Source organism: Paraburkholderia sp. 2C (assembly GCF_054589215.1).
This window is the reverse complement of record NZ_BAAILL010000032.1, coordinates 793,186-850,856: the sequence shown is the minus strand read 5'-3', so window position 1 is coordinate 850,856 and position 57,671 is coordinate 793,186. Positions and strand designations below refer to the sequence as shown.

Below are 57,671 nucleotides of genomic sequence, written 5' to 3'. Positions count from 1 at the left end.
CGCGCAGCAGTCGTATAGCCTCGCGAGGCGCGGCTTCGCGAGCGGCATCACCGAGTATCTCGATGTGCTCGTCGCGCAGAAAGCGATGCTGCAACAGGAACGGGACCTCGTGCTCGTACAGGGACGCCGCGTCGACGAATGGGCGCTGTTGATGAAAGATCTGGGCGGCGGGATTGCGCCGGTTTCGACGCCTGAGAATGCGTCGTCGGGAGGGGATCATGCCCGTTGAAGTGAGCATCCTTGGCTTTTTCGCGCCGACCCTACTGCCGCTGCTCGTTGTCTGCACGGCGTGCTTTATCGTGATCGACCTGGTCCTTGCGCGATTCGGTGTCTATCGCTTTGCGTGGCATCCGGGTCTTTTGAGGGTATCGCTTTTCGCCGTGCTGTTTTGCGGCGCCGCGCTGCTGATTCATCGTTGATGAACAAGCTGTCAATCATTCGAACCGGTGTCACGATCGTCGTGGTGATCGTGGCGGTGTCGCTCGTCCACGCGATCTGGGATTGGTATATGTACGCGCCGTGGACGCGCGACGGCAGGCTGCGCGCGAACGTGATCCGGATTTCGACCGACGTGTCGGGCCTTGTGACGGAAGTGCGTGTCAAGGACAACGATCTCGTGCATAAGGGCGATATTCTGTTTGTTCTGGATCCCTATCGATTTCGCTATGCGATGGACCAGGCCGACGCGGACGTTGCGCGCGCCGACGCGCAGGTAAAGCAGGCCGACGCGCAACTGGCGGCAAGCAAGGCCGACTACAGAATGCAGCGCGATAAAGCGACGAGGCGCGAAAAGCTGGCCGGCGACGTCGTGTCGGAAGAAAACCGCTCGGACTACGCGTTGCAGGCGCAGCAGTCGTTCGCCGTGCTTGAGGCGGCGAACGCCGCTTACACGGCGGCGCGAGCGAATCTGAAGGCGGCACTCGTACGCCAGGAGACTGCGCGTCTCGATATGGAGCGCAGCCAGGTGCGCGCGCCGACCGAAGGCTACATCACGAACCTCGATCTCTATCCCGGCGACTTCGCGCACGCGGGCGAGGCCAGACTGGCGCTCGTCGATTCGAATTCGTTCTGGGTTTACGGCTATTTCGAGGAAACCAAGGTTCAAGGCATTCGCGTCGGCGACCGCGCGACGATCCGCCTGCTCGGCGGCGACGTCGATCTCGAAGGCCATGTCGACAGTATCGCGAGCGGCATCGTCGATCGCGACAATCCGACCGCGACCGGCAATCTGCTCGCGAACGTCGATCCGATCTTCACGTGGGTCCGGTTGGCGCAGCGCGTACCGGTGCGCATCCATCTGGACCACGTGCCGCCCGGCGTCCATCTCGCGATGGGCACGACCTGCACGGTGACGCTGAAGGTCGCGACGGCGGACGTCCAAAAGCGGCGCAAGCCTTCCTGACCGGCGCTTCGACGCGCGAGCCGAATCGGTAGTCGGTCTTCGCTACGGCCGGCCGCGCGTCGCTCCACCCTCCACCCCCCGCATTCGTCACTTCCCGCTCCGCGTAGTCAATCTTTTCGCGCATAAACCGGCGTCGCCCGGGCTTTCATCCATTTCACATCAGAAAGTGTTGTGTAAATGCTGAATGCATCGTCGTGGATCGCGTAAACCAAATAACAATCATTCGCATTTGCGTATAATTCGCATTTACCTGAATTTCAGCCGCCTTTCACCGTAAGAAAGCGCAGGGCCGAAAACGAACACCAAACCCGGTCCAGCCCCACGCCCGACCCGGTGCGGAACGCTTACCACCACGCTCTTTGCCCGATCCATGTCCGTTTCCCGTTTGACCACCGAACTGGGCACGCCCGCGAAAGCGGCTGTGCGCTCCGCCGCCTTCGTTGCCGCCATCGCCGCGGCGTTCAGCTTGCCGAACGCGGTTCACGCGCAAGCCATCGACCATTCATCGCCATCCGCCGCGGGTGCGTTGCCTACCACGGGAGCGCCCACCGCGGGAGCGCCCGCCGCGGGAGCGCCCGCCGCGGGAACGCCCGCCGCGGGAACCTCGCCCGCGGAAAACGCGCCCGCCGCGGGAAGCACGCCGCCCGCCGGCGGCACGCTGCCCGCGGTTCGCGTATCGGCCGAAAAGGAACCGCTGCCCGGCGACCTCGAGCCCACGTTCGGCGGCGGCCAGGTTGCGCGCGGCAGCGACTTCGGCATACTCGGGCAGCAGAAGAACATCGACGTGCCGTTCAGCATGACCACCTACACGTCGAAGCTGATCGAAGACCAGCAGGCGCGCACGCTTGCCGATGTGCTCGATAACGACCCGTCCGTGCGCACCGCCTATGGCTTCGGCAACTTTTCGCAGGTGTTCGTGATCCGCGGCTTCCAGCTGCACGGCGACGATGTGTCGTTGAACGGCCTCTACGGCATCACGCCGCGCCAGCTGGTGTCGACCGACGCGCTCGAACGGGTCGACGTATTCAAGGGCGCGAACTCGTTCCTGAACGGCGCATCGCCAACCGGCACCGCGATCGGCGGCGGCATCAATCTTCAACTGAAGCGCGCCGAGGACAAGCCGCTCACGCGCGTGACATTCGAAGGCACCGGGTCGGGCGGACTCGGCGCGCACGTCGACGTCGGCCGGCGTTTCGGCAGCGAGGACCAGTTCGGCATTCGCGTGAACCAGGCCAATCGCGACGGCGAGACGAGCATCGACGGCGAGCACCGCCGCGAGAATACGACGGCGGTGTCGCTCGACTGGCGCGGCGAAAAGCTGCGTCTGTACGGCGATTTCCTGTATCAGCGTCAACGTGTGGACGACGGCCGTCCGACGGTGCTGGTGAGCGGCGATATCGTGCCGGGCGTGCCGTCCGCGACGCATAACTATGCGCAGACGTGGACCTTCAGTTCGCTCGAGGACACGGTCGGCATCCTGCGCGCGGAATACGATTTCCTGCCGGGCTGGACGGCGTACGTGGCGGGCGGTGCGCGCCATACGAACGAGCAGGGCCAATATTCGCAGCCCACGTTCAGCGACACCGGCACGACGGCGTCGCGCCTTGGCGTCCCGCACAAGGAAGACGCCAATTCCGCCGAGGTCGGCGTGCGCGGCCACTTCAAGACAGGCCCCGTCACGCACTTCGTGACCGCAGGCGCGTCGATTGTGCGCGTCGACGCGAGGTCGGCGTTTACGTTCAGCGATTCGTTCGCAACGGACCTCTACAACACGCCGCAGGTGCCGTTCCCGCCGACAGTCGGCTCCGGCGGCAACCTGTCCGACCCGCAGACCACTTCCCTCACGCTGATGCGCAGCGTCGCGGTGTCCGACACGCTGGGCTTCCTGCACGACCGCGTGCTGTTCACTGTCGGCGTGCGCCATCAATCGCTGCATGCCAATAACTTCGATTACACGGGCGTGCAGACCGAGGCCTATAACGACTCGGTGACGTCGCCGCTATTCGGCCTCGTCGTGAAGCCCTGGCAGAACGTCGCGTTTTTTGCAAACCACAGCGAGGCGCTCGCGGCCGGCGCGCAGGCGCCGTCGACCGCGGCGAACTTCGGCGCGATGCTGCCGCCCGCGCGTTCGAAGCAATATGAAGTGGGCGTGAAGTACGACAACGAAAAGTACGGCGCGTCGCTGGCGGCATTCCAGATCGAACAGCCGTTCACGTTTACGAACAGCTCGAACGTGTTTGTCGCCGACGGCAACGAGCGTCACCGCGGTATCGAGGCCGCGATCTACGGCCAGCCGTACAAGGGCGTGCGTTTGATCGCCGGCGCGACGTATATCCACGCGCAGCAGCTGGACACCGGCAGCGGTGCAACGGACGGCAACCAGCCGATCGGCGTACCGGTGTTTATCTTTAACATCGGTGGCGAATATGATGTGCCGGTGGTGCCGGGCCTGACGTTTTCCGCACGCTGGATTCACACCGGTCCGCAGTATCTGAACGCAACGAATACGGCGGGCATTCCGGCGTGGAATCGCTTCGACGTCGGCGCACGCTACGCAACGGCGATCTTCGGCAAGCCGACGACGTTCCGCGTAAGCGTCGAGAACGTCGCGAACAAGGCGTTCTGGGAATCGACGAGCGGCGGTTACCTGACGCAAGGCGCGCCGCGCACCTTCCTGCTTTCGATGACGACCGACTTCTAATTATCCGCAGACGGGCTCGTGCGCAACGCGCGTCGCTTTTCAACGCGCCGCGCACGACTTCGCGACAGAAGACCGGAACCAGAAATATAAAGGTGAGCCTTTTCAGGAGCCCTCCGTCGCACCTCAGTGACTACGGCAACAGCGATGCCGCGCCGAACCCGGCAACTCATTCTCCCTTTCGCGAACGAGTCCTTCGCGAATCCCTCATGCTGCAATAACCTGATTGCAAGCTTCAGCAATCAATCTTGCAGTTCGTAAGTATTTTCGACACGAACGTCAAAAATATTCCGGCGCACTGGAATAAACCTCGCACAAATCACGTTCACCCCACGACGCGCGCGTTTCGCGCGTCGTCGTCGTTTCCAGCGATCGCCTAAGTAGCGGCCGCATTCAACGTAAGTCCCCACATTCGTGCTTTTTTCGGCCACGCGCATCGCCGTGTGGCTGCTGCATGTCCTTCGCACACCTCGCATGAATCGCCGACACACGGCCGTCATGCGATGCGCGTAGCGAAGCGGCACATCAATGAAGTGCGTTTGAAAGGGGATTGATTCATGAATGTCACAAAGGCTTGCCGACAGGCGCGCCGCGAGGAACGCCGGGCGGCGCGCATGGCGCGTGCGCGTTTGCGCAAGGGAACCGCAGTCCGGATTGCCGCGCTATGCATCGGCATTGCGTTCGCGCAATCCGTCTGGGCGCAATCACAGGAACAACAACAGCCGTCGACGACGCCCTCCGCCACGCTGCCCGATGCCACCTTGCCGGCGATTCACGTGCAAGGCACCGCGCCGACCGGCTACGGTCCGCTTGTCGAAACCGATCGCGTCAACGATCCGCGGCAGCGCGTGGATGCGAGCAAGACCGGCACGAAGCTCGAAGATCTGCCCGCAAGCGTGCAGGTCATTCCGCGCCAACTCGTCAACGAGCAAGGCGGGACGATGCTGCGCGATGCGATCACGAACGCGAGCGGCGTCAACTATGGCGGCCAGGATTCGAAGGGCTACTACGATCACTTCCTGATTCGCGGTCTCAACGCACAGGTGTATGAAGACGGCTTCTCCGACGGCGACGAACTGAGCGGCATCTCGCACTCGCTAAACGGCGTCAAGCAGGTCGAGATTCTCGAAGGTCCCGGCTCGGCGCTGTTCGGCAGCGGGCCGCCGGGCGGCACGATCAATATCGTGCATTACACACCGTCTCCCGATCTTCACTATGGCACAAGCGTGCAAACCGGTTCATACGGAACCCTGACGAATAGCGATTACATCACCGGGCCGACCGGTATTTCCGGCCTGAACTATCGCGTCGACGCCACGTTCTCGCGTACCGACGGTTTTCGCGATCTCGCGAGCCGCGACTATGAAGTCAGGCCCGATCTGCAGTGGCAACTGGGCAGGCACACGCTCGAGTTTTCGCTCGACCTGCGCGATATTCACGAGACGCCCGATTCGTACGGGATTATCTATTTCAATGGTTCGCCGCTCTCGAGCGTCTCGCGCGACGCGAAATTCTCGACGCCGTTCGCGACCGCTCGGCAAATCTATGTGCGCCCAGCGCTGACCGACAAGTGGGACGTGAACGACTTCCTGACGATCAACAACCGCTTCTCGTATCTGCACCGCTCGCTCGATGCGCTGACGAACGGCGACAGCACGAGCACGAAGATCAGCAACGGCGAAGTGGTCGGCCGCCAATTGCGGCAGCAGGACGACAGCGACAACAGCTTCGACTATCAGCTCGAACCGGTGTGGAAGTTCGGCACGGGCAGCGTCGGCCATACGCTGCTGACGGGCTTCGAATACCAGCATCAGCTGATCGATACCGAACGCACGACCGCGGATCTGCCGAACATTCCGGACGCGTTCAACCCGGTGCCGCCCGAAACCAGCGCCGGTCAGCTGACCTTCCTGTGCGACGCAAAGCACTCGTGCGATAACGACCATCTGGTCGCGAACTACTACAGCATCTACGCGACTGACCAGATCGACGTGACCGACAAATTCAAGGTGCGCGCCGGTGTCCGCAAGGACTGGTGGGATACGTCGCTGACACCGAACATCTCGGTGCCGGGGCGCTTCGGCACGAACGGCCAGCCGCTGCTTGCGGGTGTAACGGACTCGCGCAACGATGCGCCGGTCAGCTGGAATATCGGCGCGCTGTACAAACTGTTGCCCTGGATGACGCCGTACTTCGGCATTTCGAAGAGCCACTTCGCGAACTTCAATTCGGAGAATACGCAGAACGGCATCGGCGCCCCGGAATCGGCGCTGCAGTATGAGGTCGGCGTGAAGTTCGCGCTGCTCAACGAGCGTCTCATTCTGAACACCGCGCTGTTCGACGTGAAGCGCGATAACGTCGCGGCGCTGACGACGATCAACGGCGTCGAGTCCGTCGTGTTCGACAGCCAGAAAACGCGCGGTGCGGAAGCGTCGATCGATGCGGCGCTGACGAGCCATTGGCACATCATTGCGAACTTCACGGCGCAAGACCCGGAAATCACCGATAACCCGCAGGGCATTTCGTCGGTCGGCAATCGTCCGCAAGGTGCGCCCGCTTATATCGGCAACCTCTGGTCGACCTACGAATTCTCGATTGCCGGCGTGCCCGGTTTCCATGTCGGCGCAGGCGTGAACTATGTCGCGAAGACGTATAGCGACATCACCAACGTCAATTCGATTCCGTCGTATGTGATTGCGAACGCAGCGGTCGGCTACGAGGCGCCGCGCTGGGGTGTCGATCTGAATGTGCATAACCTGTTCGACCGGCGCTATTTCGTCGCCGCGAATGCGGCCGGCGCCTTTGTCGGCGAATCGTTGAGCGCGTTTGTCAACGTGCACGCGAACTTCTGATACGGTATGGCTGGCAGTTCGCTGCAATGGCGAGCGCCAGCCACGTCGATCGCGTGAGCGTTCCGCCACCTGTTCCGCCCGCTATTCGTCTTCGGAATAGTCGACGTGCAGAGCGTGTTCTGGTGACAAGCCGGCTGCCGCGCCGGGATATTGGCGTCTATGGCGGCCCGTCAGCTAACGCGTCAAAGCGGCGTGCCGCTTCGACGGTCCTGACGATCTGGTGCTGGGTCTCGTGAAGGTCGGCATCTGAACCGTGCACAATCCGACCGCATCCTGCTGAATCACGCGCTCCGCCACGCAACGGCGCACCGCCACACAGCGTGTGCCCGCCCACTGCCGCTCAGTGCTTCTCCCGCTTGCCGCCAATCGCATCGAGCTCCGCCAACGCCTCATCCGTCAATTCGATCCGCTCCGCCGCGAGGTTCTCGCGCAGATGCCCGACCGACGACGTCCCCGGAATCAGCAGAATATTCGGCGACCGGTACAGCAGCCAGGCGAGCGCGATCTGCCGCGGCGTCGCATCGACCCACTCCGCGACTTTTGCCAGCACCGACGACTGAATCGGCGTGAACCCGCCGAGCGGAAAAAACGGCACAAACGCGATGCCCTGGTTCGCGAGTTCGTCGACGAGTGCGTCGTCGTCGCGCTGGACCACGTTGTAGAGGTTCTGCACGCAGACGATATCTGCGATGCCGCGCGCTTCGGCGACCTGCGCCGAGGTCACGTTGCTGAGCCCGATATGCCGCACGAGCCCTTCGCGTTGCAGTTCGGCGAGCGCCGTCACCTGCGGTTCGATCGACCCTTCCGACGGCGTATGGATATCGCCCATGATCCGCATGTTCACGACATCGAGCACGTCGACGCGTAGATTGTGCAGATTGTCGTACACCTGCTGCCGCAGTTCGTGCGGCGCGTGCGCCGGCAGCCATGCGCCGGCGTCGTCGCGGCGCGCGCCGATCTTGGTGACGATGGTCAGGTTCCGCGGGTACGGATGGAGCGCCTCGCGGATCAGCAGATTGGTCACGTGCGGTCCGTAAAAGTCGCTTGTATCGATGTGATCGACGCCGGCCTCGACCGCTGTGCGCAATACCGCGAGCGCTGCGCCACGATCTTTGGGCGGCCCGAACACGCCGGGACCGGCCAGTTGCATCGCACCATAGCCGATGCGGCGCACCGGACGACCGGCGAGTGGAAACGCTTTTACGGGAGTGTGATTCGGCATTCTGGTCATCGCTTCGCTTAATGAGTGAAGAAGTGCGCCAAGTATGCGAGTGATGCGACTGTTAGATAATCCCATCCAGATCGAACGGGCTGTGCAAAAAGGTGAACAATGGCTATGGAGATGAACGACCTCGCCGCGTTTGTATCGGTCGCGCGGGCCGGCGGATTTCGCGACGCCGCGCGTATCGCCGGCGTGTCCGCGTCGAGTCTGAGCACGGCGGTGCGCCGCCTCGAAGCGAAGCTCGGCCTGCGCCTGCTCAATCGCACGACGCGCAGCGTCGCGCCGACCGAAGCGGGCGAGCGGCTCATCGAAAAGCTGACGCCGCTCTTCAGCGAAATGGAAGCGGCGCTCGATGTGCTGAACGTGTTTCGCGACAAACCGACCGGCACGCTGCGCCTGAATGTGCCGTCGGGCGCCGCTCGCATCGTGCTGCCCGGCATCGTCGCGCGGTTTCTGCAGGTGTACCCGGGGATTCGCGTCGAAGTCGTCGTCGAAGACGGCTTCGTCGATGTGCTGTCGATCGGCTGCGACGCCGGTATTCGCTACGACGAGCGGCTCGAGCAGGACATGATCGCGATGCCGATCGGCCCGCGCGTGCAGCGCTTCGCGACCGCCGCGACGCCCGCGTATCTCGATGCGCATGGCCGGCCGACGCATCCGGGCGAGCTGCTGTCGCATGCGTGCCTGCGCGGCCAGTTTTCGAGCGGCGCGATGCCGAGCTGGGATTTCGAACGTGACGGCGAGGTGATTCGCGTCGACCCGTCGGGGCCGCTCGTCGTGCGTCCGGCCGCCGCGGTGGAACTCGCGCTCAGCGCCGCGCTGGCGGGACTCGGCGTCATCCATCTGTACGAGAGCATGCTGCGTCCGTATCTGGAAAGCGGCGCGCTCGAGCCGATTCTCGAACCATGGTGGCAGCGGTTTACCGGGCCGTTTCTGTACTATCCGGGCCGGCGTCATCTGCCCGCGCCGTTGCGTGCGTTCGTCGACTTTCTGAAGACGAACGATGCCTCGTTCGCGGAACTGCCTCACCTCATCGATCCGTCATCTGTGGCAGACTAGGCTTGCGCGCTCCGACCCGCTCGCGGTCGTCCACGCTTGTCCTGCAGCGCGGCAATCCGCGGTCATGCACGCGGGCGCAGTACCTCTCCCGGAAGCGGAAATCCAGCAGTCGAACCTGACTTATGGGGTCGTTGCAGTGGCGGACAGCAGCTTCGAAGTCCTAGCGAACGACGGCGATCGCGCGTTCTATCGAACGACGCGCACCAATGCCGACGGCACGCAGACATCCGTGCTCGCCGTGCGGCCCGCCGGCGAACCGCCGACGGCCGCCAGCCTCGAACGCGTCTCGCACGAATACGGCCTGAAAGACCAGTTGCACAGCACATGGGCGGTGCGGCCGCTCGAGCTCGTGCGGCAAGGCGATCAGACCGTGCTGATTTGCGAGGATCCCGGCGGAGAACCGCTCGAGCGGCTGCTCGGCGCGCCGTTCAGCACCGAACGCTTTCTGCCGCTCGCGATCCGCATGGCGGCGGCGGTCGGCGAGCTGCATCAGAGCGGGCTCGTGCACAAGGACCTGAAGCCCGCGCATGTTCTCGTCGACGAAGCGGCGGGCACGGTACGCCTGACCGGCTTCGGCCTCGCGACCCTGCTGCCGCGCGAGCGCCAGTCGCCCGCGCCGCCCGAGACCATCGCCGGTACGCTCGCGTACATGGCGCCCGAGCAGACGGGCCGCATGAACCGCTCGATCGATGCGCGCAGCGACCTGTATTCGCTCGGCATCACGTTCTACCAGATGCTGACGGGCGTGCTGCCGTTCACCGCGTCCGAGCCGATGGAGTGGGTGCATTGTCATATCGCGCGCAAACCGGTTGCGCCGGACGAGCGCGTCGAACACGTGCCGTCGCAACTGTCGCGCATCGTGATGAAGCTGCTCGCGAAGACGGTCGAAGAGCGCTACCAGACGGCGGCAGGTCTCGAACACGACTTGCGCCGCGCGCTTCACGCCTGGCAGGCGCTGGGCAGAATCGAAGCGTTTGCACCCGGCGAGCAGGACATTCCCGACCGGCTGCTGATCCCCGAAAAGCTCTACGGCCGGGAACGCGAAATCGCGACCTTGCTCGATGCGTTCGAGCGTGTCGTCGCGGAAGGCATGCCGCGCCTCGTGCTCGTTTCCGGCTATTCGGGCGTCGGCAAGTCGTCGGTGGTCAGCGAACTGCATAAGGCGCTGGTGCCGCAGCGAGGTTTGTACGCATGGGGCAAGTACGACCAGTACAAGCGCAATGTGCCGTATGCGACGCTCGCGCAGGCATTCCAGTGCCTCGTTTCGCAGATTCTCGGCAAAAGCGACGCGGAGTTGGCGCAATGGCGCGCCGCGCTGCAGGAGGCGCTCGGCCCGAACGGCCAGCTGATGGTGAAGCTCGTGCCGCAGCTCGCGCTCGTGATCGGCGAGCCGCCGCCGCCGCCCGACGTGCCGCCGCAGGACCAGCAGGCGCGCTTCCAGATGGTGTTCCGGCGATTCCTCAGCGTTTTTGCGAGCGCCGACCATCCGCTCACGCTTTTCGTCGACGACCTGCAATGGCTCGACGCCGCCACGCTCGATCTGATCGAGCATCTGATCGTGCATCCGGATGTGCGGCATCTGTTGCTCGTCGGCGCGTACCGCGACAACGAAGTCGGCGCCGCGCATCCGCTCGTGCGCACGCTGACGCGGCTGCGCGACGCCGGCGGCCGCGTTGACGAGATCGTACTCGCGCCGCTCGCTCTCGACGATGTCGCGCGGCTGCTTGCCGACGCGTTGCATGGCGACACGGCCCGCGTGCGGCCGCTGGCCGAACTCGTATTCGAGAAGACCGGCGGCAATCCGTTCTTCACGATCCAGTTTCTGCTGGCGCTCGCGGACCAGGCGCTGCTCGCATTCGATCCCGACGCGGGTGCGTGGACGTGGGACCTGCCGCGGATCCGCATGATGGGATTTACCGACAATGTGGCGGACCTGATGGCGGTCAAGCTCGGCCGCCTGTCATGCGACACGCAGCAGGCGCTCGGGCAACTCGCCTGCCTCGGCAACGTCGCGCGCGCTCACACGCTTGCCGTCGTCTACGGCGCGGCCGAGGAAACGACGCACGCCGCGCTGTGGGACGCGGTGCGCGCGGGCCTCGTACTGCGCACCAACGGCACCTATACGTTCCTGCACGACCGCATCCACGAGGCCGCTTACGCGCTGATTCCCGAGAACGGGCGCGCCGCCGCGCATCTGCGGATCGGCCGCGCGCTGGCGGCCATGACGCCCGCGGACGAACTCGAAGACAACATCTTCGAGATCGTGAACCAGTTCGATCTCGGCGCCGCGCAGATCGCCACGCAAGAAGAGCGCGAACAGGTGGCGCAGCTCAATCTGCTTGCGACAAGGCGTGCGAAAGCGGCGAGCGCGTACCAAGCCGCGCTCCGCTATTGCCGCGCGGGGCGCGCATTGCTGACGCACAACGAGTGGCAACAGAGCTACCGGCTCGCGTTCGACCTCGACCTGTGCACCGCCGAATGCGAATACCTGATCGGCGAAATGGCGGCGGCGGACACGCGCCTCGCGATGCTGTCGACGTGCGCGCAGACGATGATCGACCTTGCCGCCGTGACGTGCGCGCGCATCAATCTCTACACGACGCTCGACCAGAGCGACAGCGCGGTCGAGGTGGGCCTCGCGTATCTGCGCAGGATGGGCGGTCACTGGTCGCCGCATCCGGCGGCCGAGATCGTGCTCGATACTTATCGACGCCTATGGCAACGGCTGCAGGCGAGCCCGAGCGACGCGCTGCTCGAGCTGCCGCTGATGAAAGACCCGGAGCGTTCCGCGACGATGGACGTGCTGACCGTGCTGACGTCGCCGGCCCTGTTCAGCGATCCGAATCTGTTCCGGCTGGTCGTCAGCGAAATGGCCGTGTTGAGTCTCGAGCACGGCAATAGCGATGGTTCGTCGCTCGCCTATACGTGGCTTGGCGGCGTGCTGGGCTCGTATCTCGGCGAATATGAAGCGGGGTATCGCTACGGCCGCCTCGGGCTCGAACTCGTCGAAAAGCGCGGGCTCGATCGTTTCAGGGCGCGCGTGTACCTCGTGTTCGCCGTGCATATCTCGCACTGGATGGAGCCGCTGCCGGTGTCGCGGGCGCTTCTGCGGCGCGCGTTCGAAGCCGCGCTCGAGGCGGGCGACCTGTCGTACGCGTGCTACGCGTGCGCCGACGTGAGTACGAACCGGATTGCCGCCGGCGATGCACTGCCCGACATCGAGCGCGAAGCGCTGCTCGGGCTCGAATTCGCGCGCAAAGTGCGCTTCGGCCTGATCAACGACATCCTGACCGGACAACTGCTGCTGATGCGGAGGTTGCGCGGGCCGGCATCGTCGGCGGCCGTGGATTTCGACGACACGTCCGCAGCCGGGTTCGATGCGCACACCTTCGAACAGCGCCTGAACGACACGCCGCAACTGGCGGTCGCGGCCTCGTACTACTGGATTCGAAAGTTGCATGCGAGCGTCTATTTTGGCGACGACGCGGGCGCGATTGCGGCGGTGGAAAAAGCGCTGCCGTTCCTGTGGACCACGCCGACGCAGTTCGAATGCGCCGAGTTCCATTTCTACGCGGCACTGGCCCGCGCGGCACAGTGCGATGCGGTGCCGTCAGTCGAACGCAGCCGGCTTCGCGAGGCCGTCGCCGGACACTACGAACGGCTTGCCGTATGGGCGTCGAATTGCCCGGCGACGTTTGCCGATCGTGTCGCATTGGTCCGCGCCGAAATGGCGCGCGTCGACGGTCGCGATATGGACGCGTTGCGGCATTACGAAGACGCGATCCGGCTCGCGCGCGAAGGCGGGTTTATCCATAACGAGGCATTGGCGCACGAATGCGCCGCGCGATTCTGCAGCGCGCGCGGTTTGCCGACCGCGGCCGACGCGCACTTGCGCAACGCGCGGCGCGGTTATCTGAGCTGGGGCGCCGACGGCAAGGTGTGGCAGCTCGACCAGCGCTATCCGCACCTGAGCGCGGACGCATCGACGCCCGGGCCGATCGGCACGATCCGCGCGCCGGTCGAACATCTCGATCTCGCGACCGTGCTGCGCGTGTCGCAAGCCGTGTCGGGAGAGATCGTGCTGGACAAGCTGATCGACACGCTGATGCGGACGGCAATCGAGCATGCGGGCGCCGTGCGAGGGCTGTTGATTCTGTTCGATGGCGGCGAACAGCGTATCGCCGCGGAAGCCGTGACCGGCGGCGACACGATTACCGTGAGGCGGTGCGACGAACCGCTCGATGCCGACGCGTTACCCGAAGCCATCGTGCAGAAAGTGCTGCGTACGCAGCAAGCGCTGATTCTCGATGATGCATCGGTCGATTCCGTCTTCGCTTCTTATCCCTATGTGCGCAAGCACGCCGCGCGCTCGATGCTGTGCGTGCCGCTCGTCAACCAGAGCAAAACGGTCGGCATGCTGTATCTCGAGAACCATCTTGCCGCGCGCGTGTTCACGCCGACCCGCATCGCGGTGTTGCACCTCGTGGCGTCGCAGGCCGCGATCGCGCTCGAAAACACGCGTCTTTATCGCGATCTCGCGGAGCGCGAAGCGAAGATCCGGCGCATCGTCGATGCGAACATCATCGGCGTGTCGTTCTGGGAACTGGGCGGGCTGATACACGCGGCAAACGATGCGTTTTTGCGCATCGTCGGATACGACCGCGAAGATATCGCCGCGGGCCGCCTGCGCTTTAACGAGCTGACGCCGCCCGAATGGCGCGCGCAGCACGACTACAGATGGGCGCCGGAACTGAAGACAACCGGCAACGTGCAGCCTTACGAAAAGGAGTACTTCCGCAAGGACGGCACGCGTGTGCCGGTGCTCGTCGGCTCGACGACGTTCGACGAAGCGCGCGACCAGGGTGTCTCGTTCGTGCTCGATCTGACAGAAAGCAAGAAGGCCGAGGAAGCCTTGCGGGTCATGCAGACGGAACTCGCGCATGTGAACCGTGTGGCGACGATCGGGCAGCTGACCGCATCGATCGCGCATGAGGTGAACCAGCCGATCGCCGCGACCGTCGCGAATGCGGAGGCCGCGCTGCGTTGGCTCGGGCGGGAGCCGCCGAATCTTACCGAGGTGCGCGAGGCGACCGAGCGCATCGTGAAGGAAGGCCATCGCGCGGCCGCCGTGATCGGCCGCATCCGCGCGCTGATCAGGAAGGCACCGCCGCAGAAAGACCGCTTGAACATCAACGATGCGATTCGCGATGTGCTCGAACTCGTGCGCGCCGAGACCTTGAAAAACGATGTGCTCGTGCGGATCGAACTGGCGCCCGGCCTGCCGCCGATATACGGCGACCGCGTGCAATTGCAGCAGGTGTTGCTCAATCTGATCGTCAATGCAATCGAGTCGATGAGCGGCGTAGCCGACGGTGTCCGGCATCTGTCGATCGGCACGCGGCACGTGCACGACGCGAACACCGGCCCGGGTCCGGGCTCGATTCATGTGGAAGTGCGCGACTCGGGACAGGGGCTCGACCCGACGCGCGTCGATCGTCTATTCGAAACGTTCTATTCGACGAAGGCGAGCGGCATGGGAATGGGCCTCGCGATCTGCCGGTCGATTATCGAGGTGCACGGGGGAACGCTATCGGCTAGCGCGAATGAACCGCGGGGTGCGGTGTTCCGGTTCACGTTGCCGGTCGATGCGGCGAGCTGAAGGTTGCGATCGTTGAGCGAAGCGCACGCGACATATGCGAACCTTGCCGATATCCGATTGCTGTCCATACTGAATCCATATTTCACATTGCGCCCTGTCCTCGAGGGATTCGAGGCGGGCGGCAAACTGTCAGCGCAACCATTCCGTATGCGAACAAAAAATGGGTGTGGGTTGGCAATCTTCCAAAGGCATCGTATTACGCCCACTGTGCGGAGCCCTTCTGTTGAGCCCCGCTTTGTCCGCTGTCGCCGCGACGACGCTCCCTTCAAGCACGACGGGCCTCACGCTCTCGACCGACACCTCATATCTGATCAACGCGGGCACATCGGTCACGACCTCGTTCGTGGACGCGATCGACGTGGAGGGCATTGCACCGGTCACGCTGACCAATGCCGGGACGATCGTCGGTGCAATTTCGGACGCCGCAGCGGCCGTCAGATTCGATGTGCCGGGATCGATCACCAATCAGCAATCGGGGGAAGTGCTCGGGAATACGCACGGCGTACTTATGAATGGCGGAGGAACCGATAACAACGTCGTCAATCTTGGAGACATCAGCGCTCGTGCGAGTAACGCGATTACCTATGCGGGTACGGCAGGCGGAACAATCGATAACTTCGGCTCGCTAAATCATCCAAGCGCGGGTGCGCTCAACGCGACGCCGCAGGGTGTTTCCGTGCAGACGACGGGGCACGTCACCATCAACAATCATCTGAACGCGCTAATTGCGTCAGGCGTGGGAGACCCGACATACGGTTTCGGCATCGTTGTCGAACAGGGTACGGTCACGGTCAATAACGACGGCACGATCACGGGCTTTCATAAAGGCGTTCAGAGTACGACGAGCGGTTCGGTCAGCGTCCTGAACGGCGCGACGGGAGTCATTCGGGCGACCGTGGACGAAGGCGTGCAACTCTTTCAGAACAGCACACTCGTCAACCATGGACTCGTTTCGAGCGCGATGGCGGCTGCCGTGCTGCTCACGGGATCGAACAACTCCGTGACGTTGGGCACGGGTTCGCAGCTGGTGGGTCCCAATGGAGCTGTTCATAGCGAGGGAACCGGCAACACGCTGACATTGACCGGCACCGGGATCGAAGACGGAGCTTTCACCGCGGACCCAGGAAGCGGTTTCGCCACGCTGACATCGATTGCGGACAGCAATTGGACCTTGACCGGGGCGATCAGGTTGAACAACGCTTCGGCAGCAACAGTAGACGTGCGCGGTCATCTGACGCTTGGCGGCGATGCGAGTAACGACGGCGGCGGCGGTGCGACGATCGCTGAAGGCGGGCAGTTGACGCTTGGCACAGGCGGCACCGGCGGCATGGTGACAGGCGATATCGTCGATGACGGTGTACTCGAATTCAACCGCAGCGACGCCGCAACCTTGCGCGGCGTTATAAGCGGCAGCGGTTCGACGATCCAGGCGGGAACCGGTGTTGTCACGCTAAGCGGAAACAACACGTACAGTGGCGGCACATCGATCACTGCGGGCAACCTGCGCGCGACGAACGGAAGTGCACTCGGCTCGGGACCGGTGGTCAACGACGCCACACTGCAACTGGACTTCGCGGAAAACGGCACGCTTGCCAATGTGCTGTCCGGATCGGGAATGCTCGTCAAAAGCGGCACGGGTGTTGCGATATTGTCCGCTGCGGGTTCGGCGCAAGGCGGCGTGTCGCTCGATGCAGGCACGTTGCGTTTTGTGCAGAACGGCAACTTCACCGTGGCGGGCAATTACACGACGGCAGCAGGCACGACGACGGGGGTTTCCGGCAACAGCGCATTGAACGTGGGCGGGCAGTTCGCGATGAATGGCACGTTGAACAGCCTGGCGGGAAAAATCGAACCCGTCATCACCGCGAACACGGCCACCCTCGGCAGCGGCGCCGTATTCAACATCGCCGGGTACACGGCGCCGGCGGCGCGGAGTGCGTCGGACCTCGCGGCGGGAGTATTCACGGAGATTCACACTACCGCAGCCAATGGCCTCACCGGTACATTCCAGACGGTGCGCATCGCGGGATCGGCGAGCAGTGTCGATTTCCTGACAGTGACCTCCATCTATACCGCACGGAACTTCGACGTTGCCCTCGGGCTGACGTGGTATGCATCGAATAGTTCTTCGCCTGCCGTTGCGAGCGGCACGTTTACGCTTCCGGCTCCCGACGACTCGTTCGATATGGACGCAAGGTTGGTCGATCAGCCCGCCAATGCGGCGACAGGCTGGGACGGCCGAACACTGACCAAGGCCGGCGCAGGGACGCTGCAATTGTCGAAGCCGAATGCCTATACAGGTGCAACGCTGATTCAAGGCGGCACGCTGCTCGCGGGAGCGGCCAACGTCATTGCGGCCAGTTCGCAGCTCGACATATCCGCGGGCGCGACGTTCGACCTGAACGGCTTCGACCAGCAGGCAAATAACCTCATGGGAGCGGGCCACGTCGCGTTGGCAGGCGCTACGCTGACTGCGAACAATACGGTCGATACCGTATTCGATGGCGCGATCGGTGGCGATGGCAGCCTGAACAAGGCCGGCCCCGGCAGCCTCGTTCTGACCGCAAACAACCCGTACCACGGAAATACATCGGTCGATGCCGGCTCGTTGATCCTCGCGAACAACGTGCAGCTTGCCAACACGCGGCAAGTCGTCGTGATGTCAGGCGCGACGTTTGGCGGTTATGGCGCAGTGGGCGGCGACGTCGTCAATAACGGATTATTTGCAGTCGCGGACGCCGCGCCGGGCTTTTCAAGTGGCCCTGCGGGACAGTTTTTCGTGGGCGGCTCCATCACGAACAACGGCGAAATACGCATGGGCAGTGCAGCGCCGGCCAGTACGCTGACCGTTGCAGGGAATTACTCGGGCAACCATGGCGTGCTGACCGTCGGCACGGCACTTGCCGGCGACAATTCACCGACCGACCGTCTCGTCGTGCATGGCAACACCGCGGGCCAGACGCGCGTTCGCGTCCAGAATGCCGGAGGCAGCGGCGCCGTAACGAACAACGGCATTCAGATCATCGAGGTCGACGGACAATCGAACGGACTGTTCACGCTCGATGGCCGCGTCGTTGCCGGCGCGTACGAATACGATCTGGTTAAGGGAAGCCTGAGCGCGCCGGACGATGGCGACTGGTATCTGAGGTCGAATTCGCTTTCGCCGACGCCCGTTCCGCGGCCCGAGCCCGGTGCTTACCTCGGCAATCAGACGGCGGCGCAGTCGATGTTCGTTCATACGCTGCACGATCGTGCCGGATTTTCCGATCCGTATGCATTTGCTGTGAACGGCGACAGCAACGAGACGTCGACGGCATGGGCGCGGACTACGGGCGGCCGGACCATGCGCGACGCAGCAAACGGACGGCTCGACGAGACCACCGATTCCGCTCTGGTCCAGGTCGGCATCGATCTGCTGCATCGCGTATCGAACAATCAACGCTGGCAAGCGGGCATCATGGCGGGCTACGGGTCCGCGACAACCGACTCGCATGCAACGAATAACGCGGCGACCGCGAGCGGAGATGTCAGCGGCGCAAGCGGCGGCGTCTATGCGACGTGGCACGGCAATGCAATAGGGCCCGACGGACCGTATGTCGATAGCTGGTTGCAATACGCGCACTTTGACAACACCGTCAAAGGAGCCGAACTCAACGGCGAAAGCTATACGAGCCAGGTGTGGGCCGGCTCCGTGGAAGCCGGCTGGGCATTTGCGCTGGGTCAAACGCAAACAGGTGCGGTTCTGCTCGAGCCTCAGCTTCAGTTCATCTACTCGGGCTATCAGGCGAACGACCACACCGAAAGCAACGGTACGCGGATCCATAGCGACGATAGCGGCGGACTCACGACACGCGTCGGTGTCCGCTTATATCACGCACCCGGTTCAATCGAAGCACCGGGCTGGCTGCCGTTTATTGAAGTGAACTGGTGGCACGACGCGAGCGGCAATTCAATCGCCTTCAATCAAACTGTCGTGGCGCAGGACGGGCCGTCAAACCGGGTTGAATTCAAGGTTGGCGTGCAAGCGCAACTCGCGCAGCAGTGGCGTGTATGGGGGAACTTCAGCTATCAGCAAGGCAACGGCGGTTATCGCAGTTATCAGGGGTTATTGGGCGCGCGGTATCTATGGTGAACGCCGCTGGCGAAGCAATGCATGTTGTTGAAATACCGCGCGCCTTGAACAGCACATCCCCTCTTCAAGTGGGATACACGGGCTCATACGCGCGTTCCCTGATATAGCCTTCGATATTGTCCGGGCGCGGCACGCGCGCGAGGTCTTTATCGAAGATATGTTCCGCCACGCGCGCGGCCACATGCAGCGACGCGTCGAGAATCTTCGCTTGCGGCGGATAGATCAGCCCCGTCTCGAGGCTTTCGTCGGTGACCTGCTCGGCCACGGCCTTTGCCGCGACGATAAACATTTCCTCGGTCACGCGCTTCGCTTCCGTGGCAAAGACGGCCATCCCCATCGCCGGGAAAATATAAACGTTGTTGCCTTGCCCCGGCACGAACGTGCGGCCGTCGTGCAATGTGACCGGTGGAAACGGGCTGCCGCTCGCGAAGATCGCATTGCCGTTCGACCAACCGTATGCTTCTTCGGCCGTGCATTCCGATCGCGACGTCGGGTTCGAATACGGGAAGATGATCGGCCGCTCGTTGATCTCGGTCATCGCTTCGATCACCTGCTGGTTGAAAAGCTTCGGCACCGTGCTCACACCGATAATGCCCGTCGGCCTCAGCGCTTTCACCGCATCGACGAAGGAGTTGAGCGGCGCGTGGTCCACCGCGAACGGCTTCTGGAAATCCGCGAGATCGCTGCGCGATTTCTCGATCAGCCCGTGTACGTCGAACAGCGCATGGCGAGCGCGCGCTTGCTCGATGGTGAGTCCTTCCAGCGTCATCGCTTCGCTGATCAACTCCGCAATACCGGTTGCTGCCGAACCGCCGCCCAAAAACAGGAAGCGCTGCTCAATAAGCTTTTGTCCGGAAATACGCAGCGCGCCGAAAATGCCCGCTAATGCGACGGCGGCCGTGCCCTGGATATCGTCGTTGTACGTGCACAGTTGGTCCTTGTAGCGATTGAGCAGCGGCACGGCATTGAAGTTGGCGAAGTCTTCCCACTGGATGCAGCATGTCGGAAACAGCGCCTCGACGGCCTCGACGAATTCGTTGACGAACGCGTAGTAGTCGTCGCCGCGCACCCGTTCGTGGCGCAGGCCGAGATAGAGCGGATCTTCGAGCAACTCATGGTTGTTCGTGCCGACGTCGAGCACCACCGGCATGCAGTGTTGCGGCGGCACGCCCGCGCAAGCGGTGTAAAGCGAGAGCTTGCCCATCGGAATGCCCATGCCGCCCACGCCTAGGTCGCCGAGGCCGAGAATGCGCTCGCCATCGGTCACGACGATAAAACGCACGTCGTTTTCCGGCCAGTTTTGCAGTATCTCCTTCACCCGGCCGCGTGCCGAGATCGGCAGAAACATGCCGCGTGCGCCGCGATAAACGTGATCGAATTTCTGGCATGCCTCGCCGACCGTCGGCGTATAAACGATCGGCATGAAGCGCGACGGATCCGACATGATCGTCGCGTAGAACATCGTTTCGTTGCGCGACTGAAGGTCCGATAGATACAGATACTTCTGCAGATCGTTATCGAGGTGCGCCAGTTCCGAATGGACGCGCGCGACCTGCAGATCGAGTGTTTGGACGCACGGCGGCAATAGCCCTTCGAGGTGATAGGCATGCCGTTCGGCTTGCGTGAACGCCATGCCCTTGCTCAGATGCGACGAGCGTAGAAGCTCATAACCGGTAAGCGTGCTTTGCGGGTTCATCGAAGGCCCCTTACTGTTCGGTGGCGACATACGGCTTGACCATCTTGCGGGCATCGACCACGCGATCGAATTCTTCCTCGCTGACGAAGCCGAGTTCGAGCGCGGCCTGCTTGAGCGTCTGATCGTGTTCCATCGCGTGGTGCGCGATCTTCGACGCCTTGTCGTAGCCGATCACAGGCGCAAGCGCGGTAACCAGCATCAGCGACCGTTCGACGTATTCGTCGATCTTCTTCCTGTTTGGCCGCGTGCCTTCCACGAGAAACCGCCGGAAATTCGTGCATCCGTCGGTGAGCAGCGTGATCGACTGCGCGATATTGGAGATCATCAGCGGCTTGTAGACGTTCATCTCGAGATAGCCGCCGGCGCCGCCGAAACCGACCGCCACGTCGTTCGCCATGACTTGTACGGCGATCATCGTCAATGCTTCGGCCTGGGTCGGATTCACTTTGCCCGGCATGATCGACGAACCCGGTTCGTTTTCCGGAATCAGCAATTCCGCGAAGCCCGCGCGCGGACCGCATGACAGCAGACGGATGTCGTTGGCGATCTTGTAGAGCGACGCGGCCAGTGTGCGGAATGCGCCGGACAGATGGATCAGCGCATCGTGTGCGCCTTGCACGGTGAATTTATTCGGCGCGCTGACGAACGGCAATGCTGTGAGCTTCGCGATTTCCGCGGCGGCTGCTTCAGCGAATCCGGGCGCTGCGTTGATGCCGGTGCCGACCGCGGTACCGCCGAGCGCCAGACAGTACACACCGTGCAAAGCGGCGTCGAGCCGCACGAGATTGTCTTCGAGCATGCCCGCATAGCCCGACCATTCCTGGCCGAGTGTAAGCGGCGTCGCATCCTGCATATGCGTGCGGCCGATCTTCACGATGTCCATCCATTCAGCGGCCTTCGCGCTGATGGCGTCGTGCAGATCGCGGACGGCGGGAATCAGCCGCTGCGTGGTATTGACGGCGGCCGCAATGTACATCGCCGAAGGAAACGAGTCGTTCGACGACTGCGACATGTTCACGTGATCGTTCGGATGCACCGGATGCTTGCTGGCGAGTGGGGTGCCCGCAAGCTGACAGCAGCGGTTCGAGATCACCTCGTTGACGTTCATATTGAACTGCGTGCCGCTGCCGGTCATCCAGACATGCAGCGGAAACATGTCGTGATGCTGGCCGGCAAGAATTTCGTCGCAGGCTTGGATGATCAGCTTGTGCGCGGCGGGGTCGAGCCGCTTGCCGGCGAGATTGGCATTGGCGGCCGCTTTCTTGAGCGTCGCGTAAGCGGTGATCATCTCGCGCGGAATCAGATCGTGGCCGATGCGGAAATGCTCGAGCGAGCGCTGCGTTTGCGCGCCCCAAAGCTTGTCGGCTGGGACCGCAACCTCTCCCATGCTGTCGGATTCCGTGCGAACGTTGCTCATCGCTTTGCTCCTTTCGATGAAAATCAGCTGCGAGGTGTGAAGGCTCGATGAAGTGACTGCTGAGTACGCGCGGAATCCGCAGCGCGAGCATGCAAGGGGGATTGGCTGCGTTGAGTGTGCCGGCGCGAGCGGATGCCATAGCAAGCTTTGACGATACCGCACGCGCCAACGGCACGATAGCTATACGAACGTCCCGGTAGCGGGGAACGATGTATGCCCGGGGGAATACCTTGGTTTATGCGGTGAACGCGTGATCGTCGGCGTTCCGTAGGCCCTTGGTATAAGAAAATACGCAGGCCGGCTTTTATGTCTGCTTTTGCGTGATTAGCCGGCCTTGTGCTCAACCATTGCGAAACAGAAAGCTATACGCGTTCAGCGCTGGCACACCGCCGAGGTGCGCGTACAGCACCTTCGAGCCCGCGGGGAATTCGTTATTGCGCACCATCTGGATCATTCCATCCATCGACTTTCCTTCGTAGACTGGATCGGTGAGCATGCCTTCCATTCGCGCGCACAGGCGAATCGCTTCGAGCGTGCCTTCGTTCGGCAGCCCGTACGCGGGTCCGGCGAATCGCGTGTCGAGAATCACGTCGCGTTCGCCCGGAGACTGTTCGAGGCCGACGATCTCAGCCGTATGCTTTGCGATGCGCGTGATTTGCGCGTGTGTTTTTTCAGGTGTCGCCGATGCATCGATGCCGATCACATTGCGCGCGCGGCCGTCAGCCGCGAAGCCGACCACCATGCCCGCCTGCGTGCTGCCCGTCACCGAGCAGACGACGACATAGTCGAACCTGAAGCCAAGCGCTTCTTCCTGCTGCCGCACTTCTTCCGCAAAGCCGACGAACCCGAGTCCGCCGAGCGGATGTTCGGAGCAGCCGGCCGGAATCGGAAACGGCTTGCCGCCCGCGGCGCGCACGCTTTCCATCGCGTCTTCCCAGCTCTTGCGAATGCCGATGTCGAAGCCGTCCGCGACGAGCCGCACGTCCGCGCCCATGATGCGCGACATCTGAATATTGCCGACGCGGTCATACACCGCGTCCGAATAGTCGACCCAGTTCTCCTGCACAAGCACGCACTTAAGGCCGAGATGCGCGGCGACCGCCGCGACCTGGCGCGTCTGGTTCGACTGGATGCCGCCGATCGACACGAGCGTGTCGCAGCCTTGTTCCAATGCCTCGGGGATCAGGTATTCGAGCTTGCGCGTCTTGTTGCCGCCGAAGGCAAGGCCGCTATTGCAGTCTTCGCGCTTCGCATAGAGCTCGACCTTGCCGCCCAGATGTGCGCTTAGCCGTTTCAGCGGAACGATGGGCGTCGGTCCGAAGGTCAGCGGGTAACGCGGAAAATGTCGCAGGTTCATGGCGCCGGGCTCCTTGCTTCTTTAGGGACGATCAATGGTCTACATGCTATGAAATCGCCCCGAAAATGAGCTTGCAAAAATAAGCGCCAATGCGTAAGTTAAAGATGGGGAACACTCAATCGGCTTAACGAAATTTCGTGTTGGGATGATTCGACGCAATGAAAAAACCTTCTGTTCGCGCAGACAGCCAGCAGGAAAGCGTTGCGATCGACCGCGTCGATCGTGCGATTTTGCGGCAGCTACAGCGCGACGCATCGATCTCGAATGTCGCGCTTGCGGCCAAGGTGAACCTTAGCGCGCCCGCGTGTTTGCGACGCGTAGAGCGCTTGAAAAGCGCCGGCTATATCCGGTCGACCGTGGCGCTGCTTGATCCCAAGCGGCTCGATGCGGGCATGCTCGTGGTGATCGGTGTCGTGCTCGACCGGTCGACACCGGAGTCGTTCGAGGAATTCGAGCGTCTTGCGCAAAAAGTACCGGGCTGCATGGAATGCCATGTGGTCACGGGCGAATTCGACTACTTCCTGCTGATCCGCACGCGCGATAACGACAGCTTCAATAAATTGCACGCGGAGAAGCTGCTGTATCTGCCGGGCGTGCGGCAAATACGATCGTTCATCGCATTGCGCGAGATTCTGTCCACCACTTCGTTTCCGGTCTAAGCACCTCTCTTCACCCTTCGTCGCTCAGGACGAATGCATGTCCCGAGCGACGAAGGGTCACACCCAACGCGCCCGAAACCCGCGCCGCGCGCGCGTTTCAAGCCCGCAATGTCACCTGCGTGACATGAAAATTACCGAGTATTTCGACGGCTATCCGTAAAGGTCTTCCGTTCTCGCGGCGCCGCGCGCGGTGCCGCATCTTCTGGCAATGCACCTCGAAGGAGATACTCGATGTCGAAATCCAGATCGTTTGCGTTGACGCTTATCGCTTCAGTGTTCGCGGCATCGACGGCCCATGCCGGCGTCGATCTGATCGCGACAGGTCAGCTTGGCGGCACCATCGGCGACCTCTCGCGCGAAACCTCGGCGCCGCTCGAAAACGGCGCGCCGGGCAACCTGTTGGGCGGCATCGGTTCCGCGATGAGCTTCGCCGGCTGCAATACCTTTATCGCTGTGCCCGACCGCGGCCCCAACGCGATTCCGTTCAACCCGGCGATCGACGACACCGTGTCGTATATCAATCGCTTCCAGACGCTGAACCTCACGCTCTCGCACGCGCCGGCGGGCTCCGATCTTCCGTTCGTGGCGACGCCGAAGCTGGTGAATACGACGCTGCTCCATACGTCGGATCACCTCGTGTATGGCAACGGCGCGGCCGAGAACGTGCCGAACGGCGCGCCGAAGCTCAACAGGACCGAGCACACGAACTACTTCACGGGCCGCTCGGACAACTTCGATCCGACGAAGTTGTCGACGAATCCGCTCGATGCGCGGCTGGATCCGGAAAGCATCCGCGTTGCGAACGATGGACAGAGCATCTACATTTCAGACGAGTACGGTCCGTACATCTATCAGTTCGACCGCGGCACCGGTCGTCGAATCGATGTGATCAAGGTGCCGGATGCGTTTGCAGTCTCGTTGTTGAGTCCGGTCGGCAATACGGAGATTGCCAACAACACGTCGGGCCGCGTCGCGAACAAGGGCATGGAAGGGCTGGCGATTTCGCCGGACGGCAAGACGCTCTTTGGCGCGATGCAAAGTCCGCTGCTGCAGGACGGCGGCACCAATGGCGGATTCACGCGCATTCTGAAGATCGATTTGCGCACGGGCAAGACGCAGCAGTACGCGTATCCGCTCACGAATATCGGCACCGACCAGAAGCCGAGCTTCCCGACGATCAGCGACGTCGTTGCCGTCAACGATCACGTGCTGCTAATGGACGAACGCGACGGCCATGGTCTCGGCGACGATTCAGCCGCGGTGTTCAAGAAGGTGTTTCGCGTCGATCTGGACGGCGCGCAGGACGTGAGCCAAACCAGCGGCCAGGACGGCCTCAAGCCGCTCGCGCTGCAAAAGACGCTGTTTCTCGACGTGGTCGATGGGCTGACGAAGCACGGCTTCAAGGCGACCGAAATTCCGGCGAAGCTCGAGAGCCTGACGTTCGGTCCGGATATCAAGGTGCATGGCGAGCGCAAACACACGTTTCTGATTGCGAACGACAACGACTTTCTCGGCACGGTGACGGACAGCCTGCATCCGAACGGCGAGCCGAACCCGAATCAGTTCTTTGTGTTTGCGATCGATAAAAGCGATCTGCCCGACTATGTGCCGCAGCAGCTGTCGGGACGCGGCCACATCGACGATTCGAACGGACATGGGCACGGCAACGTGTGCAGTTTCGTAACCGACGATCAGGATGACGACGATGACGGTCACGATCATGGGCTTGGCCATGGCCACGATGGGTCGCACTAACCAGGCACTAGGCCGGCGCTAGGCGGGCATTAAGCACGCACTAACGGGGCTGAGGCCAGGCTGAAGCGAACTCGATCGTCGGCTCGCACAGAATGGGGAAATTGACCGAGTTCGCCACGTAGCATTTCTCGTGTGCGGCGTGATGCAGATGTTCGGCACGCTCGCGATCGTCGCCCGCGCGTATCGTTACGCGCGGGCGCAGAACGATTTCCGTGAAGCTTCCGCGTTGCGGACTATCGAGCATCGTGCCTTGCGCATCGTCGACATAAGCGAGCACCGTGATGCCGGCCTCGGCGCACAGATGCAGATACCAGAGCTTGTGACACGCGGAAGCCGCCGCGACGACGAGGTCTTCCGGACTCCAGCGCGCCGCATCGCCGAGAAACGCGGCATCCGACGAACCGGGAATGTCGGGCCTGGTTCCCGAGCGAATCGTGTGATCGCGGCTGTAGTCGCGATAGCCTGATGTGCCGGTGCCTTTATTGCCGGTCCATTCCACCGTGACGTTGTATGTATGCTCGCCGTGTGCCATGACCGCGGTTTCCTTGAGGTCGCGTACGCGAAAGCCTCATTATGCCCGTGCGTGCTGGGGTAACTGGCGGTGCTCGCACTACATGCGCGGCTTGATGTTCTGATTGAGCCGGAAGAAATTGGTGGGATCGTATTTCGTCTTGACGTCGACGAGCCGTTCATAGTTGTTGCCAAATGCGGCACGCACTGCGCTCGCGCCTTCGTCGCCGAGGAAATTCACGAGGCACGTGTAGCTCGAATACGGCTTGAGCGCATCCGAGAACCCGCGAGCCCATGCGATATTCGGCGCGCATTGCAGCGCATCGACCCATTTTGCTTCGATGCCGATACTGAAGCCCGCGTTGCGGTGAGGAAACGCGGTGGCGCCCGCATCGACCTTGTTTACCGCGCCGCTGAAAATCTGCACGAGCACCGCGTTGAGGTTCGACGGCGCCTGATTGCTTTGCGCGACGATCACATCGATGGCGGCATCGCTGAGTTCGTGCAGGAATGTCGAGCGCCAGTAGTTGTGAAGTCCGTCGGGGTGCGTTGCGTCGGCGAGTTTTTGCATCTCGGGAAACGGCATCGGCTGTATCGCTTCGAATAGGGGCTGTGCAGCCGCTCCTAGCGACTGAACAATCGGCGCGCCGGCTTCGGGGCTACCGCAATAGCACATCATGATGGCCACCACGGGCGCGCCTTCGGGCGTCGTGACGAGGCCCGCGTAGGCCGTCAATTCTTCGGGCGCGGTCTGCATGAAGGTGCGATAAAAGCGCAGCACGGTTGCAGCCTCGCTGCGTGGATAAGCGATCATGCCGCCGAGCACCGTCGAAACCGGGTGCGCGCGAAATTGAAACGATGTGACCACGCCGAAATTTCCGCCGCCGCCGCGCAGCGCCCAGAACAGATCCGAATGCGATGCGCCGTGCACTTGCAGCACTTCACCCTGCGCGCTGACGACTTCGCAGAAAAGCAGACTGTCGCAAGCGAGGCCGTATTTGCGCGACAGCCAGCCTACGCCGCCGCCGAGTGTCAAGCCCGCCACGCCGGTTTTCGACATCACACCGGCCGGCACCGCGAGCCCATGCCGGTGTGTTTCGCGATCGACGTCTTCGAGCAGCGCGCCCGCTTCCACGGTGACCGTACGCGAAGGTGCGTCGACGCTCACCTGTTTCATCAGCGAGAGATCGATCACGAGGCCGTCGTCGCAGAGCGCGCGGCCTGCGATGTTGTGCCCGCCGCCTTTCACCGCGACGAGCAGATTGTTGATACGCGCGAACTGCACTGCACGCACGACATCGTTAGTTGTCTTGCAGCGCGCGATAAGACCCGGCCGCTTGTCGATGCTCGCATTCCACAGCGTGCGCGCCGCGTCGTAGTCCGAATCGCCGGGCAAAACCGACTGGCCGGCAAATGAATTGATAAACCGCTTGACGGTCCGTAGCTCGACGATCGAGCCGTCGGCATGCTTGAGTATTCCGCTCATCCAATGCTCCTTAGAAGTCGGCTGAGCCACGACCGAGTCGCAGCGGTTAGCGCGAGGTCCTTCGAAAGCGCTTGAATCTATTTATGGCCTTTGCGCGGCGTCGCTTCTCTCATGAGGCGAAGGCGGTCGCGCTTTCCCGAACTGACGAAGCGACGAATGAATCCCTCATTCTTCGCTCATTTTCAGCATTTACGATAAGTCTCAACGTAGGCCGCAATGCGTTTGCCGATTGAATTTGAGCAACCCGAACGGGAGGCATCATGTTGGTACCTGTAATCGATATCTCGGCACTCTACGAGGATGACCCGGCCGGTTGGGAAGCCGTGGAGGACAAGCTGTACGAAGCTCACACCACGGTGGGCTTCTCGATTCTGACCGGCCACGGCATACCGCCGCGGATGATGGATGCCGTGTTCGCCGCGTCGGCGCACTTCTATGCGCTGCCGCTCGAACAAAAGCTCGCGTACCGCTATGGCGCGAATCTGCGCGGCTACCTGCCGCTCAATACGTCGACGTTGATCCGCTCGACGTTGGGCTCCGCGCGCAAGCCGAATCACAGCGAGTCGTTTATCGTGCTCAACGAACTCGACGAAAACCTGCGCGAACAGTGGGCGCGCTCCGCAATGGGCGGGCACCAGGTATGGCCGCAAGATCCGAAGTTCGAAATCGCCGTGCGGCGCTATCGGGCGGCGATGTCGGGCGTCGCGCACGCGGTGGTACGCTGCTTTTCATGCATGCTGGGTTTGCAACGCGACGGTCTCGACCGTTACTTCGCACGGCCGAATCCGATTTTGCGTTTGCTGCACTATCCGGCATTGCCGAACCGTGAGGCCGATCAGTTCGGCTCGGCGCCGCACACCGATTACGGCTGCTTCACGTTTATCGCGCAAGACAGTGTAGGCGGCCTGCAGATCAAGGCGGCGGACGGCAGCTGGTTCGACGTGCCGGCCATCGAGCATGCGCTCGTGCTGAACACCGGGCAGATTATGGAAGCATGGAGCGACGGCCTTTTCAAAGCCACGCCGCACCGCGTGATCAACCCTCGGGAACGGTCGCGCTATTCGATCGGCTTCTTCTACGATTGCGAATTGAACACGCGCGTGATGCCGCTTACGTCGGTGCCGGAACCGATTTGCGACTGCGCGCCGCAGCCGAAGACCTACGGCGAGCATCTCGAGACGATGCTGCGCGCGAACTACTCATTCACGAATTGACGCGTTGAATGGAGCGCGCGCGGCAGCATCGCAGGCCAACGGTTACTGATTCGACAGGTCGATGCGGCCGAATACGCCCGTTGTCTTGCTCGGGCCACCGGCAAAGAACAGCGTGTTTTTCGGCTGATTGTCGACGTCATTGCCGAAGCTCATGCCCCACAGGCCCATTTGCACGAACGGCTGGCCTGTGCCGAGCGTGAGCTTGCCCATATCCTGGCCAGTCGTCGGATTGAATACTTCGATAAAGCCTGAGCCGAAGTTGCCGACGAGCATCATGTTCGACAGCGGGCCGAAGTTCGACGGCGCGAGCACCATGCCCCACGGCGCGTTGAGCACGCCGCCGTTGCTCACGATGCGGCGGATAAAGTTGCCGTTCAGATCGAATTCGTCGAGCACGCCAAGACCGTCACCGGTTACCTGGGCCGCCTTCGCCGCATTCTGCTGAGCGTAAGTGACGAACACGCTATTGCCGAGGTGCTGGATGCCGAACGGCGCAAAGCCAGCCGGCATATTGGGGTCGACGAACTGGCCGGCGGGCTGGATCTTGTTGAACTGCGCGTCGAACATGTCGACCTTCGCGCCGTGGAAGTCGGTTGCGTAAAGGCGGTTCTGACCGTTCACGTTGACCATCGTGATGCCTTTGTAGTTCGCGCCGCCTGCGCCATCGTCGAAGGCAGTCACGGCTTCGGTGGGCAGCACGTTGGGCGACCATGCGGCGATCGTGCCCGCGAACGTCGCCCAGATAAATACCGCCTTGTTGGGCGCGCCGCCATTGGCGCTGATCATGAAGTCCGTGGTCGGGTTGAAGATGATGCCCGTCGGACTGGCGGGGCCGTTCGTGCCATCCGGAATCGAGACGACGAGCGACTGGATGTTGCCGTTGCCGTCGAACAGTGAGGCTTTTTGAGTGTTGTTATCGGAGACCCACATCGTCGCGGTGGGGTTGAAGGCGACGCCCCATCCGTTTTGCAGGTCCGGGTCGGCCTTGGTGGCGACGATGCTGCCATCGGAATCGAGCAGCGTTTCATTGAAGGTCTGCGCGGCGGGCGGCGGATTGTCATCGCCGCCACAGGCCGCGACGACGACTGCTACCGATGCTGCAAGTGCGAGACCGAGAAGAGTTTTGCGATTCATCACGTGGAGCTCCTGTTGAGGTTGTTCTGGGCATGAACGGGTTTTCGCGGCGCCACGACTTTGCACGCATGCCTAACGATGCGCGCCGATGCGGGGGGATGGCACCATCGCTGCGCATTGCATAGCAAGCCTATGCAATGCACAGCACACTCAAAACAGCATCTAAAGAAGCTTTATTCCTAAGAAATCAAGTGCACGTGCGGACGTGAAGTTGTTGAACGAATGAAAGGCTTCTGTACCGCAAATGGGTGGGCGCATGCCCATGAAGGACGTCGAATGGTGAGGAAATACGGGATCTGGGCGATATGAGGTTCGCTCAGGCGACGGTGCGAAGTGATGTCACGAAAGACGTCGTCAGAACGTGGCAAAAAGGTACACACAATCCGACACGGATTCGCCATGAGAATCGGCTAAGTTCGCTTGCGCATTCGCGAGTTCTCCTTTTGCGGGCACGGGGAGCGGGCATCGGGTCTGGTTATTCGTTGTTCGAGCGGACGCGCGATGAGAGGGACTCCACCGATTCGACATGAGCGAGTGATGCGGATGAAGCCAGGGGGTGGTGGTGCGGAGGGCGTGCGACGCGGTGGCGACCGTGGCCGGCGTTGCGGCGCGGTGATGAGCTTGGATGCCGTTCAAGGGTTCACGCTGATCGAAGTGCTGATTGCACTGGCGATTGTGGCAATCGCGATGGGCGCGGTGCTACGTGCGATCGGGTCGCTGGCGGCGGATACCGATTCGGCCCGGGCGCATCTGCTTGCGCTGTGGAGCGCGGATAACGCGTTGAGCGAGCTGCGTATTACTTCTGCATGGCCGGCGCCGGGGCAAACGACGTTTGCTTGTCCGCAAGGGGCTTATCGGTTTGTTTGCCGGCAGGTGGTGACGGTCATGGCGAGTCCGCTCGTGCGGCAGGTGACGGTGAGTGTTTATCCGTCGGTCGCGAATCGGGTGGTGTTGGCGGAGGTTGTGACGGTGGTGCAGGATGAAGCGCGCCACTAGGCCGCCGCGTGCCATTGCACGCGCAACCGGTTTTACGCTGATCGAAATGCTCGTCGCGATCGCGCTGCTTGCGGTAGTTGCCGTCCTCGCATGGCGTGGACTCGATGCGTCTGTGCGCGGACGTGACGATGTGACTTCCAATCTCGCTGAAACGCGGCTGCTGGGCCGTTACTTTTCCCAATTGCAGTTCGACATGATGAACCTCGTCACACCGGACGAGGTGTTCGGGCCGCCGTTGAGGATTCGGCGCGATGAGCTTGTGCTGATACGGCATCTAGGAGTGGGGAATGCGCCTACGCAGGTGCAGGTGGTTCGGTATCAATTGAAGAGCCATCAGTTGATGCGCAGTGCGTCGCAGCCGTTGTCGTCGCTGTCACAGCTTGCGGATGCGCTGCATCATATGGATGACTTTGCGAGCGTGGTAGCGAGTGATCGGGCGCAGGGGATGAGTCTTGCAGTGTGGGTGCCGCAGACCGGTTGGACAGGCGACCAGAAGGTGCTGGACAGCACTTATGCAAGATTTCTCGACGTGCACGGCGTCAGCAACGGTACATCGGTCGGCTTGCCGTTGCCGCGCGGCATTCGCTTCACCGTGACGATGGGCACGCCACCCATCGAGTTCGTCCGCACGCTTCCGATAGGGCAGTAGTCGGGCAGTAATCGCGGCGAACCATCGGGCGAATGGTCCAATCGCATCCCGGACCCGTGCCGTTATGCGGCGTGCCCAATTGCGATTGTCATGTTGCCTCCCGTCATATCGCATCGAAGCCGCCCGCGACGATTGGCGGTGTTTTCGCACGGAGGCCGAAAAATGCTTTAAAGCAATGTGACATCCAGTCTGCATGCGCCTCTCCAACGCGCGGCAAAATGGTCCGTAACATTCGTCACACGCGTGTTACTCCCTGTCCGCTAGTCTGGCTGCTCAGATCGGGAGGCGGCATCAGGTTCGCGCTGATCTGTGCTCACTGTGTCTCAACAGGACAGGATCAGGAGGCGGGCATGGAGGTCGATCACCCAACCGGCGCGCGCGAGGGCGCGTCCGTGCCGACGGATGCGGCACGGCGCCAGGCCACCGCGCATTTCTCACGCGGCAGGGATCTGCACGGCACAAGCAAATTCGATGAAGCCGCACGCGAATACCACGCCGCACTCGCGGTGCATCCCGATTATGCGGAAGCGCTGCATCTGTTCGGCGTGCTAGAGTTCCAGCGTGGCAACGCAGCGGCATCGGAAGCATTGCTCCGGCAGTCGGTGGCGCTTGCGAACGCCGTCAGTCCGATCTCGGATCTGGGCGCGGTGCTCGCGGCAAACGGCAAAGCCGATGAGGGCATGGTGCAACTGGACCGCGCGCTGCAACTCGATCGCAACCACGTGCAGACGCTGATCCGCCGCTCCAACATGCTGATGGGCATGCGCCGATATGAAGAGGCGCTGGCCGGCTATGACCGGGCGCTTGCCGTGTCGCCGTTGACGCTCGATGCGCTATGCAATCGCGGTGCTGCATTGCGCGCACTTGAACGGCTGCAGGATGCGGTAGAAAGCTACCAGCGCGCGCTGACCGTCGACCCGCGATCGTTTGAATCGTTCTACAACCTCGCGAATGTGCAGCGCGATTTGCAGCGCAATGCGGAGGCGCTGCAAAACTACGATCGCGCGCTGGCGATTGTGCCGAATCATGCCGATATTCTGTCGGCGCGTGGGCGCACGCTGGTTGATCTTGGGCGTGCCCGCGAGGCATTGGCGAGCTTCAACGAAGCGATTGCGACGCGGCCGGATTTTGTCGAAGCGATCTATAACAGTGCCGTAGCGCTCGAGAGGCTTGGGCGAGCGGAAGAAGCGCTCGAACGATGCGACCGCGCGCTGGCACGGGAGCCGAACCATGCAAAGGCGCTGGCTGCGCGCGGCAATGCATTGCTGCATCTGACCCGGTATGAAGAGGCCGCGCAGGCGTATCAACGCGCACTCGAACTCGAACCCGGGGCAGTGGACGTGCTCTGCAACCGCGGTACGGCTTTGCGACATATCGAACGGCACGAAGAAGCGCTGCTGAGCTACGACGCAGCGCTTGCCGGTAGCGCGAACTTCCCCGAAGCGTGGTGCAATCGCGGCAATGTGTTGCAAGACTTGCATCGCTATGAAGAAGCGATGAACTCGTATGACCGCGCAATCGCGGTGAACCCGAAATACGCGATCGCGTGGTTCAACCGCGGCAATGTGCTGCTCGAAACGAATCGCCTCGATGCCGCACTGCAAGCGTATGACAAGGCGGTTGCGCTCGATCCGAACTATCCGGATGCGCATTTTGGCCTGGGTTTTATTCATCTGGTGCAGGGCGACTTCGCGAACGGCTGGCCGAAGTACGAATGGCGCTTGCGCGATCCGAAGTCGGAATATAACCGCCGCACGTTTGCGCAGCCGCGCTGGACCGGAGAGCAGCCGCTGCAAGGGCGCACGATTCTGCTCCACGCGGAGCAGGGTTTCGGCGACACATTGCAGTTTTGCCGCTACGTCGAACGCATCGCGAACAGGGGCGCACAGGTCGTGCTTGAAGTGCAGCCCGCGTTGCGGTCGCTGCTTGCGTCGTTGCCCGGCGCTGCGCAGGTTATCGCGCTCGGCGACCCGCTGCCGCCGCATGACTATCAGTGTCCGCTGCTTAGCCTGCCGTTTGCATTCAAGACAGAGCTGTCGACCATTCCAGCGGATGTCCCCTATGTTCACGCGAATCCCGAGCTGATGGCGAAATGGGCCGAAACGCTGGGCGCCAAGCGCCGCATGCGCGTGGGTGTCGCGTGGTCGGGCAATCCTGAACACAAAAACGACCGCAACCGTTCGATGGAGCTAGCGACGCTGTCGCCGCTGTTTGATCTCGATATCGAATGGATCAACTTGCAGAAAGTGGTGCGCGGGCGCGATATCGCGGTGCTCGAGGCGTCGCCATTGCGTCACTTCGATACGGAACTTCGCGATTTTGCGGACACTGCGGCGCTAATGGAATCACTCGATCTTGTGATTTCCGTCGATACCGCGGTGGCTCATCTGGCCGGTTCATTGAATCGGCCCGTGTGGATTTTGCTGTCACATCTGGGTGAATGGCGCTGGATGCGTGAGCGTAACGACAGTCCGTGGTATCCGGGCGCGCGTTTGTTCCGGCAGCCGGGGCCCGGACGCTGGCGGGAGCTTGTCGATACGGTCCGACAGGAACTCGCCCGCCAGTTTTGATCGCGATGCCGTGCAAAGCGGCGTCGCGCGCGCCGCAACCGCACATCCCTACCCATGCGCAACTCTGTGACGTCCGACGAGAGGATCATCGATGGTGTCTGAAGCGGGAAGAACAACGCGAGGCGGCACGCATACGCAGCCAGCGACAGGGGTAGCGGGAGGCGTCGCACCGTCGGTTGTGCGGGCGTCGTCGACGGTAGTCGAAGGCGCGCTGAAGCGTGCACGGACATTGCATGAACGCGGTGCGCTGGACGATGCGGAACGCGGATATCGCGATGTGTTGCTGGCAGACCCGGAGCATGCGGAGGCCTTGCATCTGCTCGGTGTAGTGCATTTTCAGCGCGGGCGGCTGGACGAAGCCGATGAGGTGTTGAGCCGATCCATTGAGCAGAGGCCGTCGGCGCTGGCGCTGTCAAATCACGCATCCGTGCTGACGAGCCTTGGACGGCGTGAGGACGCATTAAAGCGACTGGATGAGGCTCTTCGAATCAATCCGGCTCACCCACGTGCGTGGTTGCTGAGCGCGGGATTGCTCGCGGCTCTGAATCGTTACGATGAAGCACTGAAGGCCTACGATCGGCTGCTCGAAATCGCGTCGACAGCGGCCGATGTGTGGAGCGGTCGGGCGGCTGTGCTGAGCGCCCTGCAACGCTTTCCGGAAGCGTTGGAATCGAGTGAAAGAGCATTGCGGATCGAGCGGCGTTCATTCAACGGATACAGCCAACGCGGGCACGCGTTGCGTGGCCTGAACCGGCTCGAAGATGCGCTCGATAGCTATGGCCGCGCGCTTGCGATTGCGCCCAACAGCGGCGAAGTGCTGGTCATGCAGGGGCTGACGCTTGCCGATCTCGGCCGCTTTGACGCGGCGCTCGCGAGCTTGAGCGAGGCCATCGCCGGGCAGCCCGACTTTGTCGATGCAATCTACAACAGTGCGGTGGTGCTCGAACGCCTGGGCCGTCTCGAGGATGCGCTTGCACGCTGCGATCGGGTGCTCGCATTGAATGCGCAGCACGCGCCGGCGCTAGCCAACAAAGGCAATGTACTGCATGCACTGCAGCGCTTTGCGGCGGCGCTGGAAAGCTATGACGCGTCACTGGAAATCGCATCTTCGTCGCTCGAAGTATTGTGCAACCGGGCACATACGCTGACGAACTTGCGCCGGGAACCCGAAGCGCTCGAAAGCTGCGAGCGTGCCATTGCCATCGACGAGACGTACGCGCCCGCGTGGTATCACCGCGGCTGCGTGCTGCATCGGATGCATCGGTATGAAGAGGCGATTGCGAGCCACGATCGCGTGCTCGCCAGCGATCCCGACGACAAGCCGTCGCGCTACCAGCGCGGCAACGCATTGCGCTCGCTGATGCGTCACGAAGAAGCATTGATCGAGTTCGACCGCGTACTCGAACTTGAGCCGCAGCACATGATGACGCATTTTTCGAAAGCGTTCGTTTATTTGCAGATGGGCGATTTCGAAAAGGGTTGGCCAGAATACGAGTGGCGCTGGCGCGAGGCTCAGGTGGGCGCATTCAGGCGTTCGTTTGCTCAACCGCTGTGGCTCGGAGAGGAGCCGATCGAGGGTAAGACGATCCTTTTGCATGCTGAGCAGGGTCTTGGCGATACGCTGCAATTCTGCCGATACGCCAAACTCGTCAAGTCACTTGGTGCGAGGGTGATTGTCGAAGCGCAGGCGTCGCTAAAGTCATTGCTGGCGGACGTCGAAGGCGTCGATCAAGTCGTTTCCGCGGGCGAACCACTTCCACCATTCGATGTGCATACGCCTTTGCTGAGCTTGCCACTCGCGTTTCAAACAGAGCTTTCGTCAATTCCCGGCGGCGTGCCGTACCTTCGGACGAGCGACGAACACGTCGTGCACTGGCAGGGATTATTGGGGACGCGCAGTCGACCGCGCATCGGCATCGCCTGGTCGGGAAATCCGAATCACCTGGACGACCACAACCGGTCAATTCCGCTTGAGGAACTGTTGGGCAGGTTGCCGGATTCGGTCGAGTGGGTCAGCGTGCAGAAGTTCGTGCGTGGGGAAGAGCAGGCACTGCTGGAAAAGTCCAACGTCCGTCACTTCGGTGAGGTCATCTCCGACTTTTCCGATACCGCGGCTTTGATGCAGTGCCTCGATTGCGTTCTGAGCGTCGATACGTCTGTCGCGCATCTTGCGGGCGCGCTCGGTCGCCCCGTATGGATCATGCTGCCGTATTTGCCGGATTGGCGATGGCTGCTTGGTCGCGATGACAGCCCATGGTATCCAACCGCTCGCCTCTTTCGGCAAACGAGCGCCGGCGAGTGGAGCGATGTGTTCGAGCGGATAGGCTCTGCATTGCAGTCATTGTCCCCACCCGCCGCGTCTGTGAATCCCCTGGCCTGAACGATGTCGGAGCGGCGAGCGATGAAGCGCAACACTGAACGAACCCGAAACGTTCTGGAGGTTCACGAAGGTATTTCGGGCGAGCGGGCGTCGACGATGCACGCGGCGATAAGCGCGTCGATTCAGAGGGGGCGCACGCTGCACGAGCGTGGCGCGTTCGCTGAAGCACAGCAGCTATATCGCGGGGTACTGGCGATCGACCCGAACCATGTGGAAGCGTTGCTGTTGCTGGGAACGATTTGCGACCAGATTGGCGATGCCGCGCAAGCGGAGCAACTGCTTTCGCACGCGCTGCGGTTTGAAAAGCGGTCAGCCTGGGCATTCGCGAACTATGGCGCAGTGCTGGTCAAGCTAGGGCGGTACGAAGCCGCGCTTGCGCCGATTCAGGCAGCACTGCAGCTGGATCCGCAACATGCGCCCGCATACGTCGCGCTCGGCAATGCAATGCTCTGGCTCGAGCGCTGCGCGCAAGCGCAGGCCGCCTATGAGCGTGCGCTAACCCTGTCGCCGGCGTTACCCGAGGCCTGGAGCAATCGTGGCAATGCCTTGCGCGCGCTTGGTCGGCCAGCGGATGCCCTCATCAGCTTCGATCGCGCATTGCAATTGGCGCCGCACAACTATGCGGCGCATACGAATCGTGGGCATGCACTGCGCGATCTGGGTCGTTATGACGAGGCGTTGCGCAGCTATCGGCTCGCGCTCGTCGTACGTCCTCGCGTGGCCGGGCTGCTGTCGCTGTGCGGGGCGATGCTGCTGATGCTGGGCCATGAACTGGAAGCGCTCGCCAGTTTCGATGAGGCGCTCGAGGTCGACCCGGACGATCTGGAAGTGCTCTACAACAGCTGTATCGCACTCGACAAGTTGCAACTGCACGACGCACTGCTGACGCGCTGCGAGCGCCTTCTCGCGCGCGCGCCGGACCACGCTACCGCGTGGCTCGGCAAGGCGAACGCGCTGCTTGGGCTGCGGCGATACGAGGAGGCCGCCGACGCTTACGCGCACGCTGCCGCGCGCGATCCAGATCCGCAGATCGCGTTGAATAACCGGAGTGTCGCGTTGCGGATGCAGGACCGCTACGCGCAAGCGCTGGAAAGCCTCGACGATGCGCTTACGCGCTTCGACGCGGATGCGCAGCTGTTGATCAGCCGCGCTATCACGCTGCGGCAGTTGGGCCGCTACGACAATGCCCTGGCGAGCTACGAAGCGGCAAGCGTCGTGAAACCGACGGACTCGAACAGCTGGGGACTGCGCGGCACCGCCTTGCAGCAGATGTTGCGTTTTGATGAAGCGCTGGCTTGTTATCGTCGAATGCAGGACCTCGAGCCGGCAAAGCACGATGGGCATCAGGAGGAAGCGTATTGCCAATTGCTGCTGGGAAACTTCGCCGAGGGTTGGCGCAAGTACGAATACCGTTGGATTGAACCGGGCGCGGCGCGCGCGCGCCGTCATGCGGACCGCCCACTCTGGACGGGGCGCGATTCGATTGCAGGAAAGACCGTGCTGCTCCATGCGGAGCAGGGCTTTGGAGACACACTGCAGTTTTGCCGCTACGCAGGCCTCGTCGAGGCACGCGGTGCGAGCGTCGTGCTTCAGGTGCCTCGCGCGCTGAGGGCGTTGCTGTCTTCGCTGCGCGGCGGCCATCGTCTGGTTACGGTCGACGACGCGCTCCCGACGTTCGACTTCCAGTGTCCGCTAATGAGTTTGCCGCTTGCTTTCAATACGGATCTGGCAAGCATTCCCGCTGCGGTGCCGTATCTGTATGCGGACCCTGAGCGCGCGCGCGCCTGGGGCGAACGGCTACGAGCGCGCGCCCTGTCCGGTCGCCTTAGCGTGGGGCTCGCGTGGTCGGGCAACCCGTCGCACAACAACGATCTGAACCGGTCCATCGCGTTCACCACTTTCGCTCCGCTGCTGGCGTTGGGTGCAACGTTCGTCAGCCTGCATCAGCAGGTTCGGGAGCGCGATGCAGCAGCGCTTGCGCAAAGCGGCGCTGTTCACTTCGGTGCGGAACTAGTCGATTTCGCCGACACGGCTGCGCTGATCGAAAACCTCGACCTGGTGATTTCGGTGGATACCTCGGTGGTTCACCTGGCAGGTGCGCTTGGCAAACCAGTCTGGGTTGTGCTGCCTCGCGTACCGGACTGGCGCTGGCTGTTGTCGCGAGACGACAGCCCGTGGTATCCGTCCGCACGTCTGTTCCGCCAGGATAAACCCGGCGACTGGCCCACGGTGATCGAACGTGTTGCGCAAGCACTTGCGCGGCAAATCGATGCCGGTGGCGGCAAATGACGGCGCAGCAAGGTTCGCCACGATGTGCGCATGCATGACGGAAATGTGACCAAAGATTCGCATCTTCTCGTCGGCAATAAGGTGCGTAGCACCGGAAATACGGCTGCCATGGCCTGTCCGTAACGTCTGATCGTTTACGAGCCCGCACTGGGCTAATTCGGGGACTGCGTCTGCGGCGCATTCGGCGCGAGACAGACGCTCGCATCAATTTTTGGTTCGGGGAAGCAGAATGGCGGCACGTGCACGCGCAAAACAATCGATTCACCACTCGTCGACCGTATTGAAGTCGAATATTCGGCCGCTGTGCCGGGCGGTGGCGGTCATGGTCGCAGCGGGGATCGCTGCGCATGCTCATGCAGGGATGGTGAATCTTGGCGCAGCGGGGGGACGCTCGGCAGGCAGCGCCGGCGGGGCGGGTGGCGCCGGGATGGCAAATCTTGGGATTACCCCGCAGCAGGCGTTACAGGCGAGCCAGCCGTCGATTCGCAATCTCGCGAACGCTGCGCAGGGAATCGCGCAGCAGATAGCGGCGCAGCAGGCGGCGGCCGCGGCGGCTGCCGCAACTGCGTCGAACGTGCCAAACGGCCTCACGCCGGGCGGGCTGCAGGTCGCGCCCGGTGTGGCGTTCAACGCAGACGGCACGCCGACCGCCTCGACCTCGAACGTCAACAACCCGAACCTGTGGATCAACGCAAAGGCGCCGGCGCAGTCGGTCGACGCGAGCGGTCACGTGACCGTCGAGGTGAATCAGACCGGGCAGAACGCGGTAGCCACGTGGCAGACGATGAACGTCGGCAAGCAGACGACGCTGTACTTCAATCAGTCCGCAGGCACGCAGTCCAATGGCGCGAACAACTGGGTGATCCTGAACCGGATCATGGATCCGTCGATGGCGCCGAGTCAGATTCTCGGCAACGTCAAGGCCGAAGGCTCGGTCTATGTGGTGAACCGCAACGGCATTCTGTTCGGGCCTGGATCGCAGGTGAACGTGCATTCGCTGGTGGCGACGTCGCTGGATGTGCTCAACACGAACGATACGCCGATGCAGGGCGCCAGCGACATCGTGGCCAGCAATCAGCTGTTCCTGAACCTGCCGGGCACGCAAGGCGGCCTCGCGCCGCTGGAAGCGGGCGCGACCGTGCCGAGCAATTCAACCGGCATTCCGAACGAAGTGCTGGGTTTCGGCAACGTAGTCAAGATCGATTCGCCGACCGAATACACGATACCGGGTAGTGTCACGATCGCGCCGGGTGCGTCGATCACGACGCATGCGAACGGCACGGCCACGGACGGTGGTTTCGTGATGGTCGCCGCGCCGAACGTGACAAACGGCGGCAGCATCACGGCGACCGATGGACAGGTGGTGCTGGCCGCCGGCGTCGGTGTGAGCCTGGCTTCGAATCCGTCGAACCCGTCCCAACTGATTCCCGAACTGAGCGGGCAGATTCTTCTGCAGGGCAAGGACGCGACGCCGGCGGGCGCCTTGACCAATACCGGTCTGATCCAGGCGGCACGCGGCAACATCAACCTGCTCGGCAGCAGCGTTACGCAGGACGGCGCGGTGGGTGTCACGACCAGCGTCAATGTGCCTGGCACCATCACCATTTCGACGGTCGATGAATACGTCGCGAATACGCCGGGCGGTGCCGCGTATCCGGGCACGGACCCTAACAACCAGCCGGTTTCGTTGACCGACGCGCTGATCACCCATCGCGCCGGCCTGCTGACGTTCGGACCGGATTCGGTGACGACGGTCATGCCGGATACCGGCGGCCAGACGGCGACGTCCGCACCGGGGACAATCTTCACGCCGGGCAGTGTGAGCCTGACTGCAGGCTCGGTCTGGTTCCAGTCCGGTTCGCTGGTCGAAGCACCGGGTTCGATGGTTTCCGTTACAGCACTGACGCCATCGGCGGCGCTGGATGCAACGCCGCCCGGCGATACGGCTGTTCCAGGGCGGATCCTGCTCGACACCGGAGCGACAATCGACGTGTCGGGTCTCGCGAACGTAGAGCTGCCGATTGCCGACACGCTCGTCACGGTTCCGCTCATCGGCCAGAACGAACTGGCGGACTCGCCGCTGTTGCGCAATGGCTTCCTGTTCGGTTTGACGAACATCGTGGTGGACAGCACGCTGTCGGGCACGCGCAGCGACGGCGTGCAGTGGGTGGGCAGCCCGATCCTGAATCTGGCCGGACTCGTTAGCCTGATTCCGCGCACGGTCGATCAACTGCTGATCAACGGCGGCACGATTTCGCTGTCGGGCGCCGAGGTGATGACCGCGAGCGGTTCTTCGCTGAACCTGAACGGCGGGTATATCCATTACGACGGCGGCATGGTCAATACCACGCGCCTGATCGATGCAAACGGCGCGATTGTGCCGATCGGCCAGGCGGACCCGAACGATATTTATGTCGGGATAGCCGGTCAGTTCGTCGACAACCACCCACGCTGGCACATCTCGAACACTTACATGGACCCGCTGCTCGCGGGCGGTACGTTCGAAGGGGACTTTATCGTCGGTGGCAATGCCGGTACGTTGAACGTGTTTGCTTCGAGTGCGCTGGTGCTGGACGGCGACATGACTGCTCAGGCGCTGAGCGGGTCAAAGCAGGTGCAGGACGACAACCAGGCGGTGGGTGGTGCGTTCAAGCTCGGCGTCGTTGGCGGTACGCTTGGGCCGAATCCGTCGATTACGGGCGAGACCGGCACCGTCATTCTGCAAAACAGCGCGCCGCAACTGAGCGATATTGCACCGGACTTCTCGTTCGATACACCGCTGGACGCGGCCGCCCTGAACGCGCTTCCCGCCACGGACCCGAACAATCTGCTGGCCAGTCAGGTCGTGCCTGCCGGTACGCTGACCTCCGGCGGCTTCGCGAACGTGAGCGTGACGGAAGACAGCCGGCAAGGCGGAGGCTTTATCGTACCCGCCGGCACGGTGCTGCAGGTGCAGCCCGGCGGTTCGATCACATTGACTGCTCCGCGCATTGCAAATGCCTTCGTGGACGGCGAGTTGATCGCGCCGTCCGGCACGATCTCGATTTCGGTCGGAGCCGGTAACCTGTCATCAAGCGCCACTCAAGGCAATCTGACGGTCGGGCCGGATGCGCTACTCAGCGCGGCGGGCCAATGGGTGAACAACGACACCCTGTTCGCTGCCGGCACCACGCCCGGCGGCAGCGAATTCATCAATGGCGGCAGCGTCACGCTGGCCGCAGGTAATGGCATCGATCTGCAGCCCGGCAGCGTGATCGACGTATCGAGCGGCGGCGAAGTGCAGGCAGACGGGCAACTGCTGATGCAGAATGGCATTCCCGTCGGCAAGGGGGGGAGCGTCTCGCTCGACACCTTCGTCAACAACGTGGGATTTCCCGCACTCCCGACGGATACGCTGCTGCATATGGACGGCACGATCCGAAGCTTCGGTTTCTCGGGCGGCGGCACCCTCACGCTGCAGGCGCTGGGTATTCAGATCGGTGGCGATCCGGCGTCGGCGCCGGCCTATACGACCGTATTGCCGGCGACTTTCTTCGCACAGCAGGGCTTCGGCAGCTATGTGCTGAATGCGTATCTCGACGCGACCGTCGCGCCCGGCACGACGGTCGATGTGACCCAGCAGAACCTGATCCCCGATGTCCCGGCGCTGCAGCACACGGCAAGTGGAGCGAATGTTTCCGCGAACGGTCTGACGACCGCAGGCACCATCGACGCATTCGACCGGCAGCCGACCAGTCTCGTGTTGACAGGTGGCGGTTATGTCGCATGGGATCAGACCAATAGCGTGATCGGCCAGATGCCGATTATTCCCGACTATCCGGGCGTCACCGGTGGTGTAACGATTGGAGAAGGGGCGTCGGTTGTCGCCGACGCAGGCGCACATATCGGCCTCGGCTCACCTGCGCAGGTCACGGTGCTGGGTTCGCTCATTGCGCCAGGTGGCTCGATCACACTAAGCGCCGATAGCAAGGGTGCTCCGGCCGAGCAGACCGGTCAGTTCAGCGGTACTACCGCCTTCACGAGCGATAGCAAGTCGGTCTGGCTAGGACCGAACGCGCTGCTCGATGTTTCCGGCGTCGCGCTCACCGATCCGTTCGCCGCGCCGGTGAGAAATGGCCTCGACACGATTATCCCAACTACGGGCAAAGTGTTGCCCGGCGGCTCGGTCACGATCTCGGACGACTCGGGCTACGTTGTTGCGCAAGCGGGTTCGCGTATTGACGTGTCGGGCGCGTCGGCGAGCTTCGACCAACAGGTGGCGAACAATCAGATTGCGTCGCAGCAGGTGTGGAGCGATGCAGGGTCGATCACGCTATCTGCAAGTAGTGGCCTGTTCTTTGACAGCTCGCTCGACGCGCACGGGGGCGCTCCGCTGGCGCAGGGCGGCACGCTCTCGATCCTGCCAATTGCGATTCCGGTAGACAGCCCGATCGGTGTTGGCGGTGTCCAGCCCTCGTTGCCGGGTGCGACCGCGCTGATCATCCAGCAAAGCGGCGATCTGGTGCCTGCCGGTCTGGCACCGGGACAAAACATCAAGAACGTGATCGGTTCGCCCACGGGCGTGCTGCAATTTTCTGCGGATCGCCTCAATGGCTCCGGTATCACGACGCTCGTGCTGGGCAATCAGGCCGCAACCGGCAATACTGTCGTGCCGATCGCGTTCACGGGCGATGTCAGCCTTAATCTGGGCGAGGCAGTCATCCTCAATACCACCACGGTCGCGGCGCTGAATAGCGACCAGATACGCTCGCTCATGCCTACGGTCGGTGCAACAGGCTGGCAAGCACCGGCGCATACCCTGCTCGGCCTGTTGGGGGCCGAGGCTACCGCAGGTGCGGACGGCCCGGCCGATACCGACGTAACGATCAGCGCGCCCTATGTCGCGTTCAACGGTCCGACGCGCGCCTCATCCAGCACGCCGTTGGCGCCGATCGAGGCTCTGTCTGACGGCACGTTGAACGTCAACGCGTCGTTCATCGATCTGATCAATCAGGTTCAGCTGAATAACTTTGGGCAGGCGAATTTCACAAGCAGCGGTGATATCCGTCTAACTTCGACCAATCCGACTTTTCAAACCGGCGGGGGTAACGCACTGGCAGCCGGCGAACTGTTTACGCCGGGCAATCTCACGTTCAAGGCGGCCGACCTCTACCCGTCCACCGGCACGACATTCGTCATCGATGCGGTCGGACCGGTCGATGCGAGCGGCAACCGCACACCGACCAGCATCACGTTCGAATCGAATGGCACGTCGGGCGTACCGTTGTCGGCGGGCGGCACGCTCCTCGTCGATGCGACGAACATCGTGCAGGGCGGCACGGTGCGCGCGCCTTCAGGCAGTCTGATTTTCGGCGTCGGCGATCCGACCGATGCCGGCACCCAGGCGCAGTTCCAGTCGCTGCCGCTTGTCGCAACCGATGCCGTCACGTTCGCAAGCGGTAGCTTGACATCCGTGTCGAACGACGGCGCGATCATCCCATTCGGTACCACGGTGGACGGCGTCGAATGGCAGTTCAATCCGCTGCCCGGCGCGAATGCGGCGCCCGATCTGACCGCACCGCCTGCGAAGTTCATCGGCGCGAACGGCAGTAGTGTGTCGTTAAATGCGGGAGCGACGATCGACCTCTCGGGCGGCGGCGACCTGCAGGCCGCCGAATTCGTACCAGGCACGGGCGGCTCGCGCGACGTGCTTTCGCAGTTCAATGTGAGCTTCGCGTCGAACGCGGCCGGTACGGCAGTGCCGGTGAATCTGGGCGCGTCGAACGTCTACGCGATTCTGCCGGGTGCGCAAGCACCCGTTGCAGCGTACGACCCGATGTTCGCGCAGACGGTGCAGCCGTCGGGCAACGGCACAACGACGGTAAGTACCGGAGTCGGTCAGGCGGCGCTGAACGGCGCGGTGGGCCAGTCGGTGTATCTGTCCGGCGTGCCCGGGCTGCCTGCCGGGTTCTATACGCTGCTGCCCGCCAAGTATGCGACGTTGCCGGGCGCATTCCGTGTGACGATGTCCGCTGCAAGCGGTCCGGTTTTTCCGGACGCGAGCAGCACGCTGCCGGACGGCACAGTCGCGGTGGCCGGCTACTTCGGCAACGCGCTGACAGGTAGCCGCAGTGCAACGCCGACGCTGTTCGATGTGCAGTCGAGCCAGGTGTGGCAGCAATATTCGCAATACACCTTCACTAGCGCCAACGCTTTCTTCCCGAGTCTCGCGGCCACCGCGGGCAACGTTACGCCGCAACTGCCGGTCGACGCGGGCCAACTGGTGCTGTCCGCCAAAACTGCGCTGTCGCTGGGCGCGAAGCTCAATACCGCGGCAGGCGATGGCGGTGCGCCGGCGGAAGTCGATATTGCGTCGCAAGACATTCAGATCGTCGGCAATGGCGAAACCGCGTTGTCCGGCTATCTGCAGATCAACGCGGACCAACTCGATGCGCTCGATGCGGGTAGCCTGCTGATCGGCGGCACACGCACTCAAACGAATAGCGGTATCACGATCGATGCAATTGCCAACAGTGTGGTCGTGTCGAACGATGCGTCGAATCCGCTGACGGGACCCGAGATTCTGCTGGTCACGAAGACGGACCCGAGCGGTACGGACGCAAATGCGAAGAACGGACTGCGCATCGATTCCGGCAGCGTGATCCAGGCGCAAGGAAGCTTCCCCGCTGCGAAGGACCTGCCGATTACGATCGGCGCAGCACCGGATGGCAGCGGCAACGGCGCCGTATCCGGCGACGGTGCGCTCGTGCGTGTATCGAACGGCGCAGATGCCGTGGTCACGCGCCTCGATACGACCGATGCGGCGACGAATCCCGGCCTGCTGACTATCGGCGCGGGCGCCGCGCTGTCGGGTGGCCAGTCGCTCACGCTCGATTCGTCGGGCAATCTGGTTTTCGACCCGACTGCGACGTTCTCGGGCAAGACGATCGCGGTGGACGGTTCGGCCATCACATTTACCGACCAAAGCGGTGCGGCTGCGGCCGCGTTGCCCGGCTTCGTGATCGGCGCAGCGCAGCTCGCGCAGCTGGCGAATACAGACCAGCTCATATTGCGCAGTTCAGGTGCGATGAATTTCGACGGCGACGTCGATGTGACGTTCGGTCCGAACGTCGATCTGAGCGCCGCGTCGTTCGCGAGCGATGGCGGCGCGGCGACGCTTAACGCGCGACAGATCGAATTCACGAACGAACTCGGCACGGCCGCGCCGGCCATCACGGGCGGCACGGGCGTGCTGACGGTCAACGCAAACGAAATCGACTTCGGCACGGGCGACAAGGTGGCTTCCGGCTTTGGCTCGGCCTCATTCAATGCGACGGGCGGCATCGTCGGTCAGAATAGCGGCACGTTCGATTTCGGTGCCACGCCGGTCACGATGAGTGCACCGGTCTATATGGCGGATACCGGTTCAGAGCAGACCATCAAAACGACCGGCGCGCTGAATCTGAATGCCGCGTCGGGTACGGCGTTGCCGCTGGCGCCAGTCGGCGGCGCGCTGTCGTTCGTTGGCGGCATGCTCACCGACAACGGCGCGACGATCGAAGCGCCCGCGGGCAATATAAGCCTGGAAGCCACCAGCGGGGACCTGACGATCGGCAGCGGTTCGCTCGTCAGCTCGGCCGGTGTGGCGAAGACCTTCTTCGACGTGACGGTTCTCGCGGCCGGAGGCTCGATCTCGCTGACGGCGGATCAGGGCACGGTCAACGTCGAGAAGGGCGCCACGCTGGACTTTTCCGGCGCGAACAGCAAGGGTGCTGCAGGCAGCGTCGCATTGTCCGCACCTGAGCAGGTCGTGAATCTGAACGGCACGCTCAAGGGCAACGCGGGGCCGGGCGTTCAGGGCGGGTCGTTCTCGCTCGACACGGGCGGTGCGATCGACCTCGACAGCCTTGCCGCGACGCTCGCGTCGAGCGGGGTCAACAACACGATCTCGGTCGACACGCATGCAGGCAACCTGACGCTATCCGCCGGCAACACGATTACCGCGCGCGGGGTATCGCTCACGGCCGATGGCGGCGCGGGCGGCCAGGACCCGAACAACGGCAATGTCAATATTCTCGGCAGGATCGATGCTTCGGGCGTGGCAGGCGGCGAGATCGATCTGTACGGCAGGAGTGGCGTCGACATCGAAGGTTCGCTGATCGCAACGGGCTCGAGCGCGACGCAACGCGGCGGCACGGTCAACATCGGCACGCGCGCTAACCCGGATACCGTGAACGGTGTTGTTCAGCTTGACCCGACCTACGGCTACGAGAGCGTGTCGGCGGTGAACTCCGGTGTTATCACGCTTGGCGCGAATGCGCTGATCGACGTTTCGGGCGGTACGGCGGGCGGCCTGTCGGGCGGCACGGTGAACTTCCGGGCGCCTCTGCTGAACGACGGCGACGTCAATGTGACGGTGGCGCCGACCGCGCAGATCAAGGGCTCGCGTGCAACCACGCTCGAAGCGTATGCGGTGTGGAGCACCGACGATCCGATGACCAACGGTGCGAACCAGCATTTCGACGGCGTGGTCGATCCGGCCGGCTGGTACAACAGCACGACGCCAGGGGCGGGCGAACCGGGCCTGGTCAGCGGTTCGTGGACCGATGCAAAGGGCAACCCGCTGTCGCCTCCGACTACGCCGGAGCAACTCGCCGATTATCTGCAGAACGACTTTTTCACGCCGGACCCGACGGCGGTCAATACCGCTCACCAGGCGTTCTACGGCTTCCAGACCGTGAACGGTACGCAGGAACCCGGCACGTTGATGAGCTTCGTCGAGAACTTCCCGATTGCGTCATCGGTCAGCGCGCGCTTTAGCAACGTGGAGAACTTCCATGTCGCGCCGGGCATCGAGCTCGACAACCCCGATTCGCAGATCAACAACGGCAATATCTCGATCCTGACGAACTGGAATCTCGGGGCGACGAATGCTTCGGGTGTGCCGGTGTTCCGCTTCGGCGACGAGGCGCCCATCATCACGTTTCGCGCGGAGAACAACGTCGATGTGAAGGCGAGTCTCACGGACGGGTTCTTCCAGATTGCGAATCCGGTGACCACCGGCACGGGGTTCGAGGTGTATGTTCCGCTGCCTGGCTCCCAGGGTGACGCGGATACGGCGTTCAACAATACGCCTCAAGGTCCGTTCGGTTACTCGTTGTCGTACTACGCGTACGGGACCGTCCATACTGCGTACCCACAATACGCGGACATCACGCATCCGCCGCAAGACTTCGGAGGGGTGGATTCCCCCGAGATTGACGCGTATTTCGCGCTTTACAAGGCCTACACCGACTTCTTGCTGGCCCCGACCAAGGCAGGTGGGTTCTCGGGTATCGACAACGTACTGGCTATTGGTGAATCGAGGAGATCGATTAATCCCGTTTCAAGTCTGACGCCTCCGACAGCGCCCGATCAGGCTTCGCAGATCAGTACGCCGCTGCTGTATCTGGTGTATTTGCAGCAGTACGAGACGTACCTGGACGCCAGCAATCCCAATTTCCAGAGCCAGGTGGTTCCGCCTGCCGCGCCGATCGGCGTGCCCGTCACGCCCTTTACCAACAGCGGGCAAACCGTCACCTTCACGACGCCTCCACCGGTCGACAATTCGCCGTCTCCGGTTGCTACCCCCACCAACCCCTTACCGCTGCAGTCGGCTTCGCTCAGCGGTGGCGCAAGCTCGTCGTTCCGCATCGTTGCGGGCGCCGATCTGAACAGCGCAGACCCGCTCGCGGTACAGGCTGCATCGCTGTTCGACGGCACGTCGCGACAGGGCAACGTCACGTTGAGTGGGCATTTCGGTTTCGTCGATGCGAACAACAACACGCTGCTCGCACCGACGACGATCCGCACGGGAACCGGCTCGATCGAGATCGCCGCGGGCAACGACGTATCGCTGTTCGATCCGTCGCAACCGGTCGGTGCGAATGATGTGGTTGTGCCAGGCGTGATCTATACGGCTGGTGCGCCAGCCGCGGGTTCGCCGGCCACAAACGGCGGCGTAACGATTGTGCCCGCCAATACCGCTCAGGAAATACCGGATCTCCTCGCTACGTCTGCGGTCAATCCCGATTCGGCGGGTGACATTTCAATTTCGGCGCAAGGCGACATCAACGGCTATGAAAATGTTGTCGATACGTCGAGCGGGACGGTCAGCGGTCAGGCGAATCTAAACCTGAGCCAGTTCTGGCGCCAGTGGATGGAGACCGGCAACCTGACGGGCCTCGTCGGAGCGTCGAAGCCGACGACGCAAATCATTCAGACCTCGATCAACTTCGGAGCGTTCGATCAGGGCGTAATGAGCGTCGGCGGCAATGTGACGGTGAACGCCGGCGGCGATATTTCGAACCTTGCAGTTTCTTTGCCCACCACCTGGTATTTGACGAACGCACGAACCGATACTCCGACCGTCAATACGGTCGGCGGCGGGAACCTGACCGTGACGGCGGGCGGCAATATCCTGAGCGGCGACTACTTCGTTGCCAGGGGAACCGGAACAATTGCCGCCGGCGGGCAGATCGGTTCCGATTTCAGTGTGCCCTCGGGGCTTCTCGGGCAACCGCCGGTCACCGTCGCAACGTTGTTTGCGCTGCAGGACGCGGTGTTGAATGTCACGGCCAGACAAGGGGTCAACGTCGGCGGCGTGTTCGACCCGTCCTATCTGCAGGGCGGCGACATGCAAGGCTATTCGACGTCGTCGGCCATCAATGTTGCGTCAACAACGGGCGATGTTCAGTTCGGCACGCTGGACAACAGGAACTTCGAACTCCCAGGATTGGGATCGCTTAGCAACACGAGCGCCCTGCTGCCCGCGACCGTGGAACTGGTTGCGCTCACCGGTGGGATTACCGTTGCATCGGGAGGAGAGCTATTCCCATCCGCAACGGGAAACCTCACGCTGATAGCGGATCAGTCGATCGACCTGTCCGGTGAGAATGGGCTTGTTGGCAGTGGGGATCAGACCTTCCGGTCATCCGGCGTTCCCGTATTCGGCATGCTGGACATCGACCCGACGTTGATGCCCTCGCCTACGAAACCGGACGCGGCCGTGCCTCTGGCAACCGACACTACGGTTACCGCACACGATTCGAGCCCGTTGCACGCCGACGATACCGATCCTGCACGAATCTATAGCCTGAATGGCAGCATCGTCGACGGCACGCTCGAGCCGGTCGGCGCTACAAATGGCGGCTTCTACGATAACCTGGTGACGCTCTCGCTGGACAAGCCCGCCTTGATTCAGGCCGGGCAAGACATCATCAATCTGGCACTCGACGCACAGAATCTGCGTGAGGCCGACGTGACGCGCGTCGTTGCGGGACGCGATATTTTCGATACGCCGCTTATTCCTAATGCGCCCGTTGTTCCGAGCCTGGTGCTCGGCGGCCCAGGCACCTTCGATATCGAAGCGGGCCGCAACATCGGTCCGCTGACCAGCCAGGAGCAGGCGATTGCTTCCCGCGGCGACGCGACTGCGCTCACCGCGACGGGTATCGAAGCCGTGGGTAACGCAAATAATCCGAACCTGCCACACGAAAGTGCGAGCATTCAGGTGATGTTCGGCATTAGTCCTGGTGTCGATGACGCGGATTTCATCTCTGCCTATATCGACCCCGCCAGCTCCGTGCCGGGCGTGCCGAGTTCAACGCCCGCGCTGATTGCGTTTATGGAGCAGTACGATGCCGGGCAAGGCGTGGATACGGGCTTGTCGGCGGATAAGACTGCCGCATCGAACGCTGTCGGCACGCTAACCGCTGAGCAGGCGTGGACGCAATTCCAGGCTTTGCCTTCCTACGTGCAACAGTTGTTCGTGCAACAGGTGCTGTTCAACGTACTGACCACGGTCGGCAATGATTTCAACAATCCGGCAAGTCCGTTCCACGGGCAGTACGCGCGCGGCTATCAGGCAATCAACACGCTGTTCCCTGCCTCGTTCGGCTACACGGCGAATAATCTGGATGGCGGAACGAATGGTGCAAACACGCTGGTCGATACCGGCGATCTGGATATCCGCAGCACGACGATCCAGACACAGCAGGGCGGCAATGTGTCGATTCTCGGACCGGGCGGACAGGCGCTGGTCGGCAGTACGTCCGCGCCGCCGGAAGTTGTCGATAGCACGGGCCGCGTTCTGGCCGGCCCCGGCACCCAAGGTATCCTGACGCTCGAGCAGGGCAACATCAATATCTTTACGGACCGGAGCCTGTTGCTGGCGCAAAGCCGCGTGTTCACCGAGCAGGGCGGCGACATGACGATCTGGAGTTCGAACGGCGACATCAACGCGGGTAAGGGTGCGAAGACCTCGGCCGATGTTCCCGAGCCGATCTTTGTGTGTGATGTGAATCACTTCTGTATGGTCGATCCGCGCGGCGAGGTGACGGGCGCGGGTATCGCGACGCTGCAGACGATACCGGGCGCGCCCCCGGGCAACGTCAATCTGATCGCGCCGCGCGGGACCGTCGACGCCGGCGATGCAGGTATTCGCGTGTCGGGCGCCTTGAACGTCGCAGCGTTGCACGTGGCGAACGCGGACAATATCCAGGTGCAGGGAGCGAAAACGGGCATTCCGACCGCACCAACGGTGGATACCGGCGCGCTCACTGCCGCTAGCTCCGCCTCTTCCGCAGCAAGCCAGATGGCGCAGGACATAGCGAAGCGCAACTCGGCGGGCGTGCCGCATCGCCACTGGATTATCTCGGTGCAGGTGGAAGGTTTCGGCGACGATGGCAGCGGCGATGCAGGTGCGAAACGCAAGCCGGGACAGGTCAGCTACGATTCTTCGAGCGCGGTTTCGGTTCTTGGATTCGGCGGAACCGGTTCGACGCAACGGGCGGTGCTGACTAAAGATGAGCAGGGAAGGTTGGGCAAGATCTGATCTCGGGGAAGGAAAGGCGCTCTCCCTTCATCCCGTGTGTGAGGGAGGCAGAGCACTGACCGGGGCGAAAAAAGGCTCCGCTCGACTCCCGGTATCAGCGGGCCAATATCAGAAGAAGTCTTGTTGCGTTAACAAAAAAGCGCCGTACTCCATATCAACTGGGTACGGCGCTTTGCTTTATTCAACCGGGACGGCTGAACTGGCGATTAGCGGCCGGCGAAAGCCTTGCAAGCCGTTGCGTTGCCGATGTTCAGGTTCAGCGTGCTGCCGCGCGGGGGCGCCAGGAAGTCGTTGTTGATGGCCGTCAGGAATTGGGCCGGCACCGTATCGAAGCCATTGCCGTGCAGGATCGATGCGTTGCTGTTGTAGTGCAGGTTCAGGAAGTCGACGACCGAAGCAGCGACGGTCGGCGAGCTGCCCGTGGTCTGGTAGCACTGGCTAACGATGATCTGGCTCGTACCCGAGATCGGATAGCCCGTCGTCGGAGCGGCGGCATGCGGCACCCACTGCGTCGGGTCGGTCACATCCGTCGGCAGCGTGCCTTGACCGACAGCCGTCGAAGCATTCGTGAACGTCGGGAGAACGTCCGCATTGCCGTTACGCACGCTGGCCACGGCCAGCTGGTTGGCTTGTGCCTGTGCGCTGAGCGGAGCAAGCGCCGTATTCGTCCAGTCCGGGCTCAGATAGGCAACAGCGGCTGCCGTGTTCGGTGCCTTGAACGTGGCCAGCAGCGCGGCAACACCGCCGCTACCGGACGCCGAGGAGAAGTTCGACGGGGCGCCGCTCGGGAAAATCGCGTCGGCCACTGCGCTCGTCGGCGTGCCTGCGAAGTGCTGCGTTTCGCGGAACGTGACACCGACCGCAGTGTTGTTCGTGTTACAAACCGCTGCGAGGTGAGCCGTCAGGAGGTCGGTGGTGCCGCTGGCGTCCGAGCGGAAAATGACCGTAATCGGTCCGCCCGACGTATACGCCGCGCCGGTGTCGGGATTGGTCACGCCAGTCCACGAGGTGATCTTGCCCGAGAAGATGCCGCACAGGTCGTCGTCGTTGAGTGCGACGGTAGCGGCGCCGTTCAGGACCGGACCGGTGCCAGCCGGGGCGTTCACGAGCGGAATCGTGATCGGCGTAACGATGTACGGGATCTGGATCAGCGGACCGTTGGTCGTTCCGAGGGCATTCTTATAGGCCGAGACTTGAGCGCTCGACAGCGGTGCGTCGCTGTTCGCGAAATCGACCGTGACGTGCAGGCCTGCCGAGAATTGCGTCGAATCATTGTTCAGGAATGCCGTTTGGCCGGCGCCCGAGCCGACGCCGAAGTACGTGACCGTACCGTCGGCGACCGGGAAAACAGCGCTTTCCGAGCCGATGGTCGGCTGGACGAGCGTCGAACCACCGCCGACCAGCGTCGGCGTGGCGGCTTGAGCGGCCGCAACTGCGCCAAAGCCCGAAATAACCAGTGCTACAGCCAGGCTGATCTTACGCTTACTGGATTTCATGAAAAGTCCTTCAAGTGAAGATAACGGGGGAACCAGCTGTGAAACAGTGACGCGAGTGCGTCGACTGCCGGGAGCAATTTAGACGCTAATTGGCGGAATGAGCGTGAATTTTTAGTAACGGATGGTCCGTAACATTTTGTCAGTGCCAATTGAGGCGATTGCCATTCGAATTGAATGGCGTCATTAAACGGGAACCAGGCGCCCACTTGGTAAGGCTATCCGTGCGCGCCCGCGACAGCGCGTGCCGCCGTCAGCCAGCCCCTTGCCGGACAAGCCGCCGAACCTTATCCCGTAAGGTTCGGCGCGCGAGTCCAACGCGCAAACCGATGCGCAATAACTTCGCACGCACCACAACTTGCCTTATCCGTTCAAACCGGCCACAAGCGTCATTGAACAATCAAATAACGAATAAAACTTATCGAAGAACCGCGTAAATCCTTAAACCGTTTTTAACTCGTCTAGATGATCGAACATTTAAATCACCTGTGGCCGTTTTAAATCAAACAACAGTCCAACGACGCAAATGACCACAAATCACCACACTCACCACGCCTGAAACCCGGGCGTCGGAATGTTACGCAACACCTGTCACAAAATTGCTCTGGTGCGCTGCTTAGTCTTTGCCGGCGAATCCTGATGCGTCGCATCGAACGCAAAGGCTTCGCGAGTCACGCGCCGCATCGCGCCTGCGCGTCCGTATCGGCCCGCGCCGCATGTCCGGCATCGAACTCAGGTCTATGACACGCACACGCTTCCGTTTCCGCCGTCGCTCTGCTGCCGCCACCTGCACGATGCTGGTTCTTGGCCTCCTGTCGAATCCGCTCGCGCTCGCCCAGCAGCAGGTCAACCTCAGCTTTTCGAACGTCGATATCAGTCAGGTGGCGAAGGCCATCGGCGCGGCCACCGACACCACGATCATCGTCGACCCGCGCGTCAAAGGGCAGCTCAACCTCGTCTCCGATAACCCCGTCAGCAAGGACCTCGCGCTGAAGACGCTCGAGTCCGCGCTGCGCATGCAAGGCTTCTCGCTCGTGCGCGATGGCGGCATCCTGAAGGTTGTGCCCGAAGCGGACGCCAAGCTGCAAGGCGTGCCCACCTACGTCGGCAACACGCCGAAAGCGCGCGGCGATCAGGTCATCACGCAGGTGTTCCGCTTGCGCAATGGCTCGGCGAACAGCCTGCTGCCCGCGTTGAAGCCGCTCGTCAGTCCCAACAACCAGATCGCCGCGTACCCGGGCGACAACACGCTGATCGTCACCGACTACGCCGACAACGTGCGCCGCATCGCGGACATCATCGCGGGCGTCGATGGCGGCGGGGGCGCGGCACAGAAAGTGGCGGTCGTGCCGCTCAGTCACGAAAGCGCGGTCGACCTCGAGCCGGTCGTGCAGAAGATGCTCGACCCAAGCAACATCGGCAATACCGATGCGACGCTGAAAGTCTCGGTCACCGCGGACCCGCGCATCAACGCCTTGCTGCTGCGTGCCAGCGACCCGGGCCGCATTCGCGATGCCAAAGCGCTGATCGCGCAGCTCGATGCGCCGACGCGCACGCCCGGCAATATGCATGTCGTGCACTTGCAGAATGCGAACGCGGTCGAGCTCGCGAAGGTGTTGCGCGGCATGCTCGGTTTGGGCGGCGGCGATAGCGCGTCGGATTCGGATAAAGGCGCGAAAAGCTTCAACGACAACAACGGCGGCTTCGGCAGCAAGAACGGCAGTAGCGGCGGTTCGAGCGGCAGCGGAACATCGTCGTCGACGGGCACCGCGGGCTTGCCGCCGCTGCCCGGTTCGTCCGATAGCAGCAGCGGTGGGTCGACCTACGGCAGCGGCGCCAGCGGTCCCGGTGGCCAGGGCGGACTGATCGCCGGCGCACGCGGCGGCGGCCCCGGCAGCGACAACGGAACGAACGGCCTGATTCAGGCGGATCCCGCAACGAACTCGCTTGTCGTGACCGCGCCCGAGCCCGTCTATCAGAACGTACGCAACGTGATCGATCAGCTCGACGTGCGCCGCGCGCAGGTCTATCTCGAAGCGATGATCGTCGAGATGAGCGCGACGTCGGCCGCGAATCTCGGCGTGCAATGGCAAGGCGCGGTGCAGTCGAGCGGCGGCAACAACATTCTGTACGGCTCGACGAACTTCAACGTGCCGCCGACGAGCCAGGGCATCGTGAACCTGACCGCGCAGGGCCAGTCGATTGCGCAGAATCTGTCGACTATCGCGACGACCACGCTGCTCAATAACGGCGTCAATATCGGCCTGATACACCAGTTCGGCAATTTCTTCGGGCTTGGTGCGCTCGTGCAGGCGCTCTCGACGGTCAGCGATGCGAGCATTCTTTCGTCGCCGAATCTGATCACGCTCGATAACGAAGAAGCGCGCATCGTGGTCGGTTCGAATGTGCCGATTCAGACCGGCTCGATCGCGACCGGCACCACGGTGACGAGCGGCAACGTCAGTGCGTTCAACACGTTCGATCGCGAAGACGTGGGCATCGTGCTGCACGTGAAGCCGCAAATCACACAGGGCGGCACGATCAAGCTGCAGATCTATTCGGAAGACTCGTCGGTCGACCAGACGTCGATCAACAATCCGGGCGGCGTGACGATTATCAAGCGCTCGGTGCAGTCGACGGTGCTGTCCGATGACGGCGAGATCGTCGTGCTCGGCGGTCTCATCCAGGATAACTACGTGGACGGCAACAACAAGGTGCCGCTGCTCGGCGATATTCCGTTGATTGGCTCGTTGTTTCGTGCGGAAAACAAGGCTCGCACGAAGACCAATGTGATGGTGTTTCTGCGGCCGGTGATTATTCGCGACGGTCAGACGCTGGCTGATATTTCGGCGAATCGCTATGACTATGTGCGGCGGCAGACCACGGATCTGCCGACCGATAACCGGCTCATTCGCGATCACGATGTACCGGTGTTGCCACCGCTTACGCCGTCGCCTTCGCAAGGCGTGCCGGCGCAGGACGGCCTCTTCGATCTGAACCGGATGACGCGGCCGGCGCCGCCGCCCCCGCCGCCGCCGCCGGGTGGGCCGGTGGGGGCAGGGCCTGGGGCACCGGCGTCGGCTGTGGGGAGCGCGGTGGGTTCACCCGGCGCATTGGATGCGTCGAGCGGACCGACTGAATCGGGTGCGTCTTCGAACGGAGTCTCCGTGTCGGCGGTCCCGGCTTCGGCGTCCGCGTTTGCTTCGAACTCGACTGCTGTTCAAGCTCGAACGCAGGCACAAGTTCAAACGCAGGTTGTTCCGGTAGCGCAGGCCGCGCCTGCTGCTACGCAAACGAACGCATCGGCAAGCGCCAATAACGGCAATGGCGCCAGCGGTACGACAAACGTCACAGTCGGCGCTCCGATGGTGTCCGCTGCTCAAGCCGCCGCGGCAGCACCCCTCGTCGATCCGTCCACCTCCGCAACCGGCAACTTCCAGAGAACGGATCAGCCATGACGGATGAAACCGTGTTCACCGCACTCGCCGAGCCCGCTGCCGCACCGCGCGAACCCGCGAGGATCGACCCATCGCGGATGCTGCCTTATGGCTTCGCGCGCAACGGCCAGATCCTGATCGCGAACCAGCATGACGACACGATCGAAGTGTGGATCAGCGACCGCACGCCGATTTCGGCGATTGCCGAGGTGTCGCGCAACCTGTCGATGGTATCGCTCGTTTGCGTACCGGCGGATGAACTCGCGCAAGCGATCAATTCCGCGTATGCGCGCCAGGACGGCAGCGCGGCGCAGGTGGTCGGCGAAGTGGAAGGCGAAGTCGATCTGTCGCGCCTGATGCAGGACATTCCGGAAGTCGAGGATCTGCTCGAGTCCGAAGACGATGCACCGATCATCCGCATGATCAACGCGCTGCTTACGCAGGCCGCGCGCGAGCAGGCTTCCGATATTCACATCGAGCCGTTTGAAAATGCATCGGTGGTGCGTTTTCGGGTGGACGGCACGCTGCGCGATGTCGTGCGGCCGAAGAAGGCGCTGCACGGCGCGCTGATCTCGCGGATCAAGATCATGGCGCAGCTCGATATCGCGGAGAAGCGCTTGCCGCAGGACGGACGTATTACGTTGCGCGTGGGCGGCCGTCCGGTGGATGTGCGCGTATCGACGTTGCCGACCGGTCACGGCGAGCGCGCGGTGCTGCGTCTGCTCGAAAAGGACGCGGCGCGCCTGAATCTC

Annotated in this window: 27 protein-coding genes (1 of these 27 running past the window's edge); 19 read left to right on the top strand and 8 right to left on the bottom strand. The window is 62.5% G+C overall.

Annotated features, from left to right (window positions below):
* The 5 genes from ACYPXD_RS12005 to ACYPXD_RS11985 form a co-directional block, all read left to right on the top strand.
* Window positions 1-229: the final stretch of an efflux transporter outer membrane subunit gene (locus ACYPXD_RS12005; protein ID WP_459711176.1), read on the top strand. The gene continues 1,280 nt to the left of window position 1, outside the view; 229 of the gene's 1,509 nt are visible here — the last part of the coding sequence; its start codon lies off the left edge, out of view; the stop codon is at window positions 227-229.
* On the top strand, window positions 219-419 hold the full coding sequence (locus ACYPXD_RS12000; RefSeq protein WP_308835388.1) for a DUF1656 domain-containing protein: 201 nt from the start codon (window positions 219-221) through the stop codon (window positions 417-419). Before ACYPXD_RS12005 ends, ACYPXD_RS12000 begins: the two co-directional genes overlap by 11 nt.
* Window positions 419-1,402 carry an HlyD family efflux transporter periplasmic adaptor subunit gene (locus ACYPXD_RS11995; RefSeq protein WP_459711172.1) on the top strand — a complete coding sequence of 328 codons (984 nt, stop codon included), beginning with the start codon at window positions 419-421 and terminating at the stop codon, window positions 1,400-1,402. Before ACYPXD_RS12000 ends, ACYPXD_RS11995 begins: the two co-directional genes overlap by 1 nt.
* A 370-nt stretch (window positions 1,403-1,772) precedes the next feature.
* Window positions 1,773-4,103 (top strand): TonB-dependent receptor, encoded by a 2,331-nt coding sequence (locus ACYPXD_RS11990; RefSeq protein ID WP_459711170.1) that lies wholly within the window; start codon window positions 1,773-1,775, stop codon window positions 4,101-4,103.
* Window positions 4,104-4,657: 554 nt separating this feature from the next.
* Entirely contained in the window at window positions 4,658-6,952 is a 2,295-nt protein-coding gene (locus ACYPXD_RS11985) for a TonB-dependent receptor (RefSeq protein WP_459711168.1), read from the top strand.
* A gap of 340 nt (window positions 6,953-7,292) precedes the next feature.
* On the opposite strand, the gene ACYPXD_RS11980 is transcribed toward ACYPXD_RS11985, so the two are convergent.
* The gene (locus tag ACYPXD_RS11980; RefSeq protein ID WP_459711166.1) at window positions 7,293-8,174 is read right to left on the bottom strand and encodes an aldo/keto reductase family oxidoreductase; all 882 of its coding nucleotides are present in this window, start codon (window positions 8,172-8,174) and stop codon (window positions 7,293-7,295) included.
* Window positions 8,175-8,288: 114 nt separating this feature from the next.
* Between ACYPXD_RS11980 and ACYPXD_RS11975 the strand changes: the two genes are divergently transcribed.
* From ACYPXD_RS11975 to ACYPXD_RS11965, 3 genes are all read left to right on the top strand, one after another.
* On the top strand, window positions 8,289-9,233 hold the full coding sequence (locus ACYPXD_RS11975) for a LysR family transcriptional regulator (protein WP_459711164.1): 945 nt from the start codon (window positions 8,289-8,291) through the stop codon (window positions 9,231-9,233).
* Window positions 9,234-9,297: 64 nt separating this feature from the next.
* Window positions 9,298-14,892: a trifunctional serine/threonine-protein kinase/ATP-binding protein/sensor histidine kinase gene (locus tag ACYPXD_RS11970; RefSeq protein WP_459711161.1), complete on the top strand. Its 5,595-nt coding sequence runs from the start codon at window positions 9,298-9,300 to the stop codon at window positions 14,890-14,892.
* 223 nt (window positions 14,893-15,115) lie between these two features.
* Entirely contained in the window at window positions 15,116-19,024 is a 3,909-nt protein-coding gene (locus ACYPXD_RS11965) for an autotransporter outer membrane beta-barrel domain-containing protein (protein WP_459711159.1), read from the top strand.
* 64 nt (window positions 19,025-19,088) lie between these two features.
* Here ACYPXD_RS11965 and ACYPXD_RS11960 read toward each other — a convergent pair whose 3' ends face one another.
* The 3 genes from ACYPXD_RS11960 to ACYPXD_RS11950 form a co-directional block, all read right to left on the bottom strand.
* A complete protein-coding gene (locus ACYPXD_RS11960) occupies window positions 19,089-20,720 on the bottom strand; it encodes an NAD-dependent malic enzyme (RefSeq protein WP_459711157.1) in 1,632 nt (543 codons plus the stop codon).
* Window positions 20,721-20,730: 10 nt separating this feature from the next.
* Window positions 20,731-22,137, bottom strand: coding sequence for a class II fumarate hydratase (gene fumC / locus ACYPXD_RS11955; protein ID WP_459711155.1), 1,407 nt, complete (start codon window positions 22,135-22,137; stop codon window positions 20,731-20,733).
* Window positions 22,138-22,477: 340 nt separating this feature from the next.
* Entirely contained in the window at window positions 22,478-23,494 is a 1,017-nt protein-coding gene (locus ACYPXD_RS11950) for a 1-aminocyclopropane-1-carboxylate deaminase (protein WP_459711153.1), read from the bottom strand.
* Window positions 23,495-23,652: 158 nt separating this feature from the next.
* Between ACYPXD_RS11950 and ACYPXD_RS11945 the strand changes: the two genes are divergently transcribed.
* The gene (locus ACYPXD_RS11945; protein ID WP_459711151.1) at window positions 23,653-24,153 is read left to right on the top strand and encodes an Lrp/AsnC family transcriptional regulator; all 501 of its coding nucleotides are present in this window, start codon (window positions 23,653-23,655) and stop codon (window positions 24,151-24,153) included.
* 231 nt (window positions 24,154-24,384) lie between these two features.
* Entirely contained in the window at window positions 24,385-25,908 is a 1,524-nt protein-coding gene (locus tag ACYPXD_RS11940) for an esterase-like activity of phytase family protein (protein WP_459711149.1), read from the top strand.
* A 40-nt stretch (window positions 25,909-25,948) separates the two neighbouring features.
* Here ACYPXD_RS11940 and ACYPXD_RS11935 read toward each other — a convergent pair whose 3' ends face one another.
* Window positions 25,949-26,440, bottom strand: a complete 492-nt coding sequence (locus tag ACYPXD_RS11935) for an OsmC family protein (RefSeq protein ID WP_459711147.1) — start codon at window positions 26,438-26,440, stop codon at window positions 25,949-25,951.
* 78 nt (window positions 26,441-26,518) lie between these two features.
* Window positions 26,519-27,904, bottom strand: coding sequence for an FAD-binding oxidoreductase (locus tag ACYPXD_RS11930; protein ID WP_459711145.1), 1,386 nt, complete (start codon window positions 27,902-27,904; stop codon window positions 26,519-26,521).
* 260 nt (window positions 27,905-28,164) lie between these two features.
* On the opposite strand from ACYPXD_RS11930, the gene ACYPXD_RS11925 reads away from it, so the two are divergent.
* Complete coding sequence (locus ACYPXD_RS11925) at window positions 28,165-29,118, top strand: isopenicillin N synthase family dioxygenase (protein ID WP_459711143.1); 954 nt, start codon at window positions 28,165-28,167, stop codon at window positions 29,116-29,118.
* 42 nt (window positions 29,119-29,160) lie between these two features.
* Here the strand turns inward: ACYPXD_RS11925 and ACYPXD_RS11920 are convergent, their stop codons facing one another.
* Window positions 29,161-30,252, bottom strand: a complete 1,092-nt coding sequence (locus tag ACYPXD_RS11920) for a TIGR03118 family protein (protein ID WP_459711141.1) — start codon at window positions 30,250-30,252, stop codon at window positions 29,161-29,163.
* Between the two features lie 615 nt (window positions 30,253-30,867).
* Here ACYPXD_RS11920 and gspI point away from each other — a divergent pair.
* The 6 genes from gspI (at window position 30,868) to ACYPXD_RS11890 (ending at window position 51,989) form a co-directional block, all read left to right on the top strand.
* Entirely contained in the window at window positions 30,868-31,248 is a 381-nt protein-coding gene (gene gspI, locus ACYPXD_RS11915) for a type II secretion system minor pseudopilin GspI (protein WP_459711139.1), read from the top strand.
* On the top strand, window positions 31,232-31,897 hold the full coding sequence (locus tag ACYPXD_RS11910; protein WP_459711137.1) for a prepilin-type N-terminal cleavage/methylation domain-containing protein: 666 nt from the start codon (window positions 31,232-31,234) through the stop codon (window positions 31,895-31,897). The genes gspI and ACYPXD_RS11910 overlap by 17 nt, the downstream gene beginning before the upstream one ends.
* A 350-nt stretch (window positions 31,898-32,247) precedes the next feature.
* Window positions 32,248-34,467: a tetratricopeptide repeat protein gene (locus ACYPXD_RS11905; RefSeq protein ID WP_459711134.1), complete on the top strand. Its 2,220-nt coding sequence runs from the start codon at window positions 32,248-32,250 to the stop codon at window positions 34,465-34,467.
* Between the two features lie 178 nt (window positions 34,468-34,645).
* A complete protein-coding gene (locus ACYPXD_RS11900) occupies window positions 34,646-36,847 on the top strand; it encodes a tetratricopeptide repeat protein (protein WP_459711132.1) in 2,202 nt (733 codons plus the stop codon).
* Between the two features lie 21 nt (window positions 36,848-36,868).
* On the top strand, window positions 36,869-39,136 hold the full coding sequence (locus ACYPXD_RS11895; RefSeq protein ID WP_459711130.1) for a tetratricopeptide repeat protein: 2,268 nt from the start codon (window positions 36,869-36,871) through the stop codon (window positions 39,134-39,136).
* Between the two features lie 427 nt (window positions 39,137-39,563).
* Window positions 39,564-51,989 (top strand): filamentous haemagglutinin family protein, encoded by a 12,426-nt coding sequence (locus ACYPXD_RS11890; protein ID WP_459711127.1) that lies wholly within the window; start codon window positions 39,564-39,566, stop codon window positions 51,987-51,989.
* Between the two features lie 206 nt (window positions 51,990-52,195).
* Here the strand turns inward: ACYPXD_RS11890 and ACYPXD_RS11885 are convergent, their stop codons facing one another.
* Window positions 52,196-53,485: a substrate-binding domain-containing protein gene (locus tag ACYPXD_RS11885; RefSeq protein ID WP_459711125.1), complete on the bottom strand. Its 1,290-nt coding sequence runs from the start codon at window positions 53,483-53,485 to the stop codon at window positions 52,196-52,198.
* Between the two features lie 737 nt (window positions 53,486-54,222).
* Between ACYPXD_RS11885 and gspD the strand changes: the two genes are divergently transcribed.
* Together gspD and ACYPXD_RS11875 are read left to right on the top strand one after the other, a co-directional pair.
* The gene (gene gspD / locus ACYPXD_RS11880) at window positions 54,223-56,940 is read left to right on the top strand and encodes a type II secretion system secretin GspD (protein WP_459711122.1); all 2,718 of its coding nucleotides are present in this window, start codon (window positions 54,223-54,225) and stop codon (window positions 56,938-56,940) included.
* A partial coding sequence (locus ACYPXD_RS11875; RefSeq protein ID WP_459711120.1) for a GspE/PulE family protein occupies window positions 56,937-57,671 on the top strand: 735 nt, incomplete at its 3' end. The genes gspD and ACYPXD_RS11875, both read left to right, overlap by 4 nt.

Bases quoted from the DNA above. Each gene is read 5' to 3' on its own strand.
- ACYPXD_RS11995 (WP_459711172.1), top strand. From the start codon at position 419: ATGAACAAGCTGTCAATCATTCGAACCGGTGTCACGATCGTCGTGGTG.
- ACYPXD_RS11930 (WP_459711145.1), bottom strand. From the start codon at position 27,904: ATGAGCGGAATACTCAAGCATGCCGACGGCTCGATCGTCGAGCTACGG.
- ACYPXD_RS11890 (WP_459711127.1), top strand. From the start codon at position 39,564: ATGGCAAATCTTGGGATTACCCCGCAGCAGGCGTTACAGGCGAGCCAG.
- ACYPXD_RS11905 (WP_459711134.1), top strand. From the start codon at position 32,248: ATGGAGGTCGATCACCCAACCGGCGCGCGCGAGGGCGCGTCCGTGCCG.
- ACYPXD_RS11990 (WP_459711170.1), top strand. From the start codon at position 1,773: ATGTCCGTTTCCCGTTTGACCACCGAACTGGGCACGCCCGCGAAAGCG.
- ACYPXD_RS11970 (WP_459711161.1), top strand. From the start codon at position 9,298: ATGCACGCGGGCGCAGTACCTCTCCCGGAAGCGGAAATCCAGCAGTCG.
- ACYPXD_RS11945 (WP_459711151.1), top strand. From the start codon at position 23,653: ATGAAAAAACCTTCTGTTCGCGCAGACAGCCAGCAGGAAAGCGTTGCG.
- ACYPXD_RS11960 (WP_459711157.1), bottom strand. From the start codon at position 20,720: ATGAACCCGCAAAGCACGCTTACCGGTTATGAGCTTCTACGCTCGTCG.
- ACYPXD_RS11920 (WP_459711141.1), bottom strand. From the start codon at position 30,252: ATGAATCGCAAAACTCTTCTCGGTCTCGCACTTGCAGCATCGGTAGCA.
- ACYPXD_RS11940 (WP_459711149.1), top strand. From the start codon at position 24,385: ATGTCGAAATCCAGATCGTTTGCGTTGACGCTTATCGCTTCAGTGTTC.
- ACYPXD_RS11985 (WP_459711168.1), top strand. From the start codon at position 4,658: ATGAATGTCACAAAGGCTTGCCGACAGGCGCGCCGCGAGGAACGCCGG.
- ACYPXD_RS12000 (WP_308835388.1), top strand. From the start codon at position 219: ATGCCCGTTGAAGTGAGCATCCTTGGCTTTTTCGCGCCGACCCTACTG.
- ACYPXD_RS11885 (WP_459711125.1), bottom strand. From the start codon at position 53,485: ATGAAATCCAGTAAGCGTAAGATCAGCCTGGCTGTAGCACTGGTTATT.
- ACYPXD_RS11925 (WP_459711143.1), top strand. From the start codon at position 28,165: ATGTTGGTACCTGTAATCGATATCTCGGCACTCTACGAGGATGACCCG.
- ACYPXD_RS11975 (WP_459711164.1), top strand. From the start codon at position 8,289: ATGGAGATGAACGACCTCGCCGCGTTTGTATCGGTCGCGCGGGCCGGC.
- ACYPXD_RS11980 (WP_459711166.1), bottom strand. From the start codon at position 8,174: ATGCCGAATCACACTCCCGTAAAAGCGTTTCCACTCGCCGGTCGTCCG.
- ACYPXD_RS11950 (WP_459711153.1), bottom strand. From the start codon at position 23,494: ATGAACCTGCGACATTTTCCGCGTTACCCGCTGACCTTCGGACCGACG.
- gspI (WP_459711139.1), top strand. From the start codon at position 30,868: ATGAGCTTGGATGCCGTTCAAGGGTTCACGCTGATCGAAGTGCTGATT.
- ACYPXD_RS11895 (WP_459711130.1), top strand. From the start codon at position 36,869: ATGAAGCGCAACACTGAACGAACCCGAAACGTTCTGGAGGTTCACGAA.
- gspD (WP_459711122.1), top strand. From the start codon at position 54,223: ATGACACGCACACGCTTCCGTTTCCGCCGTCGCTCTGCTGCCGCCACC.
- fumC (WP_459711155.1), bottom strand. From the start codon at position 22,137: ATGAGCAACGTTCGCACGGAATCCGACAGCATGGGAGAGGTTGCGGTC.
- ACYPXD_RS11935 (WP_459711147.1), bottom strand. From the start codon at position 26,440: ATGGCACACGGCGAGCATACATACAACGTCACGGTGGAATGGACCGGC.
- ACYPXD_RS11910 (WP_459711137.1), top strand. From the start codon at position 31,232: ATGAAGCGCGCCACTAGGCCGCCGCGTGCCATTGCACGCGCAACCGGT.